Origin of the sequence: Mesorhizobium sp. CO1-1-7, from assembly GCF_020164885.1 — a bacterium.
GTDB classification, from domain to species: Bacteria; Pseudomonadota; Alphaproteobacteria; order Rhizobiales; family Rhizobiaceae; genus Mesorhizobium; species Mesorhizobium australicum.
Window position 1 is genome coordinate 111,147 of sequence record NZ_JAIUHA010000013.1, and the last position, 57,047, is coordinate 168,193.

General features: G+C 63.6%; 51 protein-coding genes and 1 other RNA gene (2 of these 52 cut by a window edge). 15 read left to right on the plus strand and 37 right to left on the minus strand.

All coding sequences use genetic code 11. From position 1 onward, the window contains the following. A protein-coding gene (locus tag LB516_RS26030) for an AzlC family ABC transporter permease (RefSeq protein ID WP_140726132.1) crosses the window boundary here: on the minus strand, positions 1-396 show its 5' portion. The gene continues 333 nt to the left of window position 1, outside the view; only the first 396 of its 729 coding nucleotides appear in the window; its start codon is at positions 394-396; its stop codon lies off the left edge, out of view. Positions 397-557: 161 nt separating this feature from the next. On the opposite strand from LB516_RS26030, the gene LB516_RS26035 reads away from it, so the two are divergent. Then, the gene (locus LB516_RS26035; protein ID WP_140615645.1) at positions 558-1,316 is read left to right on the plus strand and encodes an SDR family NAD(P)-dependent oxidoreductase; all 759 of its coding nucleotides are present in this window, start codon (positions 558-560) and stop codon (positions 1,314-1,316) included. Positions 1,317-1,342: 26 nt separating this feature from the next. Here the strand turns inward: LB516_RS26035 and LB516_RS26040 are convergent, their stop codons facing one another. The 21 genes from LB516_RS26040 to mraZ form a co-directional block, all read right to left on the minus strand. Continuing rightward, positions 1,343-2,035: a DUF2461 domain-containing protein gene (locus LB516_RS26040; RefSeq protein WP_224720623.1), complete on the minus strand. Its 693-nt coding sequence runs from the start codon at positions 2,033-2,035 to the stop codon at positions 1,343-1,345. Beyond that, positions 2,032-4,236, minus strand: a complete 2,205-nt coding sequence (ligA, locus tag LB516_RS26045; RefSeq protein ID WP_140660922.1) for an NAD-dependent DNA ligase LigA — start codon at positions 4,234-4,236, stop codon at positions 2,032-2,034. The genes LB516_RS26040 and ligA overlap by 4 nt, the downstream gene beginning before the upstream one ends. Before the next feature lie 170 nt (positions 4,237-4,406). Beyond that, positions 4,407-6,080, minus strand: coding sequence for a DNA repair protein RecN (recN, locus tag LB516_RS26050; protein WP_140714589.1), 1,674 nt, complete (start codon positions 6,078-6,080; stop codon positions 4,407-4,409). Between the two features lie 184 nt (positions 6,081-6,264). Beyond that, positions 6,265-7,134 (minus strand): outer membrane protein assembly factor BamD, encoded by an 870-nt coding sequence (locus LB516_RS26055; protein ID WP_015317218.1) that lies wholly within the window; start codon positions 7,132-7,134, stop codon positions 6,265-6,267. A 262-nt stretch (positions 7,135-7,396) separates the two neighbouring features. Next, positions 7,397-8,347 carry a UDP-3-O-acyl-N-acetylglucosamine deacetylase gene (gene lpxC, locus LB516_RS26060; protein WP_015317217.1) on the minus strand — a complete coding sequence of 317 codons (951 nt, stop codon included), beginning with the start codon at positions 8,345-8,347 and terminating at the stop codon, positions 7,397-7,399. A 279-nt stretch (positions 8,348-8,626) separates the two neighbouring features. Further along, positions 8,627-10,312, minus strand: coding sequence for a cell division protein FtsZ (gene ftsZ / locus LB516_RS26065; RefSeq protein WP_224720624.1), 1,686 nt, complete (start codon positions 10,310-10,312; stop codon positions 8,627-8,629). 66 nt (positions 10,313-10,378) lie between these two features. Further along, complete coding sequence (ftsA, locus tag LB516_RS26070) at positions 10,379-11,686, minus strand: cell division protein FtsA (protein WP_224720625.1); 1,308 nt, start codon at positions 11,684-11,686, stop codon at positions 10,379-10,381. Further along, positions 11,683-12,624, minus strand: a complete 942-nt coding sequence (locus LB516_RS26075; RefSeq protein ID WP_224720626.1) for a cell division protein FtsQ/DivIB — start codon at positions 12,622-12,624, stop codon at positions 11,683-11,685. Before LB516_RS26075 ends, ftsA begins: the two co-directional genes overlap by 4 nt. Further along, positions 12,612-13,538, minus strand: coding sequence for a D-alanine--D-alanine ligase (locus LB516_RS26080; protein WP_015317213.1), 927 nt, complete (start codon positions 13,536-13,538; stop codon positions 12,612-12,614). The genes LB516_RS26075 and LB516_RS26080 overlap by 13 nt, the downstream gene beginning before the upstream one ends. 301 nt (positions 13,539-13,839) lie before the next feature. After that, positions 13,840-14,805, minus strand: a complete 966-nt coding sequence (gene murB, locus LB516_RS26085; RefSeq protein ID WP_015317212.1) for a UDP-N-acetylmuramate dehydrogenase — start codon at positions 14,803-14,805, stop codon at positions 13,840-13,842. Further along, entirely contained in the window at positions 14,802-16,202 is a 1,401-nt protein-coding gene (murC, locus tag LB516_RS26090) for a UDP-N-acetylmuramate--L-alanine ligase (RefSeq protein WP_140873336.1), read from the minus strand. The genes murB and murC overlap by 4 nt, the downstream gene beginning before the upstream one ends. Beyond that, the gene (gene murG, locus LB516_RS26095; RefSeq protein ID WP_140789197.1) at positions 16,199-17,326 is read right to left on the minus strand and encodes an undecaprenyldiphospho-muramoylpentapeptide beta-N-acetylglucosaminyltransferase; all 1,128 of its coding nucleotides are present in this window, start codon (positions 17,324-17,326) and stop codon (positions 16,199-16,201) included. The genes murC and murG overlap by 4 nt, the downstream gene beginning before the upstream one ends. Before the next feature lies 1 nt (position 17,327). Next, the gene (ftsW, locus tag LB516_RS26100; protein ID WP_015317209.1) at positions 17,328-18,479 is read right to left on the minus strand and encodes a putative lipid II flippase FtsW; all 1,152 of its coding nucleotides are present in this window, start codon (positions 18,477-18,479) and stop codon (positions 17,328-17,330) included. Continuing rightward, positions 18,479-19,879, minus strand: coding sequence for a UDP-N-acetylmuramoyl-L-alanine--D-glutamate ligase (gene murD, locus LB516_RS26105; protein WP_140789195.1), 1,401 nt, complete (start codon positions 19,877-19,879; stop codon positions 18,479-18,481). Before murD ends, ftsW begins: the two co-directional genes overlap by 1 nt. A gap of 8 nt (positions 19,880-19,887) precedes the next feature. Further along, complete coding sequence (gene mraY, locus LB516_RS26110; protein ID WP_015317207.1) at positions 19,888-20,970, minus strand: phospho-N-acetylmuramoyl-pentapeptide-transferase; 1,083 nt, start codon at positions 20,968-20,970, stop codon at positions 19,888-19,890. 17 nt (positions 20,971-20,987) lie between these two features. Then, on the minus strand, positions 20,988-22,469 hold the full coding sequence (locus LB516_RS26115) for a UDP-N-acetylmuramoylalanyl-D-glutamyl-2,6-diaminopimelate--D-alanyl-D-alanine ligase (RefSeq protein WP_015317206.1): 1,482 nt from the start codon (positions 22,467-22,469) through the stop codon (positions 20,988-20,990). Further along, positions 22,466-23,920 carry a UDP-N-acetylmuramoyl-L-alanyl-D-glutamate--2,6-diaminopimelate ligase gene (locus LB516_RS26120; protein ID WP_224720627.1) on the minus strand — a complete coding sequence of 485 codons (1,455 nt, stop codon included), beginning with the start codon at positions 23,918-23,920 and terminating at the stop codon, positions 22,466-22,468. The genes LB516_RS26115 and LB516_RS26120 overlap by 4 nt, the downstream gene beginning before the upstream one ends. 54 nt (positions 23,921-23,974) lie before the next feature. Further along, a complete protein-coding gene (locus tag LB516_RS26125) occupies positions 23,975-25,699 on the minus strand; it encodes a peptidoglycan D,D-transpeptidase FtsI family protein (protein ID WP_224720628.1) in 1,725 nt (574 codons plus the stop codon). Continuing rightward, complete coding sequence (locus LB516_RS26130; RefSeq protein ID WP_015317203.1) at positions 25,696-26,091, minus strand: hypothetical protein; 396 nt, start codon at positions 26,089-26,091, stop codon at positions 25,696-25,698. The genes LB516_RS26125 and LB516_RS26130 overlap by 4 nt, the downstream gene beginning before the upstream one ends. A 4-nt stretch (positions 26,092-26,095) precedes the next feature. Beyond that, the gene (gene rsmH / locus LB516_RS26135; RefSeq protein WP_224720629.1) at positions 26,096-27,112 is read right to left on the minus strand and encodes a 16S rRNA (cytosine(1402)-N(4))-methyltransferase RsmH; all 1,017 of its coding nucleotides are present in this window, start codon (positions 27,110-27,112) and stop codon (positions 26,096-26,098) included. Continuing rightward, on the minus strand, positions 27,109-27,582 hold the full coding sequence (gene mraZ / locus LB516_RS26140; RefSeq protein ID WP_140714571.1) for a division/cell wall cluster transcriptional repressor MraZ: 474 nt from the start codon (positions 27,580-27,582) through the stop codon (positions 27,109-27,111). Before mraZ ends, rsmH begins: the two co-directional genes overlap by 4 nt. 406 nt (positions 27,583-27,988) lie before the next feature. On the opposite strand from mraZ, the gene LB516_RS26145 reads away from it, so the two are divergent. After that, a complete protein-coding gene (locus LB516_RS26145; protein WP_140714569.1) occupies positions 27,989-29,104 on the plus strand; it encodes a cystathionine gamma-lyase in 1,116 nt (371 codons plus the stop codon). A 110-nt stretch (positions 29,105-29,214) separates the two neighbouring features. Here LB516_RS26145 and LB516_RS26150 read toward each other — a convergent pair whose 3' ends face one another. From LB516_RS26150 to LB516_RS26180, 7 genes are all read right to left on the minus strand, one after another. After that, on the minus strand, positions 29,215-29,487 hold the full coding sequence (locus LB516_RS26150; protein ID WP_224720630.1) for a type II toxin-antitoxin system RelE/ParE family toxin: 273 nt from the start codon (positions 29,485-29,487) through the stop codon (positions 29,215-29,217). 27 nt (positions 29,488-29,514) lie between these two features. Further along, positions 29,515-29,790 (minus strand): type II toxin-antitoxin system ParD family antitoxin, encoded by a 276-nt coding sequence (locus tag LB516_RS26155; RefSeq protein WP_015317198.1) that lies wholly within the window; start codon positions 29,788-29,790, stop codon positions 29,515-29,517. 178 nt (positions 29,791-29,968) lie between these two features. Then, an RNA gene (gene rnpB, locus LB516_RS26160) (RNase P RNA component class A) lies at positions 29,969-30,368 on the minus strand. A gap of 64 nt (positions 30,369-30,432) precedes the next feature. Next, positions 30,433-31,170, minus strand: a complete 738-nt coding sequence (locus LB516_RS26165; protein WP_224720631.1) for a lytic transglycosylase domain-containing protein — start codon at positions 31,168-31,170, stop codon at positions 30,433-30,435. Positions 31,171-31,382: 212 nt separating this feature from the next. After that, positions 31,383-32,138, minus strand: coding sequence for an N-acetylmuramoyl-L-alanine amidase (locus LB516_RS26170; RefSeq protein ID WP_224720632.1), 756 nt, complete (start codon positions 32,136-32,138; stop codon positions 31,383-31,385). After that, on the minus strand, positions 32,135-32,854 hold the full coding sequence (locus tag LB516_RS26175) for a J domain-containing protein (RefSeq protein ID WP_041163805.1): 720 nt from the start codon (positions 32,852-32,854) through the stop codon (positions 32,135-32,137). Before LB516_RS26175 ends, LB516_RS26170 begins: the two co-directional genes overlap by 4 nt. 160 nt (positions 32,855-33,014) lie before the next feature. Then, positions 33,015-33,227 carry a hypothetical protein gene (locus LB516_RS26180; RefSeq protein ID WP_015317194.1) on the minus strand — a complete coding sequence of 71 codons (213 nt, stop codon included), beginning with the start codon at positions 33,225-33,227 and terminating at the stop codon, positions 33,015-33,017. 183 nt (positions 33,228-33,410) lie between these two features. Here LB516_RS26180 and LB516_RS26185 point away from each other — a divergent pair, with 183 nt between their 5' ends. The 5 genes from LB516_RS26185 to LB516_RS26205 all read left to right on the plus strand — a co-directional run bounded on the left by LB516_RS26185 (position 33,411) and on the right by LB516_RS26205 (position 39,831). Next, positions 33,411-37,061 (plus strand): hydantoinase B/oxoprolinase family protein, encoded by a 3,651-nt coding sequence (locus LB516_RS26185; RefSeq protein WP_224720633.1) that lies wholly within the window; start codon positions 33,411-33,413, stop codon positions 37,059-37,061. Between the two features lie 32 nt (positions 37,062-37,093). Next, complete coding sequence (locus LB516_RS26190) at positions 37,094-38,392, plus strand: DUF3419 family protein (RefSeq protein WP_224683945.1); 1,299 nt, start codon at positions 37,094-37,096, stop codon at positions 38,390-38,392. Next, positions 38,389-39,054, plus strand: coding sequence for a class I SAM-dependent methyltransferase (locus LB516_RS26195; RefSeq protein ID WP_224683944.1), 666 nt, complete (start codon positions 38,389-38,391; stop codon positions 39,052-39,054). Before LB516_RS26190 ends, LB516_RS26195 begins: the two co-directional genes overlap by 4 nt. A 163-nt stretch (positions 39,055-39,217) precedes the next feature. Next, the gene (locus LB516_RS26200; RefSeq protein ID WP_140615608.1) at positions 39,218-39,514 is read left to right on the plus strand and encodes a type II toxin-antitoxin system RelE/ParE family toxin; all 297 of its coding nucleotides are present in this window, start codon (positions 39,218-39,220) and stop codon (positions 39,512-39,514) included. A gap of 8 nt (positions 39,515-39,522) precedes the next feature. Next, entirely contained in the window at positions 39,523-39,831 is a 309-nt protein-coding gene (locus LB516_RS26205; RefSeq protein WP_015317189.1) for a HigA family addiction module antitoxin, read from the plus strand. A 28-nt stretch (positions 39,832-39,859) separates the two neighbouring features. Here the strand turns inward: LB516_RS26205 and LB516_RS26210 are convergent, their stop codons facing one another. Continuing rightward, positions 39,860-41,239 carry a serine hydrolase domain-containing protein gene (locus LB516_RS26210; protein WP_224720634.1) on the minus strand — a complete coding sequence of 460 codons (1,380 nt, stop codon included), beginning with the start codon at positions 41,237-41,239 and terminating at the stop codon, positions 39,860-39,862. A 287-nt stretch (positions 41,240-41,526) separates the two neighbouring features. Between LB516_RS26210 and LB516_RS26215 the strand changes: the two genes are divergently transcribed. Then, positions 41,527-42,327, plus strand: coding sequence for a GH25 family lysozyme (locus tag LB516_RS26215; RefSeq protein WP_140726076.1), 801 nt, complete (start codon positions 41,527-41,529; stop codon positions 42,325-42,327). Positions 42,328-42,499: 172 nt separating this feature from the next. After that, positions 42,500-43,678 (plus strand): lytic murein transglycosylase, encoded by a 1,179-nt coding sequence (locus LB516_RS26220; RefSeq protein ID WP_224720635.1) that lies wholly within the window; start codon positions 42,500-42,502, stop codon positions 43,676-43,678. A gap of 160 nt (positions 43,679-43,838) precedes the next feature. Here LB516_RS26220 and LB516_RS26225 read toward each other — a convergent pair whose 3' ends face one another. Next, on the minus strand, positions 43,839-45,059 hold the full coding sequence (locus LB516_RS26225; RefSeq protein ID WP_140873314.1) for an alanine racemase: 1,221 nt from the start codon (positions 45,057-45,059) through the stop codon (positions 43,839-43,841). Between the two features lie 307 nt (positions 45,060-45,366). Between LB516_RS26225 and LB516_RS26230 the strand changes: the two genes are divergently transcribed. Then, positions 45,367-46,284, plus strand: coding sequence for a DMT family transporter (locus LB516_RS26230; RefSeq protein WP_224720636.1), 918 nt, complete (start codon positions 45,367-45,369; stop codon positions 46,282-46,284). Positions 46,285-46,717: 433 nt separating this feature from the next. On the opposite strand, the gene metF is transcribed toward LB516_RS26230, so the two are convergent. Together metF and LB516_RS26240 are read right to left on the minus strand one after the other, a co-directional pair. After that, positions 46,718-47,629, minus strand: coding sequence for a methylenetetrahydrofolate reductase [NAD(P)H] (gene metF, locus LB516_RS26235; RefSeq protein WP_224720637.1), 912 nt, complete (start codon positions 47,627-47,629; stop codon positions 46,718-46,720). Continuing rightward, on the minus strand, positions 47,629-48,651 hold the full coding sequence (locus LB516_RS26240) for an ArsR/SmtB family transcription factor (protein WP_015317182.1): 1,023 nt from the start codon (positions 48,649-48,651) through the stop codon (positions 47,629-47,631). The genes metF and LB516_RS26240 overlap by 1 nt, the downstream gene beginning before the upstream one ends. Before the next feature lie 175 nt (positions 48,652-48,826). On the opposite strand from LB516_RS26240, the gene tsaA reads away from it, so the two are divergent. The 3 genes from tsaA to LB516_RS26255 all read left to right on the plus strand — a co-directional run bounded on the left by tsaA (position 48,827) and on the right by LB516_RS26255 (position 50,654). After that, positions 48,827-49,351 (plus strand): tRNA (N6-threonylcarbamoyladenosine(37)-N6)-methyltransferase TrmO, encoded by a 525-nt coding sequence (tsaA, locus tag LB516_RS26245; protein WP_224720638.1) that lies wholly within the window; start codon positions 48,827-48,829, stop codon positions 49,349-49,351. Further along, positions 49,348-49,662: a DUF2293 domain-containing protein gene (locus LB516_RS26250; RefSeq protein ID WP_140714547.1), complete on the plus strand. Its 315-nt coding sequence runs from the start codon at positions 49,348-49,350 to the stop codon at positions 49,660-49,662. The genes tsaA and LB516_RS26250 overlap by 4 nt, the downstream gene beginning before the upstream one ends. A gap of 152 nt (positions 49,663-49,814) precedes the next feature. Continuing rightward, entirely contained in the window at positions 49,815-50,654 is an 840-nt protein-coding gene (locus tag LB516_RS26255; RefSeq protein WP_140714545.1) for an SDR family oxidoreductase, read from the plus strand. Positions 50,655-50,693: 39 nt separating this feature from the next. Here LB516_RS26255 and LB516_RS26260 read toward each other — a convergent pair whose 3' ends face one another. Next, a complete protein-coding gene (locus tag LB516_RS26260; protein WP_224720639.1) occupies positions 50,694-51,323 on the minus strand; it encodes an MOSC domain-containing protein in 630 nt (209 codons plus the stop codon). Between the two features lie 180 nt (positions 51,324-51,503). Here LB516_RS26260 and LB516_RS26265 point away from each other — a divergent pair, with 180 nt between their 5' ends. Further along, a complete protein-coding gene (locus LB516_RS26265; protein WP_224720640.1) occupies positions 51,504-52,070 on the plus strand; it encodes a methyltransferase family protein in 567 nt (188 codons plus the stop codon). A 12-nt stretch (positions 52,071-52,082) separates the two neighbouring features. Here LB516_RS26265 and LB516_RS26270 read toward each other — a convergent pair whose 3' ends face one another. From LB516_RS26270 to ettA, 3 genes are all read right to left on the minus strand, one after another. Further along, positions 52,083-53,204 (minus strand): beta-ketoacyl-ACP synthase III, encoded by a 1,122-nt coding sequence (locus LB516_RS26270; protein ID WP_224720641.1) that lies wholly within the window; start codon positions 53,202-53,204, stop codon positions 52,083-52,085. A gap of 139 nt (positions 53,205-53,343) precedes the next feature. Continuing rightward, positions 53,344-54,114: a trans-aconitate 2-methyltransferase gene (gene tam / locus LB516_RS26275; RefSeq protein ID WP_140714537.1), complete on the minus strand. Its 771-nt coding sequence runs from the start codon at positions 54,112-54,114 to the stop codon at positions 53,344-53,346. A 45-nt stretch (positions 54,115-54,159) separates the two neighbouring features. Next, complete coding sequence (gene ettA, locus LB516_RS26280) at positions 54,160-55,809, minus strand: energy-dependent translational throttle protein EttA (RefSeq protein ID WP_015317172.1); 1,650 nt, start codon at positions 55,807-55,809, stop codon at positions 54,160-54,162. A 253-nt stretch (positions 55,810-56,062) separates the two neighbouring features. On the opposite strand from ettA, the gene LB516_RS26285 reads away from it, so the two are divergent. Next, on the plus strand, positions 56,063-57,047 hold the 5' portion of the coding sequence (locus LB516_RS26285) for a sensor domain-containing diguanylate cyclase (protein WP_015317171.1). The gene runs 302 nt beyond the window's last position; 985 of the gene's 1,287 nt are visible here — the first part of the coding sequence; its start codon is at positions 56,063-56,065; the stop codon falls past the right edge of the window.

Genomic DNA, 57,047 nt, shown 5'->3' on the forward strand with positions numbered 1-57,047 from the left:
CTGGCCCGACTGGGCCCTGGCCTCGGCGACGGCGAATTGCGGATCGGTGAGGATGAAGAAACCGAGCGCCTGCTGCACCCCGGACCAGTGCGCGATGCGCCGGCCAATGCCGGCGGAATAGAGCACGTGGCGGAAATTGACGGCGAAGATCGACAGCACGATCAGCCACGGCGCGACATGCTGGCCGAACAGTTCTATGCCGACCATCTGGCTGGCGCCGCCGAAGATCAGCGCGCTCATCAGGAAGGCCTCGAAAACGGAAAAGCCGTTGTCGACGGCGATCGCGCCGAACAGCAGCCCGAACGGCGCCGCCGCCACCACGACCGGCATGGAGAGCCGTACGCCTTGCCAGAAATCGCTTTTCGCGCCGTTCTCGGAAATTGCTTGCGCCGACATGTCTCTCCCCGGTCAGAGGGCTGATGTAGGAAGCACTGCCCGGCTTGTCACACGAATTCGCTTGAGCCAAACGATCAGCGGAAATGATCCCTGTTAGGATTCACGCGATATCCTATTGTCGCCCGGCAGGCATTTGGCAAAAATACACGAGGGGGATTCTAATGATTGCTTATGATTTCACCGGCAGGCACGCAGTCGTCACCGGGGCCGGTGGCGGCATGGGCGAGGCGATCACGCTGGCGTTGCTCGATGCCGGCGCGTCGGTCACCGCCATCGACGTCAAGCCACGCCCGACAGCGCTCGCCGCCTATGACGACCGGCTGACCTTCGCCCAGGGCGACCTCACCGACGCCGGCTTTGTTGAACGGACCATCGGCGCTGCGGGCCGCGAACGCGGCGGTATCGACTATCTCGCCAATGTCGCAGGCGTGCTCTGGTTCGGCCGCGACAAGTCGGCTCTCGAGATGGACCTCGACGTCTGGGACCAGGTCTTCAACATCAACCTGAAATCCTTCGTGCACACGGCGCGCGCGGTTGTTCCGCAAATGCGCGCAGGCGGGCGTGGCGGCGCCATGGTGCATTTCTCGACCATCCAGTGGTATCGCGGCGATCCGAAGCCACAGGATGCCTACCAGGCGTCGAAGGCCGGCGTCTGCGCGCTGTCGAAGTCGCTCGCCATGCAGTTGGCCGGCGAGCGCATCCGCTCCAACGCCATCTGCCCGGGCATGGCGCTGACGCCGCTGCAGGCGCGTTGGGACACCGAGGAGAAGCGCGCCGCCGTCGCCGACTACACACCGCTCGGCCGCATCGGCACGCCGCAGGACATGGCCAACGCGGCGCTCTTCCTGCTTTCCGACGCGGCAAGCTACATCACCGGAATAGAGCTGGCCGTCGATGGGGGTCTCCTGATGCGGATGTAGCCCGCCCTGTCCAACGGATCGGAAAACTAACCGGTCACCTTGCCCTGGATCGCCCTGCCCCAGTCGAGCAGCGGCTTGGCGCGTAATGTAAACTCGACAAGCTCGTCGACCAGCGCCGGCGCGTGAATTTCGGTCGGATCGATGACACGCTGGACGACGAAATGCCGGTTGCGCACGGCCTCCGCGAGATCGGCGTCCGCGATCTGCTCAAAACCGCGCGGCGCCCGCTTCATGCGGCCTTCGGTTTCGAATTCAAGGCCGTTTTTCTTCAACGTTGAAAGCAGCTTGCGGAATTCGCCGGGCCGATCGGTGATCGCCTTGCGCATCGCCAGCAAGAGCGGCGGCTCAGGGTTCCACCAGGCCACGTCGGCAAAGCAGCGCTCGAGCCCGATATGCACGTAGAAGACGCCCAGGCCTGTCTTGCTGCCGTCTGGTGACAGAATGGCCGAAACATGCCTGTTGTAGGGACGTTTGTCCTTGGCAAAGCGGACGTCGCGATTGATGCGGAACAGCGATTTCTTGCGGTCGCCGCGCAGACCAAGCCCCGCCGTTGCGAAACGCTCCGTAAGGACCTCGACCAGATCGCCGATCGGCCCATGCAGATCGCTGTCGAAAAGCGCGCGGTTCTCCGCAAACCATTCGCGGCTCTGGTGGAAATCCAGCGCCTTGAAGAACGGCATGGCTTTCGGACCAAAACCTTTGAACGTTCCGTCCGTCACGACTTGCCGACCCGCTGCAGCCAGGTGTCCTCGTCGATGACCTCGACGCCGAGTTCGCTGGCAAGCTTGAGTTTGGAGCCCGCACCCGGTCCCGCCACCAAAAGATCGGTCTTGGCCGAAACCGAACCGGCCACCTTGGCGCCGAGACGTTCGGCCATCGCCTTGGCTTCGGAACGGGTCATCTTTTCCAGCGAACCGGTAAAGACAATCGTCTTGCCGGCAACTTCGCTGTCGGCCGAGACGGTGACGATATAGGGCTTCGGCTTGACCTGTTGCAGCAACTTCTCGAGCACCTCGTCATTGCGCTCGTTGCCGAAGAAATCGCGCAGCGCATCGATCACCGTATCGCCAATGCCGTTGATCGACGGGAAGACCGAATGCGGATCCTCCGCCGCCGCCGTCTCCTTGCCGACCCGGATCAGCTCCTCGATGGTCGAGAATGTTCGCGCAAGCACGGCGGCCGTCGTCTCGCCTATATGGCGGATGCCGAGCGCGAAGATGAAGCGGTCGAGCTCCGGCTCGCGGCGCGAATCGATGGCCGCGAACAATTTGTCGAGGCCTTCGTAATTGCGGTCCTCGACGCTGCGCACATTCTTGCGGGTCTTGCCGGATGCGGCCTCGCGTTGCCTGGCCTGCTCCTCGCGCCGCTCGGCCAGCGCCTTGGTCACGGCGGGGCGGCGCTCCCTGAGCGTGAAGATGTCGGCGGCTGTCTTGATCAAACCCGCATTGAAAAACGTGTCGATGTTCTCCGCGCCCAGGCCTTCGATATCCAGGGCGCCGCGCGACACGAAGTGGCGCAGCCCTTCCACGGCCTGCGCCGGGCAGATCAGTTCGCCCGTGCAGCGGCGGCGCGAATCCTCCTTGCCGGTCTTCTCGTTGATCTCGCGCGTCGCCGGCGAGCCGCAGATCGGGCAAGAGTGCGGGAATTCGTACGGCACGGCATCGGGCGGACGCTTGTCGATGACGACGCTGACGATCTGCGGGATGACATCGCCTGCCCGCTGGATCACCACCGTGTCGCCGATGCGCACGTCGATGCCGTCGCGGATCGGCTGGCCGGTGCTGTCCAGGCCCTTGATATAATCTTCATTGTGCAGCGTGACGTTCTCCACCACCACGCCGCCGACCGTCACCGGCGCAAGCCGCGCGACCGGCGCCAGCGTGCCGGTTCGGCCGACCTGGATGTCGATCCTCTGCACGGTCGTCATCGCCTGTTCGGCCGGGAATTTGTGCGCGACGGCCCAGCGCGGCTCACCGGTGACGAAACCCCAGCGGCGCTGCAGCTCCAGCTGGTCGACCTTGTAGACGACCCCGTCTATGTCATAGCCGAGCGACGAGCGTTGCTCCTCGATCAGGTGATAATGCGCGACCAGTTCCTCGACCGATTTCGCCCGCACCATCAGCGGGCTGATCTTGAAGCCCCAATCGGCGAATCTCTGCACCGCTTCATACTGCGTTGGTGCCGGATCCGCCGTCGTGTAACCCCACGCGTAGGCAAAGAATTTGAGGTTGCGGCTGGCGGTGACGGATGGATCCTTCTGGCGCAGCGACCCGGCCGCCGTGTTGCGCGGATTGACGTAATCCTGGCCCCCCACAGCCGCCGAGCGCGCCTTGAGCGCCTCGAATTCGGCATAGGTCATATAGACCTCGCCGCGGATCTCGATGGTCTCGGGCCAGCCTGAACCCTTCAGCTTGGCGGGAATGTCGGCGATGGTCCTGAGGTTGGCGGTGATGTCCTCGCCGACAGCGCCGTCGCCGCGCGTCGCGCCTTGCACGAACACGCCCTTTTCGTAACGCAGCGAAGCCGACAGCCCGTCGATCTTCGGTTCGGCGGTGAAGGCAATGTCGAGGTCCTTGTCGCGGTCGAAGAAGCGCCGGCCGCGCTCGATGAAATCGGTGACGTCGGCGTCGGTATAGGCCTTGGCGAGGCTGAGCATCGGCACGGCATGGCGCACCTTGGTGAAGCCTTCCGCCGGGGCGGCACCCACCCTGAGCGAGGGCGAATCCTCACGCACCAGCCCGGGAAAGCGCTCCTCGATGGCAAGATTGCGCCGCCGCAGCGCGTCATACTCGGCGTCCGTGATCGTGGGCGCGTCCTCGGCATGGTAGCGCCGGTCATGACCGGCGATCTCCTCGGCAAGGCGCTGGAGTTCGGCTTCAGCCTCGCTTTCGCTGAGCGAATCGACAGGTTTTTCGGCCATGCTTTTTGTCCCTGAACGGTGGCGCGCCACAATAGAGCATGATCTTGAAAGGTGGGAACCGGTTTTCGGAAAAGATCATTCCTGAACAGCAGGATGGAGCCATATCCTGACTCGCCCCATGATGCCTGATCGTTTCATGACGCCTGATCGTCTCATGACGCCGGATCGTCTCATGCCGCGTTTGTATTCTCGCGCAGCAGCCGCTCGGCGGCGGCGCGCGCCTCGTCGGTGATCGTGGCGCCGGCCAGCATGCGGGCGATCTCCTCCTGCCGCGCAGTCCTGTCCATCTCGGCAATTCCGGTCGCGACACGGTCGGTGCTGCCCGATTTGGAGATCAGGAAATGTGTTGCCGCGCGCGCCGCCACTTGCGGCGCATGGGTGACGGAAAGCACCTGGACGCGCTTCGACAGCCGCGCCAGCCGCTGGCCAATGGCGTCGGCGACGGCGCCGCCCACCCCGGTGTCGATTTCGTCGAAAACCAATGTCGGCGCCGAGCCACGGTCGGCCAGCGCCACCTTTAACGCCAGGAGAAAGCGCGAAAGCTCGCCGCCGGAGGCAACCTTCATCATCGGCCCGGGCCGCGTGCCAGGATTGGTGCGCACCCAGAACTCGATCTGGTCGATGCCCTCTTCCATGCGCGCCTCGGCCTCGCTCTTCATCTCGACGATAAAGGCCGCGCGTTCGAGCTTCAGCGCCGGCAGTTCGGCCATCACCGCCTTGGTCAGACCGACCGCCGCGGCATGACGAAGCGAGGACAGCTGTGCGGCGGCGATGTCATAGGCTTCGCGCGCGGCGGCCGCCTGCTTTTCCAAGCCGTGCAGGCGTTCTTCGCCGGCGTCGAGATCGGCGAGATCGGCAACCATCGTGTCGCGCAGCTGCGCCAGGTCGTCGACGGCGACGCTGTGCTTGCGTGACGCCGCGCGCAGCGAAAACAGTCGTTCCTCGGCTTTCTCCAGCCGCTGCGGATCATACTCCGTGGCACGAAGCGCGGCCTCGACGCCCGACTGCGCCGCGTCGAGAGACAGCATGGCTTCGTCCAGCGACTTCACCACGTCCTCGAGCAGGCCGGGCGCCTCCGTCGCCTTGCGCTGCAGCCGTCTCAGCAGGCTGGCCAGTTGCGGCAAGGGCGAGGACGGGCCCGACAGCACATCCTGCGCGTCGTGAATTTCGGAAGCGATCTTCTCGGCGCGCATCATGTGGGCACGCAGCTCGGCAAGTTCGGTTTCCTCGCCCGGCTGCGGATCGAGCTTGGTCAGTTCGGCAACCGCGGCGCGCAGATAGTCGGCTTCGCGCGCGGCGGCTTCCACCTTGGCGCGATGGCGCGTCAGCTCCTGCTGGGCGGCGCGCCAGTGCCGCCATGCCTCGCCGGTCGAGCGGACGGCGCCGAGATGGCCGCCGAAAGCATCGAGCACATCGCGATGCGCGCCGGGATCGACCAAGGCGCGCTCGTCATGCTGGCCGTGAATCTCGACCAGGGCGCGGCCGACATCGCGCATCAGCGTCACGGAGGACGGCTGGTCGTTGACGAACACACGGGTCCGGCCATCCGCCGTCTGCACGCGCCGCAGGATGACGTCGCCATCATCCTCGATGGCGTTTTCGGCGAGCAGCGCGCGCACCGGATGGTTGCGCGGAACATCGAACACGGCAATGACCTGGCCCTGGGACGCGCCGTGGCGCACCAGCGAGGCATCGCCGCGCGCGCCGAGCGCCAGCGACAGGGCATCGAGCAGGATGGACTTGCCGGCGCCGGTTTCGCCGGTCAGCACAGAAAGGCCCGGCTGGAAGTCGATGTCCAGCTTTTCGATCAGGACGATATCGCGGATCGACAGTCTGGAAAGCATGAGAAACCGGACCTATTGCATGCCGCCCAAAAGTGGACCCGGTTTCGGGATAACGACAGGCACGAAAAACAAAAGGATAAAGCGGCACCCGACAGTTGGAGTCGCAGCGCCGCACTATCTTTTTGTTTGAGCTTCGGATCAATCCGAAAAAGCGCGCTGCGCGCTTCGCTCGGAGGCTCCGCGGTCAGGCGCCGGTGATCAGCTTCCCGGCCTTGGATATCCACGACCCAGCATTTTCACGCGGCGCCAGCCCGTTGCTCTGCAGCAGCTTGTAGGAATCCTTGTACCACGAACTGTCGGGATAGTTGGTACCGAGCACCGCGGCCGCCGTCTGGGCCTCCGAGGTCAAGCCCAACGCGTAATAGCTTTCGGTAAGGCGCGCGAGCGCTTCCTCGACATGGCGGGTGTTGGAATAGTTTTCGACCACGGTGCGGAAGCGTTTGACGGCGGCGATGTACTCGCGGCGCTCCAGATAATAGCGGCCGATCTGCATTTCCTTGCCCGCGAGCTGGTCGTTGGCGAAGCGGATCTTTTCCTTGGCATCGTCGACATATTCCGACGTCGGCCAGCGCGTCACCAGGTCCTGCATCGTCTGCAGGGTCTGGCGTGCTTCCTTCTGGTCCTGCGTCACATCCTTGATCTGGCGATAGTAGCTCAGACCAATGATGTACTGGGCATAGGCCGCGTCATCCGTGGACGGATAGAGCGCCAGGTACCGCTTCGCCGACTGGATCGCATCGTCGTAGCTGCCCTTTCGATAGTCGGCGAACGCGCCCATCACCATCGATTTGCGGGCCCATTCCGAATAGGGGTGCTGGCGGTCGACCGCGTCGAATTTCTTGCTTGCCTCGTCCAGGCGGCCGGCGTTCAGATTGGCCAGGCCCTGATTGTAGAGAACGTCGGCCGGTTCGGTCTGGTCGACATAGGTCGACAGGTCGATGTCTTTTTCCGACGACATGCAAGCCGCCAGAAAGAGCGATGGAACAACCACCGAAAGCGCCAGGAAAACAGACCGCTGCGGCGCTTTCGATTGACCGACTCGCTTGAAGAACATGATTGGATTGCGCCCTTTCGGCGTTATTTTAATGCTCGTTGCATGCAGTTGTCCCAAAACTGGTCCCCACCTTTGAGCGACATGCACTAATCGACGGCAGCAGCCATAAACCATAACCGCCTTGCCCGGCAACGCTATGTCCAGCCAATCGCACATTTTTGTGGCGGCGGACCGTGGCGTGAAAATCTACGCAATTTCGCCGATGGATGATGCATTCATGCAACACCCATACCGCCATGGAATCCGAAAAAGATTAAGAAAATCAGATCATCCAGGGCGCATAGAGAGGCGCATTGACGGCGTTCATCTCGGCGGCGCGACCACGCTCGCGGCGTGTCGTCTCGACGATCTCGAAGGCGGTGCGGTCCGACAGCAGGCGCCGCAGTGCGGCGGCGTTCAGCCGATGGCCGCCGCGATAAGAGCGGAAACAACCGATGAAGCGCGCGCCGGCCAGCGCCAGGTCGCCCATGGCGTCGAGCGTCTTGTGGCGCACGAATTCGTTGGGATAGCGCAGGCCGCCCATGTTGATGACGCGGTTGTCGTCACCGATCACCAGGGAATTTTCCAGCGAGGATCCCAGAGCATAGCCGGCGGCCCACAGCCGCTCGACGTCCTTCATGAAGCCGAAGGTGCGGGCCCGCGCGATGTCGCGGCGGAAAATATCGGCGTTGATATCGGATGCGAAGAGCTGACGGCCGATCGCCGGGCTTTCGAAATCGATCTCGACCTCGAAACGGGTGCCGTCATAGGGCCTGAACTCCGCCCAGGAGGCGCCGTTCTCGATGCGGACCGGCTTGACCACCCTAATATAGCGCCGCTTGACGGCCAGCGTCTCGATGCCGGCCTGGTCGATGGCTTCGACGAACGCCATGGCGCTGCCGTCGAGGATTGGAACCTCGTACCCGTCGATCTCGATGATGACATTGTCGATGCCGAGCCCGAACAGGGCAGCCATGATGTGCTCGACCGTGGCGATGTGCTCGCCCGAAGGATCGCCAAGCATGGTGCACAGGTCGGTGGCACCGATCTCGGAAAACAGGGCGCGGAACTCACGGCCCTGCCCGTCTCCATTGAGGAGCGCGAACACGATGCCGGTATCGGCATCCGCGGGCAGGAAACTGATGGAAACTTCTTTGCCGCTGTGAACGCCGGTGCCTGTAAGCGACGCGCGCGTCTTCACTGTCGTCTGGTGGTCGTGCAAGACAATCCCCATGAGCCCGTAATGCCTAGGTCCGCTTCTCCAGCCCGAGGGCGCGGCTCTTGTTAAATCGGCAGGCAGGGCGACTTCCCCCGAATCCCGGCAAACCGACTATGGTAGGCAGCGAAGATAGTGTCCCGGCAGGGAGAGTCCAAATCACGGTTTCTTACTCTTTGTAACCGCGAACTGGAACATGTACGACGTCATAACCCGTTGATTATGCGGCATTTTAAACGTTAACAGGCAAGCAATTTCTTGCCTGCCTGTTAACAATTGTTACAGTCCGTTAACCGCTCAGTTGGCCTGGCGGCGCAGGAACGCCGGAATCTCCAGCTGATCGTCGTCCTGAGTCGCCCTGGTCTGCGGCGTCAGGCGGCCCTGATCGTCCAACTGGCCGCGCCGCGGCGCGTAAAGCTGGGCGTCCTGGCTGGCGAGGCGGCGCACTTCCGGTGCCGCCTGGCGCAGCTTGGGCTCGCGCGGCTGCGCCGGCTGCAGCCGTGCGGGCTCCTCCTCGCGGCGGGTCAGGCCATTGGTCAGGCGCTTCAGGAGGCCCATCGGGCCGCTGTTCTCGTGGTCGGCCGGGCGGCTCTTGGCGTCGACCTCGGCCTTGACGACCGGCGGAAAGTCCTCGACGCGCGGCATGCGCTGCGGCGCCATCGCCACCGGCTGCTGGACTTCACGCAGCATTTCGCGTGGCTGTGGAGCCGGCTGCATCATCTGCTGGACGACCGGCTGCACCACAGGCTGCGGTTGTGCGGGCGGCGCCTGGAAGATCTTGCTCTGCGGGCGGAAATCGTCCGCATGGGCGACAGGAGCCGGACGAGCCTGCGCCATGGCCGCGGCATTGGCTTCGGCCAACTGGATGGCTTCGGCGACCGGATCGGCGGCGCGCGGCTCATACACCGTCTGCTGGACCGGCGTCGGGCGGCTTTCCACAGGAGCGACGGCCGGCCGGGCAGCCTGCTTCGGCGGGGAGGTCCGGATCGAGATCGGCGCCGCGGCGATTTCAGCCGCCGACTTGTCGATGCCGGTGGCGACCACCGAGACGCGGATGACGCCTTCCAATTCCTCGTCGAACGTGGCGCCCAGGATGATGTTGGCGTCCTGGTCGACTTCCTCGCGGATGCGGGTCGCCGCTTCGTCGACTTCGAACAGGGTCAGGTCGCGGCCGCCGGTGATCGAGATCAGCAGGCCCTTAGCGCCCTTCATCGAGGTCTCGTCGAGCAGCGGGTTGGCGATCGCGGCTTCCGCCGCCGCCATCGCGCGGCCCTCGCCGGAAGCCTCGCCGGTGCCCATCATCGCCTTGCCCATCTCGCGCATCACCGAACGCACGTCGGCGAAGTCGAGGTTGATCAGGCCTTCCTTGACCATCAGGTCGGTGATGCAGGCCACACCGGAGTAGAGCACCTGGTCCGCCATCGCGAAGGCGTCGGCGAAGGTGGTCTTGTCATTGGCCAGCCGGAACAGGTTCTGGTTGGGGATGACGATCAAGGTATCGACGCATTTCTGCAGCTCCTCGATGCCGAAGTCGGCCGTCTTCATGCGGCGCTGGCCTTCAAAGTGGAACGGCTTGGTGACGACGCCGACGGTGAGAATGCCCTTCTCGCGCGCTGCGCGGGCAACAACCGGAGCAGCACCCGTACCGGTGCCGCCGCCCATGCCGGCGGTGACGAAGCACATATGGGTGTTGGTGAGATGGTCGAGAATCTCGTCGATGCACTCTTCCGCCGCCGCGCGGCCGACTTCCGGCTGCGATCCGGCACCGAGCCCCTCGGTGACATGCGCGCCAAGCTGGATCAGCCGAGAGGCCTTCGACATGGTCAGCGCCTGCGCGTCGGTGTTGGCCACGACGAACTCGACACCGCGCAGTCCGGCGGTGATCATGTTGTTCACGGCATTGCCGCCGCCGCCGCCTACACCGAACACGGTGATGCGCGGCTTAAGCTCGGTGATGTCCGGCTTCTGCAGATTGATAGTCATTGTCTCCGTCCTTTGCCTTTCACGCCGCTTCGCCGCCGCGGCCGCCTATGGGGCTGTCCCCGTCAATTAGAAACTGTCTCTCAACCACTGACTCATGCGATGCAGTTTTCCACCCGTTCCGGTCATTCTGAGACCGGAAATGCCTTTCGCCGGATGGCTCTCGAAGCTCGCCATCTGCGGATAGATCAGAAGCCCGACCGCGGCCGAGAAAGCCGGGCCTTTCGCCGCTTCGGGCAGGCCCGCCACGCCGAGCGGGCGACCGATGCGTACATTGCGCCCCAGGATGCGGCGCGCCGCTTCCGGCAGGCCGGCCAGCTGGCTGGCGCCGCCGGTGAGCACGACGCGCTTGCCGACCGCATTGCCGTAACCGGACTTGTTCAACCGGTCACGCAGGAGTTCGAGCGTCTCGTCGATGCGGGCGCGCACGATGCGCGTCATCACCGAACGCGGGATCTGCAGCGGCACGTCGCCATCGTCGCCGATCGGCTGGATCGAGACCAGGTCGCGGTCGTGGGGGGGGCCCGGCAGCGCCGAGCCGTGCATCACCTTCAGCCGTTCGGCGGCGTCGAGCGAGGTCGAAAGTCCCTTGGCCATGTCGAGCGTCACATGGTTACCGCCGATGGCGATGGCGTCGCCATGGACGAACTTGCCTTCCGAAAACACCGAGATCGTCGTCGTGCCGCCGCCCATGTCGATGCAGGCGGCTCCGAGTTCCAGCTCGTCGTCGACCAGTGCCGCCAGCCCGCTGGCATAGGGCGTCGCCACCATGCGCTCGACCGACAAATGCGAGCGGTTGATGGAGAGCTCCAGATTGCGCATCGGCGCCGCATCGCCCGTCAGCACATGCATGTCGACGCCAAGCGTGTCGCCCACCATGCCACGCGGATCGCGCACGCCACGCTCGGCATCGAGCGAGAAGCCGACGGGCAGCGAATGGACCACCTCGCGCTCGGCCTTCAGCGCCTGCTTGGCACCGGCGCCGAGCACGCGCTTGATGTCGGCTTCGTCGGCCTCGTGGCCGCCAAGATTGATGGTCGCCGAGAAGCTTTCGCTCTTCAGCCGGCCGGCGGTCATGTTGACGATCAGCGAATCGACCGTCAGCCCGGCCATGCGTTCGGCGGCATCGACGGAGAGGCGAATGGCATGCTCGGCCCGGTCGAGATCGACGATGACGCCGGACTTCACGCCTTGCGATTTCTGGTGGCCGATGCCGATGACCTGGATGCGATGCGAGCGGCCGCGCAGGAGCTTGCCGTCATCGTTCGGCTTCAGCTTGGCCACCATGCAGCAGACCTTGTTCGAGCCGACATCCAGCACCGTCAGGGTGCCCGACCGGCGCGACGAGGCATCGCCAGAACCGCCAAGCCAGCTCATATCTTCGTCTCCGGCTTGCGCTTGAGGGTTTTCGGCTTCTCGTTGAGCGCGGCTTCGCGCTGCGTCGCCGCCTGCGGCGTCAGCTCCACGACCAGCCGGTCTGTCAGGCGCATGTCGACGGCGGCGATGTCGCGTGACAACAGCCCCTTGTCATGGTCCATCTTGACGAGTTCGGCGAGCGCCTGGTCCTCGTCATCCTCGGGCAACTTGATGGTGATGCCGTTGTCCAGCTTCAGGTCCCAGCGCCGTTCGCCAACACGGACATAGCCTTTGATGCGGCTGGCGAGGTCGGGATAATGTTCGATCCTGGCCAGGAAATCAGGCGCCTTGGCGGGCGCGCCGGTGCCGATCAGCAGCGGCAGGAGCACCTGCTTGCCGCCCGAGAACGGCGCGATGACGGCGCCATCCTTCTCGATGACGGAGAGGTCGCTGCCCTGCTGCCAGAGCGCGAAAGCCGCGCGCTCCTCGACGCGCACTTCCAGCGTGTGCGGATAAACCTTGCGCACCGCGGCAACCTGGATCCACGGCAGGGTGGCGATACGCTCCCGTGCGGCCTCGGCGTCGAAGCCGATCAGCGACGTCCAGCCATCGAGTTCCAGCCTGTCGAGAATGTCGATCTCCGAAGTCTGGCGGTTGCCGACCACCTTGACCTGGTCGACCGCGAAGCCGGTGCGGGCGGTGATGCTTTGAATGATCCCGTCGGCGTGACCGCCGAGGTAGGCGCCATAGGCGCCACTCGAGGCCAGCAGCACCGACGACATGATCGCGGCGGAGAAGCGCGGTGCCTGGAATTCGCCATCGCCCAGGCGCGTCAGGATGCGTACCGGGCGGCGAAGCACGCGCGGCAGAACGAAATGGTCCAACGACAATGGCAGGCCGAACAGCGACGGCCCGGCCGCGCCCCTCACCTTACCCTGTCCCCATTTCAACGCAGACACGAAGCGTCCTCCACCATCCAACTCAACAATTCACCAAACGAATGCCCGGCATGGGCGGCAATTTCAGGCACCAGAGACGTCGGCGTCATGCCCGGCTGAGTGTTGACCTCGAGCCATACAACCTCGCCATTTTCGGAGTGACGATCGTCATAACGGAAGTCCGACCGGGAAACGCCCCGACAGCCGACAGCTTGGTGAGCCTTGAGCGCCAGTGTCTGTATTTTTTGGTAAATATTCGGTGAAACTTTTGCGGGGCATTCGTGTTTTGATCCGCCCGCGACATATTTTGAATCATAGTCGTAGAAGGAATGGCCCGTCGGGATGATCTCGCAGACGCCAAGCGCCACATCGCCCATGACGGCGCAGGTCAGCTCGCGCCCATGGATGTAGCGCTCGACCATGACGGTATCGCCATATTTCCATTCGGACGACCCGATCACCTGCGGCGGGTGCGACTGCCCCTCCGACACGATGACGACGCCAAAGCTCGACCCCTCGCTGACCGGCTTGACCACATAGGGCGGCTTCATCGGATGCTTGTTCTGGATGGAGAACCGATTGGAGACCTTCGATTCGGCAACGGGGACGCCGACCGATTTGACGATCTTCTTCGCCTGCTCCTTGTTCATGGCAAGCGCCGAGGCGAGAACGCCGGAATGGCTGTAGGGAATGCCGAGATATTCGAGGATGCCCTGGATGGTACCGTCCTCGCCAAAAGGCCCATGCAGCGCATTGAAGGCGACGTCAGGCTTGAGCTCGGCAAGCACCGAGCCGACATCGCGCCCGACATCGACGCGGGTGACCTGGTAACCCTCCTGCTCCAGCGCATCGGCACAGGCCTTTCCGGAAGACAGAGACACGGGCCGCTCGGACGAGAAACCTCCCAGCAATACGGCCACGTGCTTGCTTTTCATTCCCCGTCATCCCCTCTCACCGCGGACCAAAAACACAAGATTTCCGCAACATTGAGTCTGAGTCTCCCGGCAGGTTGCCCCCCAGACGGAAAACGCTGAAAACGCGTCGAACGACTCAAATCAGGAAACGCTTCAGGGCAGAGAATCAGAGAGTTGATTCACTGGCAAGCACTTATGATTCCGAGAGATTCACTTTCTGAGAAAATGGATGCGAAAACCGTGTCGCTGAGTCTTTGCGGCAACGATTTCACGGTATTTCGATCCGGTTGAAGTTCACGCATCACGTGAACTTCAAGAGGCGCTAGAGAAGCTGGCCGAGGAACTCCTGGACGGCATATCCGGAACGGAAATTGCCGATGCGCTTGATCTCCCACTGCAACCGGATGCCGGAATGCTCGAGCACCCGCGCGCGCACCGTCTCGCCGAGATATTCGAGGTCGTAGCCGGTCGCCGTTCCGGTGTTGATCATAAAGTTGCAGTGCATCGGCGACATCTGCGCACCGCCGATCATCAGCCCGCGGCAACCCGCCTTGTCGATCTCCTTCCAGGCCGACGTGCCTTCCGGATTCTTGAAGGTCGAGCCGCCCGTCTTCTCGCGGATCGGCTGCACGGTCTCGCGATGGTTCTGCACCGCATCCATCGCCGCCTTGATCACCGCCCTGTCCTCGACAAAGCCTTCGAAAACGGCCGAAGTGAAGATCAGCCCGGCGGGCGCCGCCGAATGGCGGTAGGCATAGCCCATCTCGGCATTGCTCAGCGTTTGGGCGTTGCCCGCGCGGTCGAGCGCCCGCACCTCGACGACGCGCTCGCGCGTCTCGACCCCGTTGGCGCCGGCATTCATCCTGAGCGCGCCGCCGATAGCGCCTGGAATGCCGTGATAGAAATGGAAGCCGCCAATGCCGGCCTCGAGCGCCACCGCCGCCATGCGCTTGTCTGGCGTGGCGGCACCTGCCTTGATCCTGATCGGGGAAACGACTTCGGCCTCGCCAAAGCCCTTGGCCGAAAGCCTGATGACGAAACCCGGAATGCCGCCGTCGCGGACAAGAAGGTTCGAGCCGACGCCGACGATGGTCAAGGGTATCTCTTCGGGAACCGCTCTGAGGAAGGCGGCGAGATCTTCTTCATCCGCCGGCTGGAACAGCGCCTCGGCAAGGCCGCCAGCCCGGAACCAGGTGATCTTGTCCATCTCGGCATTCGGCGTGATGCGGCCGCGCAGGCCGGCTAGCCGGTCGCCAAGTCTGTCGATCAGGGCCTGGCCGTTCATCATGGGGCGGCAAGCTCCTTCGGCAGCGCATAGGCCCACTGAGTGATATTGCCGGCGCCGAGAAAGACGACGAAGTCGCCGGGCTTGGCGATGTCGCGGATGACGGGCGCGATGTCGGCCGGCCCCTCGATGTAGCGGGCGTCCCGATGACCGCCGGCTCGGATACGCGACACCAGCGCGTCCGATGTCACGCCGTCCATCGGCTCTTCGCCGGCGGCATAGACCGGGGCGACCATCACCGTGTCGGCGTCGTTGAAGCAGGCGGAGAACTCGTTGAACAGATCATGCAACCGGGTGAAGCGGTGCGGCTGGGCAATGGCGATGACACGCCCGTTGGTGGCGCTGCGCGCCGCCTTCAGCACCGCCGAGATTTCGACCGGGTGGTGGCCGTAATCGTCGAACACGTCGACACCGTTCCAGGAACCGGTGTGGGTAAAGCGGCGCTTGACGCCCGCGAAGGACGACAGGCCTTTCTTGATCGCCTCGGCCGACAGGCCGAGTTCGTGCGCGACCGCGATCGCGGCGGTCGCGTTGGAAACATTGTGGCGGCCGGGCATCGGCAGGCGCAGGCCCGAAATTGCCGTCTGGCCGCGCCCCTTGCGGTCGCGGATGATCACGTCGAACTCCGAGGTCGCCCCCGCCATGCGATGGTTGGTGAAGCGCACATCGGCCTGTGCGTTCTCGCCATAGGTGATGACACGCCGATCCTCGATGCGCCCGACCAGCGCCTGCACTTCCGGGTGATCGGTGCACATCACCCCAAAGCCATAGAAAGGCACGTTCTCGACGAACTGGCGGAACGCTTCGCGCACATTGTCGAAATTGCCGTAATGATCGAGATGCTCGGGGTCGATGTTGGTGATGACGGCGATGTCGGCCGGCAGCTTAAGGAAGGTGCCGTCGCTTTCGTCGGCTTCGACCACCATCCACTCGCCATCGCCCATGCGGGCATTGGTGCCGTACGCATTGATGATGCCGCCATTGATGACGGTCGGGTCGAGCCCGCCGGCCTCGAGCAGCGTCGCCACCATCGAGGTCGTCGTCGTCTTGCCATGCGTGCCGCCGATCGCCACCGCCTGGCGAAAACGCATCAGCTCGGCCAGCATCTCCGCGCGGCGCACGATCGGCAACAGCTTTTCACGCGCCGCCTTCAGCTCCGGATTCGACTTCTTGATCGCCGTGGAGACGACGATGACCTCGGCGTCACCGAGATTCTCCGCCTTGTGGCCGACGAAGCATTCGATGCCCTTGTCGCGCAGCCGCTGTACATTGGCGCTGTCGGCCTGATCGGACCCTTGCACCTTGTAGCCGAGATTGTGCAGCACCTCGGCGATGCCGCTCATGCCGATGCCGCCAATGCCGATGAAATGCACGAGGCCGATGGTCTGCGGCATCTTCATGGGTGCGTCCCCTTCCTGAAATCCGATACTGTTTTGCGGGACGCAATAGCCTCTGTGAGGTCGGCGAGCAACCGCGCCGCGTCGGGCCTGCCGACCGACTTGGCCGCGGCAGCCATCGTCGCCAGCCGCTCCGGTTGGTCTATCAGGGCGCCGAGCAGTGCCGCGATGCGCTCGGGCGAAAGCGAGGATTGCACATGCACCTCGCCACCGCCGGCGGCCGCAAGGGCGGCTGCATTGGCCGCCTGGTCGTGGTCGAGCGCGAAGGGATAGGGCACCAGCAGCGCCGGCCGGCCGATGACGGCGATTTCCGACACGGTCGAGGCGCCGGAACGAGAGATTACAAGATGCGCCGCCGCTATGCGCGCCGCCATGTCGGTGAAGAACGGCGAGACCTCGACGGCGACGCCGAGCGCGGCATAGGCCGCCTTCACCCGCGCCACGTCGTCCGCGCGAGCTTGTTGGGTCACGACAAGGCGCTTGCGCTGTGCGTCGGAAAGCAGCGCGATGGCCCCTGGCATGGCATCGGAAAAGAATTGTGCGCCCTGGCTGCCGCCGAACACCAGCAGGCGGAAGGGCTCATCCCCGGTCGAAGCCGCGTAAGGCGTCCTGGCCGCTTCGAGCACAGCCGGCCGGACCGGATTGCCGGTCGTCACCGTTTTGGCGCCGGCCGCGCTTTCATCCTGCGGCAGGAAGCCGCCGGCGATCGCGTCGACACGGCCGGCCAGCGCCCGGTTGGCGCGGCCCATCACCGCGTTCTGCTCGTGGATCAGCGTCGGCACCTTGCGCCGCGTCGCCGCGTAGAGCGGCGGCAAGGTCGGATAGCCGCCAAAGCCGACCACGGCCTCCGGCTTGATCCTGCCGATGATGGCGGAGGCCTGACGCACGCCGCTCCAGATTTTCCAGAAGGCGCCGAGCAGGGCGAAGGGATTTTTCGAGCCTAACGTCGCCGACTGGATCGGATGGACGGCCGCCGCCGGAAAATGGGCGGCAAACCGTTCGGCCCGGGTGTCGGTCGCCAGATGCACCGCCCAGCCGCGATCGAGGAGTTCATGCGCCAGCGCTTCGGCTGGAAACAGATGTCCGCCGGTTCCGCCCGCCGCGAGAAGGATAACGCCTCTGGCCATGTCACTCCGCCGGCATGGCGCGCTGCGGCAGGGTAAAGCCCATCTGCTTGCGCTTTTCCGGCCGCTTGCGCGTCAGCGCCAGCACCATCCCCATCGAGATGGCGATGGCGATCTGCGAGGAGCCGCCATAGGAGATGAAGGGCAGCGTCATGCCCTTTGCCGGCACCAGCTGCAGGTTGACGCACATGTTGATGACGGCCTGCAGGCCGAACACGGTGACCAGACCGCCGACCGCATAACGGGTGAAGTCGTCATGCTCCTTGAGCGCCGTGTTGAGACCGCGCAGCACGATGAAGGCGAAGATCGACATGATGAAGAAACACATGATCAGCCCAAATTCTTCGCCCGCGACCGAGAAGACGAAGTCGGCATGGCTGTCGGGGATGACCCGCTTGACCGTGCCCTCGCCCGGCCCGACGCCGAACCAGCCGCCATTGATCAGCGCATCGCGGCCCATATCGACCTGGAACGTGTCGCCTTCGCCGGTGAGGAATTTGTCGATGCGCAGCGCGACGTGCGGAAACACCGTATAGGCGGCGAAGACGCCGCCGACGCCGGCAGCGCCCAGCACGATGATCCAAAGCCATGGCAGCCCCGCCATGAAGAACATGATGCCCCAGGTGCCGGTGGTCAGCATGGTCTGACCGAGGTCAGGCTGCGCCACCAGCAGCGACACGACCAGCACCAGGAGCAGCATGGCGAACAGATTGCCCGGAATGTCGGGCTGGCGCTTGTGCTCGGCGAACAGCCACGCGCACATGATGACGAAGGCCGGCTTGAGGAATTCCGAAGGTTGGATCGACAGGCCGGCAAGCGACACCCAGCGGCGCGCGCCCTTCACCTCGACGCCGACATAGAGCACCGCCACCATCAGCACCAGCATCAGGCACAGCATGATCAGCGACATGCGCCGGATCTGCCTGGAATCCAGGAACGAGACCGCCAGCATCACGCCGAGCGCAGGCACGGTGAAGATGATCTGCCGGGTGGCGAAATGGAAACTGTCGAGGCCGATGCGTTCGGCCACCGCCGGACTTGCCGCGAAGGACAACACGATGCCGAGCCCCATCAGCGACAGAAACGCCGCCAGGAACCAGCGATCGATGGTCCACCACCAGGTTGCGACCGGACTTTTGTCGAGACGGCTCTGCATTATCGTGCCCCTCCGATGGGTTTGACGCCATCCATAGCGCTCGCAGCTTGCCTGAAGGCTTCGCCGCGGACCTCGAAATTCTTGAACTGGTCGAAACTGGCGCAGGCCGGCGACAACAGCACCACCGCCTCGCCACTGTCGTCCTTGGCCGCGTCATGCGCGGCATGCTCGACCGCTGCCGCCAGCGTGCCCGAGATCTCGTAGGGCACGGCCTCGCCGAGCGTCGCCGAAAAGGCGGGCGCCGCCTCGCCGATCAGATAAGCCTTGGCGATGCGCGGGAAGAAACCGCGTAGCGGCTCGATGCCGCCTTCCTTGGGCAGGCCGCCGGCGATCCAGTAGATGCGATTGAAGCTGGACAGCGCGGGTGCGGCGGCATCGGCATTGGTCGCCTTGGAATCGTTGACGAACAGCACATGGTCCTTGCGGCCAACCTGCTCCATGCGGTGCGCCAGACCCGGGAAGCTTTCCAATCCAGACTGGATCTCGCCAAGGTTGAGCCCGACCTTGAGGCAAGCGGCGACGGCGGCCAACGCGTTTTGCGCATTGTGCTGACCACGCAGCGAGCCAATGCCTTCGAGGAAGGCTACCCGGCTGTAGCGGCCGTGCACGGCTTCCATCAGATTGGTGCCGTCGGCGAAATAGCCGTCGGTCAGCGGCAGGCGCTTGGAAATGCGGACGACCTGCCGCCCTGCCCGCTCCAGCCGATCGGCGATCTGCGCGCACCAGGAATCGTCGATGCCGATGATCGCCGTCTCGCTGCCCGCCACCAGCCGCTCCTTGATCGAAGCGTAGTGCTGCATGGTGCCGTGGCGGTCGAGATGGTCGGGCGTCAGATTGAGCAGGATGCCGGCCGTCGGATTGATCGAGGGTGCAAGGTCGATCTGGTAGGACGAGCATTCGACTACATAATGCCGGCCAGGCTTCGGCGGATCGAGCGTCATCACCGCACGGCCGATATTGCCACCCATCTGCGTGTCGCGCCCGGAGGCTTGAAGGATATGCGCCGTCAGCGCCGTCGTCGTCGACTTGCCGTTGGTGCCGGTGATGGCGATGAAGGGAGCACCCGGCGCACGCTGCGTCCGTTCCCTGCAGAACAGCTCGATATCGCCGATGACCTCGACGCCGGCCCCGCGCGCCAACTCCACGGTCCAGTGCGGCTTGGGATGGGTCAGCGGCACGCCGGGTGACAGCACGAAGGCGGAAAAACCGGCCCAGTCAGCGCCACGCAGATCGCCGGTGGCGATGCCGGTGGCGGCCGCCTTGGCGACGCTGCCGGGATTGTCGTCCCAGGCCAGCACCTCGGCGCCGCCCTCGATCAGCGCGCGCGCCGTGGCGATCCCCGAGCCGCCGAGCCCGAAGAGCGATACACGCTTGCCAGCGAAGGATGCGGCGGGGATCAAGTGGCGGCCTATCTGAGCTTGAGGGTGGAAAGACCGACCAGCGCCAGGATGACGGCGATGATCCAGAAGCGGATCACCACCTGGCTTTCGGTCCAGCCGAGCTTTTCGAAATGATGGTGGATCGGCGCCATCAGGAACACGCGCTTGCCGGTCATCTTGAAGTAGCCGACCTGGATGATGACCGAGAGAATCTCGACCACGAACAGGCCGCCGACGATGACGAGCACGATCTCGTGCTTGGTGGCGACCGCGACCGTGCCGATCAGGCCGCCCATGGCCAGCGATCCGGTGTCGCCCATGAAGATCGCCGCGGGCGGCGCGTTGAACCACAGGAAGCCGAGGCCGGCGCCGATGACCGCGCCAAGCACGACCGCCAGTTCACCAGTGCCGGGCACGAAATGGATCTGCAGATATTCGGCGAAAACCGCGTTGCCCGAGAGATAGGCGATGACGCCGAAGGACGCCGCCGCGATCATGATCGGCACGATCGCCAGGCCGTCGAGGCCATCGGTCAGGTTCACCGCATTGCCGGCGCCGACGATGACGAAGCAGGAGAATGGAATGAAGAACCAGCCGAGGTTGATGATGAATTCCTTGGCGAAGGGGAATGTCAGCGACGACGAGAAGGGCGCCTGGCCATTGTGCATGATCGCCCAGGCGGCGATGCCGGCGATAACGAATTCCAGCGCAAGCCGCGCCTTGCCGGAGAAGCCGAGATGCGACTGCTTCGTCACCTTCAGATAGTCGTCGTAAAAGCCGATCGAGCCGAAGCCGAGTGTCACCAAAAGCACCACCCAGACATAGATGCTGGACAGGTTCGCCCATAAAAGCGACGAGCCGATGATGCCGGACAGGATCATCAGTCCGCCCATGGTCGGCGTACCTGCCTTTTTGAAATGGGTCTGCGGCCCGTCGGCGCGGATCGGTTGGCCCTTGCCTTGCCTGAGCCGCAGCGAATTGATGATGGTCGGCCCGAAGATGAAGACGATCAGGGCGGAGGTGATCAGCGCCCCGCCGGTGCGGAACGTGATGTAGCGGAAGACATTGAAGACAGAGACCTTGTCCGCGAAATCGACCAGCAGTGTGAACATGCGCTTTCGTCCCCCGACTAGGTCTGGTTGCTTGTTGTCGTTTCAGCCGGGAATTTGCCCAGCAGCGCATCGACCAGTTTTGCAAAACCGATGCCCTTCGACGATTTGATCATCACCACGTCGCCCGGCTTCAGCGCGGCGAGCAGCACCGGCTTCAACTCCTCGACGCCGGCGCGGTATTCCGTCCTGATATCGTCCGGCAGCGCTTCCGCCAGCGACCGCATTTCCGGGCCGCCGAGAAAGACCGTCCGCGTGCCGGTGCCGACGATGAGATCGGCAAGAGCGGCGTGCAGCTTGGCCGAGTGATCGCCGAGTTCGAGCATGTCGCCAAGCACGGCGATGCGCCTGCCCTCGCCCGTCACCGGCGTCGCGTTGAGCAGCGCCATCGCGGCCGCCATCGAGGCAGGATTGGCGTTGTAGCTCTCGTCGATCAGCGTGATCGAGCCCCCGGCCTGGCTCGAAATCGGGCCCCCGGCCCGGCCCGAAATCGGGCCACCGGGATGCCGCAGCACGTGGCGCTTGCCGCGCCCGCGCTCGGCCGAGAGATCGGCCAGCGCCAATGCAACCTTGTCGAGATCGGCGCCAACCAGATGGGCGGCGCCAAGCACCGCCAGCACGTTCTGCACCATGTGCCGGCCGGGCGCGCCGATACGGGCGATGATATCGTGGCCGCTGATCCTGGCGACGATGTCGGAATGGTCGGCATGCAACTCGCACTTGACCAGCTTGAAGGTCGAGCGCGCATTCTCGCCGAAGCCATGGATATGCTCGACGCTGGCAGCCTGTGCCATCTTGTACAGCAGCTTGAAACGCGCATCGTCGCGGTTGAGGACGGCAGCACCATCGGGCTCCAGGCCCTCGAAAATCTCGGCCTTGGCCTTGGCGATCTCGTCCAGGTTGCGGAAGAAGCCAAGATGCGCGGCCGCGATCATGGTGACGATGGCGACATGCGGCCGCACCATCTTCACCAGTGGCCGGATCTCGTCGGGATGGTTCATGCCGATCTCGAACACGGCATAGTCGCAATCGGCGGGCATGCGCGCCAAGGTCAGCGGCACGCCCCAATGGTTGTTGAAGGACTGCGCCGAGGCATGCACCTTGCCGACGGCCGAAAGCACGTGGCGCAGCGCCTCCTTGGTCGTGGTCTTGCCCGCCGAGCCGGTCACCGCGATGATCTTGGCTTGCGAGCGGGCGCGCGCCGCGACACCGAGCTTTTCCAGCGCAACCAGGACGTCGTCGACGACGATGATCGGCGCGGTCAACCGGCCAAGTGAGGGCAGCTTGCCTTCGGCCACCACCAGCACGCCGGCGCCGGCCTTGATGGCCGCGGTGACGAAGTCATGGCCGTCCATCGCCTCGCCCTTGATGGCAAAGAAAGCATCGCCCGGCTGCAGGCTGCGGCTGTCGATCGAAATGCCCGATATGCCTTCGGGCATGGGGCCGAGCGGCCGCCCGTCCGTGGCGGCAACCAGCGCTTCCGACGTCCACAGCAAGCTCATGCAGCATGCTCCCGGAGCGCGGCGCGAACTTCCTCGTGGTCGGAGAAATGCAGCGTTTCCGAGCCGATCGTCTGGCCTTCCTCATGACCCTTGCCGGCCACGATCAGCGTATCGCCGGCATGCAGCATGCCGACAGCCTCGTGGATAGCCTTGCGCCGGTCGCCGATCTCCATGGCGCCGGGCGCGGCCCCAAGAATGGCGGCGCGGATGGTTTCGGGCACTTCCGAGCGCGGATTGTCGTCGGTGACGATGACGACATCTGCAAGCCGTGTCGCGATCTCGCCCATGATCGGTCGTTTGCCACGGTCGCGGTCGCCACCACAGCCGAAGACGACCATGACACGGCCGGTGGTGAACGGACGCACCGAGGCCAGCACGTTCTCCAGCGCATCGGGCTTGTGCGCGTAATCGACATAGACCGGCGCGCCGCTCGCCGTGGTGCCGACGAGATCGAGCCGGCCCGGCGCCCCTTTCAATTTCTCCAATGCCGCCAAGGCTTTGGCGACAGGCGTTCCAGTGGAAATGGCCAGCCCCGCCGAAACCAGCGCATTCGCGATCTGGAAATCGCCGGCGAGCGGCAGGTCGATCTCGTGGATCACACCGTCGGCCTCGACCTCGGCACGCTGGCGATGACGCTCATGCTCGACCCGCTTCAGCCTGAGGAAATCGCCATGGCGGCCAACCGTCAGCACGTCGAGCCCGGCGGCCCGCGCCGCCTTTATCGTCGGTTCCGACCACGGATCGTCGGCGAAGAGGATGGCGGGTGCGCCCTTCGGCAGCAGCGTGTCGAACAGGCGCAATTTGGCGCGATGATAATCCTCGATCGTCGGATGGTAATCCATGTGGTCGCGGCCGAGATTGGTGAAGCCCCCGGCCGAGAGCTTCACCCCATCGAGGCGGCGCTGGTCGAGCCCGTGGCTGGAGGCCTCCATCGAGGCGTGGGTAACGCCGGCATCGGCCAATTCCCTGAGCAACCGGTGCAGGGCGACTGGATCGGGTGTCGTCAGCGAACCATATTCGTTGCGGCCGGGCGCGACCACGCCAGTGGTGCCGATCGAGGCGGCGGCGTATCCCGCCTGCTCCCAAATCTGCCTGGTGAAGGCGGCAACCGACGTCTTGCCGCTGGTGCCGGTAACCGCGACCATGGTTTGCGGCTGTTTGCCGAAGTAGCGGGCGGCACTCAAGGCCAGTGCCAGGCGCGGATCATCGACCCCCAGTACCGGAACCGGCAAATCGGCAAGGGCGCTCCCGTTGCCCAAGACGATCGCGGCAGCGCCACGCCGGGCCGCGTCGGCGGCATAGCTCGCGCCATCGGCCTTGGTTCCGGCAAGCGCGAAAAAGACGACGCCCGGTTTTACCTGGCGGGAATCGGACGAGATGCCGGTAACCTCCAGATCGGCCGAAGCTGTTCCTTCGACAGGCAGGATACCGGCTAGATCTTTGAGCTTCATCGAGTCCCGTTCACCGCAACAAAATAGCGCGCAGTTGCCGGCGCGCCCTAAGAATCACTGATAGGAAACCAGCGTTGCACCATTTTCATGGCTGAAATCTGGCTTCACGCCAAGCATGGCCGCTGAACGCCTGATGATATTGCCGGCCATAACCCCAGCATTGTTGGCGGCGACGTCGGTCATCCCAGGCTTTTCCGGATGCGGGGCGTCGGCGATCGTGAACACCAGATATTGCGGATCGTCCATCGGGAAGGCGGCGACGAAGGTGTTGAAATTCAACTCCTTCGAGTAACGGCCGTTGATGACCTTCTCGGCCGTTCCGGTCTTGCCGCCAACGCGGTAGCCGGGAACGCGGGCGTTTCTGGCCGAGCCCTTTTCGGCGTTGAGCGTGTAGAGGTAGCGCATGCCCTCGACGGTTTTGTCGGCGACCACTTTCTTGGCTGCCGCCATCGCGTCCTGCTGGCTGCGGACCAGGAATGTCGGCTCCATCAGGAAGCCGCCATTGACCAGCGCCGCGCAGCCGACAGCCGCCTGCAGCGGCGTCGTCGACACGCCATGGCCGAAGGCGATGGTGAACGAGTTGACCTGCTTCCAGACTTTCGGCTCGGTCGGGCGGGCGACTTCGGGCAGTTCGGTCTGCATCTTCTCCAGAATGCCGAGGCGGTGCAGGAATTCGCGGTGCGCCTCGATGCCGACCAGCTCTGCCTCCCTGGCCGATCCGATGTTGGACGAATAGAGGAACACCTCCGGCAACGACAGCACACGGTTCTTGCCGTGGAAATCGTGAATGGCCTGGTGGCCGACGCGGATTGGATGCGAAGCGTCGAAGCGGCTCGACATCGTCGCCTTGCCGGAATCGAGCGCCATGGCAGAGGTGAAGCTTTTGAACGTCGAGCCCATTTCATAGAGCCCCGCCGACATCCGGTTGAGCCGGTCCTTGTCCTGCGCATTGTAGGGATTGTTCGGATCGAAATCCGGCACCGAGGCCATGGCCACCACTTCGCCGGTCTTGACGTTGAGCACGACCGCGCCTGCGCCCATGGCGCGATAGCGTTCCAGGCCGGCGGCGATCTCGTCGCGCACCACATGCTGGACGCGCAGGTCGATCGAAAGCTTCACCGGCCTGAGATCCTTCGCCACCGCCAGGCCCGACGCCTGCAGGTCGCTCAGGCCCTGCTCATCGATATATTTCTCCATGCCGGAAATGCCCTGGTTGTCGATGTTGGTCAGACCGACAACGTAGGACGAGGTTTCGCCGCTTGGATAGAAACGGCGCTTTTCGGTGCGGAAGCCAAAACCGGGAATGCCGAGCTGCATGATGTCGGCCTGCTGCTTGGGCGTCAGCTGCCGCTGCAGCCAGACGAAGCCGGCGCCGCTCTTCAGCTTGTGATAGGTCTGCTCGTAGTCGATTTCGGGCAGCACCGTCGACAGCTTCTCGATCGCCTCGTCGGCATCGACGATGCGGCGCGGTTCGGCGAACAGCGACGCCGTCTTGATGTCGGTGGCCAGCACTTCGCCGTTGCGGTCGACAATGTCGGGCCGCGAGGCGGTCACCCGGCTCTGCGGCCCGCCCGACAGGTCGGGTGTCTGGAAACCGAGATAGACCAGCCGCCCCGATATCGTCGAGAAGATGCCGAAGAACACCGCCATCGTCATCACGATGCGCGCCTTGCCCTTGCCGCCTGTCGCCTTGCGGGCGCCTTCGACCACGATCGATCTGTCCTCGCCCGTCCTGGCGCGCCTTACCGACGCGAAGCGCTTCAGCAGTTTGCCGATCATTGGGCGATGTCTCCGGTCACGACGGGATCCTTGTCGCCTGAAGGCGCCTTATCGGAATTGTCGGCCATCGCGCCCTGGCGCCCGTTCAGGATGTCCTGGATATCGAGGGCCTTGGCCGGCAGGTCGCCCAGGCCCACGATCTGGCGGGCACTGACCGGCTCCAGCGCGAGCTGCGATTTATAGAGTTCGGCCAGCTTCTGCAGGCGCGACGGCTGGGTGAGCAGGCTCCAGTCGGCCTTGAGCAGGTCGATCGTATCCTCCTCGTAGCGAATCTCGGCATGGATCTTCTGCACGGCCGCCAACTGGTCCTCGGCCTCGCGCTTGGCCTTGTAGGTCAGGGCCGCCGCCGAAACCATGACGGCGATCAGGACAATGTCGCTGGTACGAAACACGTGCTTACCTCTCCCCCGGCCGGTCGATGCCGGGAAGCTTTGGAAGGCCGAAAATCGAAAAATCGTCGCCGCGCGCCGGAGCCTCGGTGCGGATCGCGGCACGCAGCCTGGCCGAGCGGGCGCGCGGGTTGGCTGCAATCTCGGCGTCGCCTGCGGTCACCCCGCCACCAGCCTTGCGGAATGTCGCGGTGCGCGCCTGCGCCTCCGGCATGTGGCGCGAGCCGGTCATGGCGTCGGCGCGGTCGGCGATGAAGCGCTTGACGATGCGGTCTTCCAGCGAATGGAACGTCACCACGGCGAGCCGTCCACCGGGCTTCAGCGTGCGTTCGGCCGCGAACAGCGCCCTGGCCAGTTCGCCGAGCTCGTCATTGACGAAGATGCGCAGCGCCTGGAAGACGCGGGTCGCCGGATGGATCTTGTCCTTCGGCGCGCGTCCAATATGCGTTTCGATCGCATCGGCGAGTTCGAGCGTGCGCTCGAATGGGCGTTTTTCCCGGCGCGCCTCGATCATGCGGGCGATGCGGCCGGCGTGACGCTCTTCGCCGAGGAAGCCGAAGATGCGGGCAAGGTCGCCCGGCTTGAAACTGTTGACGACATCGGCAGCACTCAGGCCCGCCTGCGCCATGCGCATGTCGAGCGGTCCGTCGTTGCGGAAGGAAAAGCCGCGCTCGGCCTGGTCGAGCTGCATGGAGGAAACGCCGATGTCGAGCACGACGCCATCGACGCTTTCGACGTGCTCGTCGAGCGTCGAGAACGGCGCCTGCACCAGCTTCAGCCGGCCGCCGGATTGCGCCTCAAGGTCGCGGCCGGCCGCGATGGCATCCGGATCGCGATCGATGGCGACAACGGACGCGCCGGTCGCCAGTATCGCCTTGGTATAGCCGCCGGCGCCGAACGTGCCGTCGATGACGATGTCGCCCTCCGCCGGCGCCAGCGCTTCCAGCACTTCGCCAAGGAGCACCGGAATGTGGCGGACCGATCCGCCAACGGCGTTGATATCATCGCCGTGGCCCACCGTCATTCCGGTCGCTCCCCAGCCTTGGCCTCGTGAGTCTTCGTGCCCTGCCGAAGCTGCAAAAGCCTGGCCCGCGCCTGCGCGCCGTAGGTCGCAAGCCGTCCCGGCTCCCAGATCTGAAAGAAATTGCCGCGCCCGACAAAGGCCACCTCCGCGGAAATGCCGGCATGTTCGCGAATGAAATCGGTCATGGTGATGCGGCCGTCCTGGTCGAGTTTCAGGAACGCTCCGTCGCCATGGCAGAAGAACGACATGTCGTCCGCAGCCTGCAGGAACGGGTCTTCCCGCGCGATGCGTTGCTCGTAGCGATCGAGCAGATCGAGCCCGCCGACATCCATCGCCGGCAGATCCAGGCACCGCAGTGCATAGAGTTCCGAATAGCCGCGCTTCTGCACCACGGCACGGAAATGCGCCGGAACGGACACCCGCCCCTTCGCATCGATCCTGCTCACCGTGTTCGACAGAAACCGGTCCATCACACGTTGCAGCCGCCTGCGCGGCCGCACCCCTCTTCATCGTGTCGCACGCGCCACCGCAGCGCTGCGTCTGCCCCGCACCAACCTCGTCCACACGGGCAAAAAACGGCAAACGCGCAGCCGCCGCGGCTGCCCGATTGGCGTACGCTTTACCCTGACGCGGAACGAAGGCTTTGATGTCGAAATGGGATATCATGGGGCACTATGGGCGTCAACGGGAATAGGCTTCACAAACATGCGCATCACGGCGACGAGAAGGCTTTGACGGCACGTCTCGTATTTATCGATCATTAAGCCTAACGAACCGTTTAGAGCCGCGCTGGTCCAACTGGAGGCGCCTTGCCGCGAGCCGCGGCCCGGCATAGCGTCTCCCCATCTCACCGATCGCCAAGGGATTTGAAACTCGATGTCTGAAACTGCCAAATCGCGCGCCGCGGCCCTTCCCCATTTGCGTCGCAGCGGGTTTGCCATGGGCGATTCCATTCCCCTGCCACTGACCATGGCCGCCATCTTCCATGCACCGGGCGATGCCACCGGCTTCAATCAGTATGGCCGCTTCAGCAACCCCACCTGGGATGCCGTCGAACACATGTTGTCTCATTTGGAAGATGCGCCCTGCGTCGGTTTTCCCTCGGGGATGGCAGCGATCTCGGCGGCATTCTTTGCCGTGCTCAAGGCCGGCGACCATGTCCTGCTGCCTTCGGACGGTTATCACACGACCAGGGCGCTGGCTGATCGCTTCCTGAAACCGCTCGGCGTCTCCTACGATGTCCGGCCGACGTCGACTTTCCTCGACGGCGGTTTTGCGGGCTACCGCCTGGCCTTCGTCGAAACGCCGGCCAATCCGGGGCTGGACATCTGCGATATCGCCGCTGTCGCCGAAGCCGTCCACAAGGCCGGCGCGCTGCTGGTGGTCGACAACACGACGATGACGCCCTTCGGCCAGCGTCCTCTCGATCACGGCGCCGATATCGTTGTCGCCGCCGACACCAAGGCACCCAATGGCCATTCCGACGTGCTGTTCGGACATGTTGCCAGCCGCAATGCGGATATCATCGCCGCCGTGACCGGCTGGCGCGAGGTCTCGGGCAGCATCCCCGGGCCGTTCGAAGCCTGGCTGGTGCATCGCGGCCTGGAAACATTGGATGTGCGCTTCGACCGCATGTGTTCGTCGGCGGAAGTGATCGCGCGGCGCCTGCAAGGCCATCGGGCGATCAACGGCCTGCGCTATCCCGGCCTCGAAGGCGATCCCTCGCACAATCTTGCCCGCGCCCAGATGGAGCGCTTCGGCTTCCTCATCTCCTTCGAACTCGCTTCCGAGCAGAAAGCCGAGGATTTCATCAACAATTGCGACCTGATGCAGGCCGCAACCTCCTTCGGCGGCGTCCACACCTCGGCCGAGCGGCGCTTGAAGCGAGGCGACGCGGTTCCGGCTGGCTTCGTTCGCCTATCGGTCGGTTGTGAGCCCGTGGAAGAACTCTGGAAGGCGATCGAGGCCTCGCTGGACAGGATCAGCGACTGACAAATCGACCACGAGCGGGTCAGCGTCTGATGGAATCGCTGAACCGCCCTAACTCCTTGTTTTACGCAATTACGCGATTCCGCAAAGCACTAGCGCTTCTCCTGGATTGCTTAGGAGCCGAGGTCATTGGCTTCGATGTTACGACGACCATGCAGCACGCGAAGAACTTCGATCGCATCACCGCCGACCCGGTACAAGGTGAGATATTCGCCGACAATCAGATGGCGGATACCCGGCGCAATGTCGTCGCGTGGCGCACCTGAGAAGGGATAAGTCGACAATTGCCGCCATCTTGCCGCTAAACGATCAAGCAACCGGTCCGCTGCTGCCTCGTTGTTGCCCGCAATATGAAAGCCAGATCGCAACCAAATCCTCTTCCGCACGAGCGCTGCGGTCGATTGGCAGCAACTTCATGCCGCGTCGTCAGATCGCAAACGCCTGCGGGCCTCCGCCTTGATTTCGTCCATCGAGGCAAACCGACCAGGCCCGCTGTCGATCCCCTGCTGCACCAGCTTGCGCAGTTCCTCAACCGTGTAGCCCATCAGGTCGCGGCGGTCCTTCCATTGCCTCAACGCATCGCGGATCACCTCGCTCGCCGAGGCGTATTCTCCAGCCGCGACCACATCGTCGACCGCCTGAGCCAATTCCGGCGAAAGCGTGATGCTGCGTTTGTCGACCTGACCCATGATAGGCTCCTGATGATGAGCCGTGACGGTACGATTTAATCGCACCAATTTCAAGAAAGTCGGCGGATATCTCTGTCTTGCGGCGGGGCAAATCAGCGCCATGCGTTGAATCAGAAGCTGCGCCCATGGGCGTAACCTTCTGGCACCAAAGGCTTTATCCCAAATGTCGTGGAGAGGAACTGCCAGCTGGCCTGTAAGCCGGGTTTTGTATGGCCCTCGCCCCTTGCGAGGCGAGAACGTGGCGGCCATTCATCTTGGGCGCATGTTGCCATGCGCCTCACGCAACCTACCCGGACGGTGGGCCGGAAACAGCCCTCGAGGGTTCCCCCTCGCACCGCCCCTATTCGGTCTTGCTCCCGGTGGGGTTTACCGTGCCGCTCCTGTTGCCAGTCGCGCGGTGGGCTCTTACCCCACCCTTTCACCCTTACCCCGACAAAGTCGTGGCGGTTTGCTTTCTGTGGCACTTTCCCTGGGGTCGCCCCCGCCGGCCATTAACCGGCACCGTGTTTCCATGGAGCCCGGACTTTCCTCACCCGCGGCCTTTCGGCGTTTGCGGGTGCGGCCGCCCGGCCAGCTGGCAGGGCGTATAAAGGGGTTCACACCGCAAAACGCAACCGAAAAAGCCGTCGTGCCCGGTTCTTGTCAAGCCGGTGCGCCGACAGCCGCCAACTGGACCTTGACCTTGCTGCAATAGGCCGCCGAAACCGGGTTCATGCGGGTGGCGCCATGGCCGGCATTGTATTTCAGGATGGTGCCGCAGGTCGTGCCGCCGCCGAGGTCGCGCGCCATGGCGAGGTACTTCATGCCGTATTTGATGTTGGTGTCGGGATCGAACAGGCCCTTGGCCGACCCGCTGTAACCCATCATGCGCGCGGTTGCCGGCTTGATCTGCATCAGCCCGATCTCGCCGGCGCCGCCGACCATGTTCGGCCGGTAGTTGCTTTCGATCTTGATCACGGCCTGGGCCAGCGACACCGGAACCCCGTAGGTGGCCGCGTAGCGGCCGACAATCGCGGAATACTGGCCACCGCTCGTCACCGCTGCGGTCGCCGCAGCGACGTTGCCGAGACCGATCGATGCCGTCGTCGTCATGTCCACGGTTTTGCGGCCGCGCTTTGTCTGCCTCCTGGCGGAGGATTTCCCTGCCCCAGTCTTACTTGCCTTGGTCCCACTTGCCTTGGCCCAGCTTGCCTTTTCCACTTTCGCGGAAACCTGCTTCGTCGTCTTGTTGCTTTTGGCCGAAATGGCCTTGCCTTTGGCGGATGCCGCGACGAGGCCCTGGTCGGCCCGTGGGCTTAACGGCGCGGCGTCGGCCGCACTGAAGGCAAAACTCATTACCCCGGCAGCAAGAGCTGCCGTTAAAACGGTCAATTTCTGCATGTGATCCTGTTCTGTTGGGGCCGCGCGAAGATCTTCGCGGGGCATCGCTTGATCAATATCGGAACACCCGGGGGGATGGACGTCCGACAAACTGTACGGAACGCCCTTTGAAGTCCGATTTGGCGCCAATGAAGGCGAGGCAAGTCACTTTCAGTGACAGTTTGTAACTTTATGACCAGCGAGGATTACTTGGACCCGCTCTTGACCTGACGTCAATTCCTCGCGGAAGCAAGCAGTTTCTGCAGCGTGCGCATCGTCGAGCCGTCGGCGATTCCGTCGATCCGGCGCGGTCGAAAATGCCGTTGAAAGGCCTCAACGACAATTCGTGTCCGGTCGTCGAAGATGCCCGATATCTCGACGCCATAGCCATAAAGCGACAGCATCGACTGCAGCGTCTCCACATCGGCACCGCGGTCACCGGACTTCAGCGCGGCTCCGCGCCTGACGGGAGCGGCCGGCACGAGATGACCGACACCGGCCTTAAACAGCGCGGCCCATGGGAACTTCTCGCCGGGATCGATCTTGCGCCCCGGCGCCACGTCGGAGTGCGCCAACACCCGCTGGGGAGTGATCGCGTGCCGCGTGACAATCCCTCTGCACAGCTCGATGACCGCCGTGATCTGACGTTGCGGAAAGCCGGGATAGCCCAGTGAATGGCCGGGATTGACGATTTCGATGCCGATCGAGCAGGAATTGATGTCGGTGCGTCCGAACCAGGAACTCTGGCCGGCGTGCCACGCGCGATCGCTTTCCCGCACCATCTGCACGACGTGACCATTCTCATGGACGAGATAATGCGACGAGACTTCACTCGCCGGATCGCACAGCCAGGCTTCGGCCGCGGCCCCGGTGGCCATGCCCGTGTAGTGCAGCACAATCATGTCGGGCTTCTGCGCGTCGCGCCTTGGCCCGAAATTCGGCGATACCCTGACCTCGGCGCTTGGCTCGTCGGGCAGGAAGCCGCTCATGCGTGCCGCAGGCCCCGCTCGATCATCTCGTAGGCGGCGTTGATCGCCGCGACCCTGGTCGTCGCGATCTTGATGAATTCCTGCGGCAGCCCGCGCGCGATCAGCCGATCCGGGTGGTTGTCCGACACCAGCTTGCGATAGCGTTTCCTGACCTCCTCGAACGGCTTGCCCCGCTCGATGCCGAGGACGACATAGGGGTCGCCGGCACCAAGATTGACGTGCCGCGCCATGATCGATTCGTAATGCGTCTCGTCAATGCGGAAGATCTCGGCGATACGGTGCAGGAAGATGCCTTCGCGCTCATGCACCAACCCATCGGCCTTGGCGATGTGGAACAGGCCATCGAGTATGTCTTCCAGCATCACGCAATTGGAGTGCCCGGAGCCGCAGAGCTGCGCCATGCGCTCGGCATAGGTCTCGAAACCGGCCACATCCCGCTGGGCCAGATCGAACAGCCGCGCGACGTTGCGCGTCTCCTTCGGCGGCACTTCGAAAATTTCCTGGAAGGCGCGCACCTCATCCTGGGTGACGATACCGTCGGCCTTGGCCATCTTGGCCGACAGCGCGATCATCGCCACCGAGAAGGCGACGCGGCGGCGCAGGTCGGCATCGCCGGAGAAAACCGTGCGCACAGCTTCAACCACGTCGGCGACGCCTGACGTGGTTGAAGACGAAACCCGCGTGATGAAGTCGCCGAGGCGGTCCCAAATCGACATGGCCAGCTTCATAGAGCCAACCGGTCCCCGCTATCAAGCCAATAACGGCCACTCTCTATCGGGTCCGTGGCCACCGACGATCCACGGTCCCGAGCGCGGTCTCCACGAGAAAGGCCGGCATGAAGCCGGCCTTCCTCCCAAGACACCTACTGCTTACAAACTACTGCGCGGGCGCAGGAGCGGGCGTTGCCGGAGCCGGCTCGGCAGGCTTGGTCGAATTATCGGCCGGGGCCGCGGGCTTCATCGGCTGCTCGGCAGCCGGCGGATTGGTGCTCTGCGTGGTGGTGTTGTCAGTGCCTGTGCCACTGTCGCTGCAGGCGGCAACGCCCAGCAGGGCCAGGGCGGACACCGAAGCAAGAATGAGCTTTTTCATTACGTCTCTCCTTCAACACACGTTCACGTTGCGGTGAACGGTCGAAGGAGAAATGCCCCGGACGGCCATGGGTTTCATAACGTTGCGTTTCCGCCTGTAACATCAATGGCATGCAGGCGACATTGCTGCCGGCGCTTGGGCGCTTTAACAACGATAACGAAAACGAATACCGGAGACAGCCGCATGACCGCGAAATGGGATTTCTGGATCGATCGCGGCGGCACCTTCACCGATATTATCGGCCGTGACCCGCAAGGCGGGCTGCATCCGCGCAAATTGCTGTCGGAGAATCCTGAGGCCTATGCCGATGCGGCCATTCAGGGCATCCGCGACCTGCTCGACCTTGAACCGGCCGCCGCGATCCCGTCCAGCCTGATCGGCGACATCAAGATGGGCACGACCGTGGCCACCAATGCCCTCCTGGAGCGCAAGGGCGACCGCGTGTTGTTGCTCATCACCAAGGGGTTTCGCGATGCGTTAGGGATTGCGTACCAGGCGCGACCGGACATCTTCGCCAAGGAGATCATCCTTCCCGAACAGCTCTATGAGCGCGTCATCGAGGTCGACGAGCGTGTGCTCGCCGACGGCCGCGTCGAACGGCTGCTCGACATATCAGCCTGCCGGCCGGCCATAGAACAAGCGAAAGCCGATGGCATCGATGCGGTGGCGATCGTCTTCATGCACGCCTGGAAATATCCCGATCACGAGAAGGCCGTGGCCAAGGTCTGCCGCAAGCTTGGTTTCGGACAGGTCTCGGTCAGCCACGAGGTCTCGCCGCTGATCAAGCTGGTCGGCCGCGGCGACACCGCGGTGGTCGACGCCTATCTGTCGCCGATCCTGTCGCGCTATGTGCAAAGGGTGGCGGGAGAACTGGGGGTGGCGGGAGAACCGGGTGCGGCGGGAAAAAACAACGAATCCCCTCGCCTGATGTTCATGATGTCTTCTGGCGGGCTCACCGCCGCCGACATGTTCCAGGGCAAGGACGCATTGCTGTCGGGCCCGGCCGGCGGCGTGGTCGGCATGGTCGAGACGGCGAAGCTCGCCGGTTTCGACAAGGTCATCGGCTTCGACATGGGCGGCACGTCCACCGACGTCGCCCACTATGACGGCGAGTATGAACGGGCCTTCGACACCGAAGTCGCCGGTGTGCGCGTCCGCGCGCCGATGATGCGCATCCACACGGTCGCCGCCGGCGGCGGCTCGATCCTGCACTACGAGGCCGGGCGTTTCCGCGTCGGACCGGACTCCGCGGGCGCCAATCCCGGCCCCGCCGCCTACCGGCGCGGCGGCCCGCTGGCGGTGACCGATGCCAATGTGATGCTCGGCAAGCTGCAGCCCGACTTCTTCCCGTCGATCTTCGGTTCCGGCCAGGACGCGCCGCTCGACGCGCAAACCGTACGTGCGAAATTCGCGGCACTTGCCGCTGAGATCGGCGATGGCCGGCCGCCCGAATCGGTCGCCGAGGGCTTCGTCACCATCGCGGTCGAGAACATGGCCAATGCGATCAAGAAGATTTCCGTGCAGCGCGGCTACGACGTCACCGAATACCTCCTGAACTGCTTCGGCGGCGCCGGCGGACAGCACGCGTGCCTGGTCGCGGACGCGCTTGGCATGGAGGCCGTGCTGATCCATCCCTTCTCCGGCCTGCTTTCGGCCTATGGCATCGGCTTGGCCTCGGTGTTCGCCTCGCGCCAGCAGGCGTTGCTCAAGCCGCTCGCCGAAGAGTCCAGAACGGAGATTGGCGGCCTCATCGCCACCTTGAAAAAGGCCGTTATCGCGGAGCTGGCGGCGCAAGGCATCGCCGAGGACGTGGTTGCCACCAGGCCGGTACTGCACATTCGCTATGACGGCACCGACACGACGCTGCCGGTAAATTTTGAGAACGACTCGATTTTCCAGGCAAAGCGCGATTTCGAAATCGCCCACAAAGCGCAATTCGGTTTCGTCTATGACGACAAGCCGATGATGGTCGAGACCGTCGGCGTCGAAGGCACCGAAACCGGCCAGACCAGCGCCGAGGCCCCTGCGCCTGCCGGACCGGCAAGGGTCCATCCAGCCGCTTCCGAGACCCGGCGTATCTACACGGAAGGCCGGTGGCATGAAGCTGGCGTCTACCGTCGCGAGACCCTCGGTCCGTCCAATCTGGTCGTCGGCCCCGCCTTGATCATCGAGCCGAACCAGACCATCGTCGTCGAGCCGGGCTGGCGGGCCGAAATCACCAACCTCAATCACGTCGTCATTCGTCGCACGGAAAAGAAGACGCGCGCCGCTGCCCTGGGCACGCAAGCCGATCCGGTGATGCTCGAAGTCTTCAACAATCTCTTCATGTCGATCGCCGAGCAGATGGGCGTGACGCTGCAGAACACCGCCTATTCCGTCAACATCAAGGAAAGGCTGGATTTTTCCTGCGCTGTCTTCGACCACACCGGGGCGCTGGTTGCCAATGCGCCGCACATGCCGGTGCATCTCGGCTCCATGGACCGTTCGGTCGAAACCATTATCCGGCTCAACTCCGGCGACATCCATCCCGGCGACGTCTTTGCCTTGAATGCCCCCTATAATGGCGGCACGCATCTGCCCGACATCACCGTGGTGACACCGGTGTTCGACGACATCAGGAAAAACATCCTCTTCTGGGCGGCCTCGCGCGGCCACCATGCCGACATTGGCGGCACCGCCCCGGGCTCGATGACGCCGCTCGCCACCACGGTCGACGAGGAAGGCGTTCTGTTCGACAATTTCCGCATCGTCGACCGCGGAAAATTCCGCGAGACGGAGCTGCATACGCTGCTCACCGACCATCGCTACCCCGCCCGCAATCCGCACCAGAACATCGCCGATCTCAAGGCACAGATTGCCGCCAACGAGAAGGGTGTCGCCGAACTGCGCAAGATGGTCTCCCATTTCGGGCTTGATGTCGTCGAGGCCTATATGGGCCATGTCCAGGACAATGCCGCCGAGAGCGTGCGCCGGGTGCTGGAGCGGCTACCGGACACGTCGGAATATGAGTATCCGACCGATACCGGCCAGGTCATCAAGGTGAAGATCACGGTCGATCGCCAAAAGCGCGAGGCGACCGTCGACTTCACCGGCACGTCGCCTGTCATGAAGAACAATTTCAACGCCCCTGAGCCGGTGGCGCGCGCGGCCGTGCTCTACGCCTTCCGCGTCATGGTCGAGGACATGATCCCGATGAATGCCGGCTGCCTCAGGCCGATCAACATCGTCATTCCCGACGGCTGCATGCTGAAGCCCGCCTATCCTGCCGCCGTCGTCGCCGGCAATGTCGAGACCTCGCAGCACGTAACCAATGCGCTGTTCGGCGCCATGGGCGCGATGGCCAATGCGCAGGGCACGATGAACAACCTGACTTTCGGCAACAAGAAGTACCAATATTACGAGACCATCTGTTCCGGCTCGCCGGCCGGCCATATGAACTCCGGCCGCGGCTTTGCCGGCACCTCCGGCGTGCACACCCATATGACCAATTCGCGCCTAACCGATCCGGAGGTGCTTGAACTGCGCTTTCCCGTGGTGCTGGAGGATTTTCACATCCGCGAAGGCTCGGGCGGCAAGGGCAAATGGAACGCCGGCGACGGCACCAAACGCACCATCCGCTTCCTCGAGAAAATGGAATGCGCGATTCTGTCCTCGCACCGCAACCGCCCGCCACGGGGGCTGGATGGCGGCGGCGACGGCGAAGTCGGCTCGACCAAGGTCCGCCGCAACGACGGCACGGTCGACGTGCTGAAGGCCTGCGACCAGACCGTTCTCGACGCTGGCGAGGCCGTCATCGTGACGACGCCGACGCCGGGCGGGTTTGGCAAGCTGTAAGAGAGACGTCAACAGGCTGTCACCGGCCTGTCATGACCCTGCGGTACCCGCTTGCGGCAAAGCAAATGGGGAATCACTTTGCCATGACGGACGTCTCCTCGGACCTGGTTTTTCGCCGCGGCAAGGAAGTTGGAAAAGCCGTCTACCAGAACCGCCCGCTTTCGAAAGCTGGCATTTCCGAGCGGCTGTTCGCCTTCCTGTTTTCCGGCCTTGTCTATCCGCAGATCTGGGAAGATCCTGACGTCGACATGGACGCGATGCAACTTGGCCAGGGTCATCGCGTCGTCACCATCGCTTCCGGCGGCTGCAACATCCTGGCCTACCTTACCCGTTCGCCGGCACGGATCGACGCTGTCGACCTCAACGCCGCTCACATCGCGCTGAACCGCATGAAGCTTGAGGCAGTCCGCCATCTGCCTTCGCAGAGCGACCTGTTCCGCTTCTTCGGCGCCGCCGACACCAGCCACAATTCGGAAGCCTACGACCGTTTCATCGCGCCGCATCTCGACCCGGTCAGCCGCCACTATTGGGAACACCGCAACTGGCGCGGCCGCCGGCGTATTGGTGTCTTCGACCGCAATTTCTACCAGACCGGCCTGCTCGGCCTGTTCATCGCCATGGGCCACCGCACGGCGAAATTGTTCGGCGTCAACCCGGCCCGCATGATGGAAGCCAGGAATATCGGCGAACAGCGCCGCTTCTTCAACGAGGAGCTGGCGCCGGTCTTCGACAGGAAGCTTCTGAAATGGGCGACCTCGCGAAAAGCCTCGCTGTTCGGTCTCGGCATTCCGCCGGCGCAGTATGATTCGCTGATCACCTCCGGCGACGGCACCATGGCCAGCGTGCTTAAGGCCCGCTTGGAAAAGCTTGCCTGCGACTTCCCCTTGGAAAACAATTACTTCGCCTGGCAGGCCTTTGCTCGCCGCTACCCGGAACCAGGCGAGGCCGCCCTGCCCGCCTATCTGGAAAAGCACAATTACGAGACCATCCGCGGCAATGTCGACCGCGTCGCCATCCATCACGCCAACCTGATCGAATTCCTCGCCGGCAAGGATGCCGGCGCCGTCGACCGCTTCATCCTGCTCGACGCGCAGGACTGGATGACCGATGACCAGCTCAATGCACTGTGGTCGGAAATCACCCGCTCCGCCTCCACTGGGGCGCGCGTCATTTTCCGCACCGCTGCCGAGCCCAGCCTGCTGCCGGGCCGCGTTTCCACCTCGCTTCTCGACCAGTGGGATTACCAGAACGAGGCCTCGCGCGAATTCTCGGCCCGCGACCGCTCGGCCATCTATGGCGGCTTCCACCTCTATGTGAAGCGCGCCGCATGAGCACGACGGAGCTGCCGGCCAGCCACGCCGAACTGATGGACGGCGTCTACCGCTGGCAGCGCCACATCTACGACCTGACCCGCAAATACTACCTTCTCGGCCGCGACAAGCTGATATCGGGACTGAACGTGCCATCGGGCGGCACCGTGCTTGAACTCGGCTGCGGCACCGGCCGCAACATCATCCTCGCCGCCCGCGCCTATCCAGACGCGCGCTTCTTCGGCCTCGATATTTCGGCCGAAATGCTGGAGACGGCAGGCGCCGCGGTTGCCCGCGAAGGCCTCTCTGATCGCGTCATGCTGGCAAGGGGCGATGCCACGGATTTCAACCCGAAGGCGCTGTTTGGCCAAGGCAGCTTCGACCGCGTCTTCGTATCCTATTCGCTGTCGATGATCCCGGGCTGGGAGAAGACGGTATCGGCAGCACTTGCCGCGCTGGCCCCGATGGGCTCGCTGCACGTCGTCGATTTCGGCCAGCAGGAAGGTCTGCCAGGCTGGTTCCGTACCTTGCTGCGCGGCTGGCTGAAAAAATTCCACGTCACGCCGCGTGAATCCCTGCGCGACGTTCTGGAATCGGAAGCCGAGCGAACCGGCGCAACCTTCCGTTTCCGCACGCTTTATCACGGTTATTCCTGGCTGGCTGTGATCAAGCTCGGCACCTGACATCGCAGACAAAACAGCCGTAGAACCCGGCGCGCTTTCGCCATCGGCGGCCCAACGCTCCAATTCGAAGGTCAATCCGGTGAACGCGATCAGCAGGGTTCGCCCTTCGCGATTGCAGAATGACCCAAAGGGTGGTACACTATCTCCATGCTGGAGATAGAAAGTGATCGTCGGGTTTCGGGACGGATGGCTGCGAGCCTTTTTCGTGGAAGACATCCATTCCCGCAACATTCCGTCCGATCTTGAAGGCCGGTTGTTCCGCAAGCTCCAGATGATCGATGACGCGACGACCGATCAGGATTTGCGCGTACCGCCGAGCAATCACTTCGAAAAGTTGCGTGGTAGTCTCGATGGCTTCCACTCAATCCGCGTCAACAACCAATGGCGGCTGATCTTTCGGTGGAATGGCGGCCGTGGTGAAGCGTCGGATATCCATCTCGACGATCATAGCTACAGATGAGACGACACATGTTGATGACCACACGCAAGCCGGCAACGGTGGGTGAAATCCTCACGGAAGAATTTATGCAACCACTTGGCCTGACACAGGCTGCTTTGGCGGAAGCGATGGGGGTTCAGCGCAAGCATGTCAACGAATTGTGCAACGACCGCCGCAACGTGACGGCCGCGACCGCGCTCATTCTGGCGCGGGTCTTTGGCAACAGCCCGGATTTCTGGCTCAACGTGCAGCGCCGCAGCGATCTTTGGCAGGTCATGAATTCACCCGAGGAGCGGGCGCGGATTGATCGCGCCAAGCCTTTGGCGACCGCGGCCTAGAAGAAACTCTACAGCAACCGACTGCCGCTTAATGCAGCGCCTTCACGAGCGCTCCCACCATTGCTTGCGGGCGGTAGTTGAACTTGGCCGGCGTTAGCCCGAGCCGCACCACCACCAATTGCTCAGACGGAATGATGGCGACGGTCTGTCCGTCATGGCCCTCCATCCAGTAAGTGTCCTTCGGCAGCCCGGCCGCGACGCCGGCGCCGGGGTTTTCCTCGTCGCCCGGCGCTTCGATCCATAACTGGCCCTTGCCGTAGACCTTCGAGGCGGATGCCGGCTCGCGCATCCATTCCACGAAGCCGGCCGGCAGGATTTGGTTGCCGTTCCATACACCGCCCTGCAGCAGGAACTGGCCGAAGCGGGCCCAGTCATGCGCTGTGGCGTAGAGATAGGACGAGCCGACGAAAGTGCCCTGCTCATCGGTCTCGAGCACCGCGCTACGCATGCCGAGCGGCTCGAACAGCGCCATGCGCGGCCACGTCAATGCCTTGGCCTTGTCGCCGATCGCGTCCTGCCAGAAGCGCGACAGCATCACCGCCGTGCCACTCGAATAGGAAAACGTCTTGCCGACCTCACCGGTGAGGGTTTTGGTTGCGGCAAAGCCCGCCATGTCAGGTTCGAGATAGAGCATGCGCGTGACGTCGGCGACGTCGCCATAATCCTCGTTGAACTCCAGCCCGCTCGACATCGCCATCATGTCGGCAAGGCTGATCGCGGCGCGGCCGTCGGCCTTCCACGGCGTGAACAGGCCCTTGTTGTCGACCGTCATCTTCCCATCTTTGACCAGCGTGCCGACGATAGCGGCATTCACTGTCTTGGTCATCGACCAGCCGAGCAGCGGCGTCTTGGCCGAAAAACCGTCGCCGTAGCGTTCGGCGACGACGCGGCCGTTCTTGATCACCACGATCGCGCGCATACCGGTGCCGGCCAGCGCGGCGTCCCCGACAATCTTCGAGACCTCGGGCTTCTGCGAGGCATCGACCCGCTCGCCCTCGGGCCACAGCGCGTCCTGATTGGTCGGCGATGGCGAGGCATGGATTGCCGTGCGCCGCGCCTTGCCGACATCGCCGTCGGGGACGGAGGCGCAGCCCAGCCCGTCGCGGGCAACCGCCTCGCTCTTGCCGAGGAAGCCGAGCAGGCCGGCCGAAACCGTCCCCCGGTTCTTGTCGACCGAAACCCGCATCAAGCGCAGCAGCGGGTGGCCCGGCGCCTGCACGTCGACTGCCAGCACCTCGTTGGCATCGCGCCCGGCGATGAAGACGTTGGAGCAGACGATCTTGGCCGAATAGCCCGAGCCGACGCGGATCAGTTCCGGCGGCGCGATATAGAGCCAGGCAAACAGCGCGGCGATAGCCAGCACGATCAGGCCAAGCAGCCATTTGACGATCTTGACGACGAACCGCATCCATTGCCTCCCAGGCATTCGCCTGACGCTTATGTCATCGAATTGCCGCCATTGCTTCCGCAAAATCGGGCCTCTTGTCGAGCGCCATAAACCAGATATCAACCATGATCGGCGATCACAGGGATGCATGTCGCCTAAAAGCGCTCAGCGGTTTTGGGACACGACATGCATGAAAAACGAATATGCCAGGCGATGCGTGGGGCGATCGCCTGGAGAGGGCCAGACCAGCTTCGGCCATCAGTGCACAGACCCATCAGCGACCGGCTGATTCCGGCTTGGAAGTTGCGATGCGCCGTCTTGCGGCCCTTTTCATGCTGACGCTGCTCGGCGCCTGCTCGACCGTGGACGATCTCTCGCCGCTGTCGCCGTCCGCGTCGAGCAGTCCGACGGTGGCCGTGCGCGCGCCGCGCTTTGCCGATTCAAAGCCGCATGAGTGGGACAGCGGTGCGCCGTGGAATTATGCCGTCCATGGTACCGACGTCTCCAAATACCAGACCTCGGTCGATTGGCCGGCGGCCAAGGCCAGCGGCATCTCCTTCGCCTTCATCAAGGCAACGGAAGGCGGCGATCGTTTCGATGAGTATTTCAGCGAGCACTGGGCGCGCACGAAAGCCAACGGGATTCCACGCGCGGCCTATCACTTCTTCTATTTCTGCACGCCGGCAGCCACCCAGGCGCGCTGGTTCATCCAGAATGTCCCCGCCGACCGCTCCGCCATGCCGCCGGTTCTCGACATGGAATGGAACCCGAACTCGCCGACCTGCCGGCTGCGCCCCGACGCCGCCACGGTGCGCGCGGAGATGACGACCTTCCTCGAAATCGTCGAGCGGCATTACGGCAAGAAGCCGATCATCTACACCTCGGTCGACTTCTTCGACGACAATGAACTGTCGACCTTCCGCGGCTATCCCTACTGGCTGCGCTCGGTCGCCGGACACCCGCGCGAGAAATATGGCAGCCACCCTTTCACCTTCTGGCAGTACACCGGAACCGGCATCGTTCCCGGCATGACCGGCAAGTCCGACATCAACGTCTTCAACGGCTCCGAATCCGCCTGGAACAAGTGGCTGCGGCAGAACACGCGCTGACGCCGTGGCAACGGCAGCAAGCCGCGGGAATAGTGATTGCGACAGATCAGCCGTTGACACCGGGCCTGCCGCCTGCTTTCGACACAGCCAGCGCTAAAGAGTGCAACCGCTGGTAATTCAGGGCGTTGCGCTTTCAGGCACGACAATGCCCTCTCGTTTCGAAAGGAAGCTGATGCGACTGCGTTCCCAAGCCCTCGCGGCGCTGTTCTTGTGCGCCACGGCCTTGCCAGCGATGGCGCAGGAATGCGGCGGCGATTTCGAAACCTGGAAGCAGGGTGTGGCGGCGGAAGCCAAGGCTGCCGGTGTCGGCGCGGTCGGTCTTGATGCGCTGGAGGACGCCAGGATCGACGAGAGGGCTCTGGCGCGCGACCGTGCGCAGGGCGTCTTCACGCAGACCTTCGTCCAGTTTTCCAACCGCATGATCTCGGCTTACCGGCTGAAGCAAGGTGCGGCGAACATGAAGAAATACGCCGACATCTTCGCCCGCGCCGACCAGCAGTTCGGCGTCCAGGCCCCCGTCATCACCGCTTTCTGGGCGCTTGAAACGGATTTCGGCGCCGTGCAGGGCGATTTCCATACGCTGAGCGCATTGGCGACGCTGTCGCATGACTGCCGCCGCCCGCAGCTTTTCCGCCAGCAACTGGTGCCGCTCCTGGAACTGATCGATCGCGGCGTGCTGCCGGCCGACGTCACCGGCGCCTGGGCCGGCGAGATCGGCCAGACGCAGATTCTCCCGTCCGACTATCTTGCGCGCGGCATCGATGGCGACGGCGACGGCAAGATCGATCTGCGCGGCTCCGTGCCCGACGTGATCATGACCACGGGCAACAAGGTGCTGTCGCGCGGCTGGAAACGGGACGAACCCTGGATCCAGGAAGTGCGTGTGCCCGAAGAGATGCCGTGGGACCAGACCGGGCGCACCAACAAATTGCCGCTGACACAGTGGGCGCAGTGGGGCGTCACCAACCCCGACGGCTCGCCGCTGGCCGACAAGGGGCTGAAGGCCGGCCTGGCGCTGCCCATGGGCCGCAAGGGCCCGGCCTTCCTCACCTACGAGAATTTCGACGTTTATCTCGAATGGAACCAGTCCTTCACCTACGCGCTGACGGCGGCAAACCTCGCCGCGCGGCTGGCGGGCGCGCCGCCGCTCGACCCGCGCAATCCCGAGCCCGGCCTCACCAATGAGCAGATGAAAGAACTGCAGACCAAGCTCGAGGCCAGGGGCTACGACGTCGGCACCGTCGACGGCATTTTGGGCACCAACACCCGTGAAGCCATCCGCAAGGAACAGATGCGGTTGGGCCTGCCGGTGGATGGCTGGCCGACGCCGGAGCTGTTGGGAAAATTGTGAAGAGAGCGAGTAGTGAGTAGTGGGTAGGGGTAGGGGTAGTGGGTAGTGGTAGTGGGTAGTGGGTAGTGGGTAGTGGGTAGTGGGTAGTGGGTAGTGAGATATAGAGATTCCCTGCTGACTATCGACTACTCATGACTACTGACTACTCACCCCTTTTTTCCTAATCCGCCATCGTCTCCAAACTCGCGAACCCCACCGGCGCGTCGCCCTCGTCGAAGGGCGTCGTGACCTCGACGAAGGTGTCGGGATAGAAGCCGTTGAAGCGGGTTCTGAGCGACAGCGAGTAAGCGCCGATATGGCCGATCTCGATCCAGTCGCCGGTGTCGACGGTTTCCGGCAGCCAGAACGGCCGCGACAGGATGTCGACGGAATCGCAGGTCGCGCCGCAGACCTTGAACGGCACGATGTTCTTCTCATCGCCATTGCGCGTACGGATCGCCGGATCGGGAATGAACCGCGCCGGCAGCGTGATCTTGCCGGTCCACGAATCCGACAGCGACGCCCAGATACCGTCATTGATGTAGAGCCGCTTGCCCTTGCGCAACAGCACGCGCACGATCAGCGACAGGCAGCGCGCCACGATCACCCGGCCCGGCTCCGCCACCAGCGGTATCTGATCGAATTGGTACTCCTTCAGGTCGCCTGACAGCCGTGACATGATCTGGCCGAGCGACGGCATCTCGATCTGCTTGCGGTTGGGATCATGGCCATATTCGGCCGGAAAGCCGCCGCCGACGTCGAGCCCGGCAATGTCGAAGGTCAGCCGGTTGCGCACCCAGTCGGCCGAGGCCAACGCCCGCTCATAGGTGTCGGGATCCTCGATCTGGCTGCCGACATGGAAACACAGGCCGACCTTGTAGCCGGTGCGGTTCAGCCGCTCGGCGAGTTCGACCGCATAGGCAGGCCCGGCGCCGAATTTCTTGGATAGCTCGTAGGCGGCATGGCCCTTTGTCTGCACACGCACGAAGACGCTGACCGCGCCCGGGTCGATATCGAGCGCCCGCACCACACGGGTCAGCTTGGTGATCTCGTCCTCATGGTCGAGCGAGATGACGCGAATGCCGTATTTCTCCAAAGCCAGCTTGATGTCCGACTGCGCCTTGACGGGATGCATGTAGAGCATCTCCGCATCCGGCGAGACGGCGCGCACGGCGGCAAACTCGCCTGGTGAAGCGACGTCGAAGGCGGTGACGCCGGCCTCGACCAGCGTCTTCAGCACGATCTGCTCGCCATTGGTCTTGACCGCGTAGGCGGTCTTGCCGGGGAACATGCCCATGAACTGCTTCGCATCCGCCTTCAAGACCTGCGGGCGGAAGCAGTAGACCGGGTCGTCCGGACGAAGCGCCAGTGCCGCCTCGCTTGCATTCTCGAATCGCTGCATGGACGAATCCTCGACTTCAGCTCGCACAATTAATCCAAGCTAGCGGCTGGCGCATGACCCCGAAAGTTATTTCGACTTTCGGAAAGGATCATGCGCCAGGGATGAGCCTTGCAAGCGTCCTTTGCGCATCTCTGGAGGCGCGCGGCGCTGCAACGAAAACAATTCTGTGTCTCGTGCTCCTGACGGCACGGCACTGGCCTTTGCCGAAAGGCTTGGCTGCCGGTCGGGTTTCGGGTGGCCCTTGCCCCGGGACCAGATATGGCTTCCGCCTGTCGGCTGGCATTCCGGCTGTCTGGAGAGGATTCATATGGCAGTGACCGCTGTATCTGCGCCACGCGGACCGATGACGCTCAGGGACTGGGTGCAATTGCTGCTGCTCGGCGCCATCTGGGGCGGCTCGTTCTTCTTCGCCCGCATCGCGGTGGCGGAGCTTCAACCGCTGGTGCTGGTGCTGTTTCGCGTCGCCATCGCGGCGATAGCCCTGCAGCTCTATCTCGGCTTGCGCGGACCGTCCTTCCGCCTCGCTCTGCCGCATGCCGGCCTGTTCTTCCTGCTGGCCTTCACCAACAATGTCATCCCCTTCTCGCTGATCTTTGCCGGTCAAACCCAACTGGGGGCCGGCGTCGCTTCCGTCCTCAATGCCACGACGCCGTTCTGGACGCTGATCCTGGCCAACGCGTTGACACCAGATGAAAAGCTGTCCTGGAACAAGCTCGCCGGCATTGGGCTCGGTGTCGCCGGCACCGCTGTGATGATCGGTCCCGGCCTGCTGGCGGGGCTCGGCGGCCCTGTCTGGGCCAAATTCGCGCTGATCGGCGCCTCGCTGTCCTACGGTATCGCGCTGATGGTCGCCCGCCGTTTCAAGGGCGTGCCCTCGCCAGTCGTCGCCACCGGGCAATTGACGGCTTCGACCATCATCATGATCCCGGTGGTGCTCTTCGCCCATGGCCCGGCCGGCCTGTTCTCCGCCTCGGCGCCGGTGTGGGCGGCGGTGCTGGCGCTGGCGCTTCTTTCGACGGCCTTCGCCTACATCCTCTACTTCAACCTCGTCGCCTCGGCCGGCGCAACCAACGCCTCGCTGGTCACGCTGATCGTGCCGGCCAGCGCCATGCTGCTCGGCTTTCTTTTCCTGGGCGAGCGGCTGGAATTTTTCGAGATCGGCGGTGTGGTGCTGATCGGACTTGGTCTTCTGACAATCGACGGGCGAGTGTTCGGACGGCGTTAGAGCTCGGCGTGTGCAATCGCGAAAGTCGAAGGCGACTTTCGCGAGGGTAGCGCTGCCATGACACAGCATCGACACGCCACCGCCATAATTTATTCACAGGCATGAAGCGGGTTTTGCCAAGGAGTTTCAACGGCTAACGGCGAAACCGAAGTCGCAAAATCCACAATCACGTCGCAATGCAGCACATTTTCCGCTTGCCTGTGGCACAAATGAACCTAGACTCCAGGGCATAGCTCTTTAAGAGGAGGCTATGTCATGGGACTTACGAGGCCAATCAACGCATTGATGATTTGTGCTGCGTTTGCTTTCATCGGCGCCCTCATTATGGGCGTCCTTCCCTGAACCCGCCAAGACGGGGAAGACCAGCAGCAAATAGTCCAACCGATTCGAAAGGCCGGGTTTTTACCCGGCCTTTTGCTTACCTGACTGACCCTCAGGCAGCAGCGGAGCCCGCCACCTCATGCGAGCGGATGCCGATCATATGGCAGACCGCGAAGACGAGGTCGGCCCGGTTCATTGTGTAGAAGTGGAAATCGCCCACGCCACGCTCGACCAGGTCCATAACCTGCTCGGCGGCGACGGCGGATGCCACCAGCGCATGCGTCTGAGGGTCGTTCTGCAGGCCGTCGAAACGCTCGGCCAGCCATGCCGGCACCAGCGCGCCGCAGCGCGCCGAGAAATTGGCGACCTGGGTGAAATTGTGCACCGGCAGGATGCCCGGAACGATCGGGATGTAGATGCCGGCACGGCGCGCGCGCTCGACGTAACGTTCGTAGAGATCGTTGTCGAAGAAGAACTGGGTGATCGCCCGCGTCGCGCCGTTGTCGACCTTGCGCTTCAGCATGTCGATGTCGGTGGCGAAGTCAGGGCTTTCCGGATGCTTTTCCGGATAGGCCGAAACCGAGATGTCGAAATCGCCGGCGTGCTTCAGCGCCCCGACCAGCTCGGCGCCGTTGGCGTAGCCGTCCGGATGCGGTCGGTAGGCGGCGCCGACGCCTTCCGCCGGATCGCCGCGCAAGGCGACGAAGCGTTTCACCCCCATGTCGGTGAATTCCTGGATCACGGCGTCGACCTGATGGCGAGCGGCATCGACGCAAGTCATGTGCGCGGCCGGCGTCAGGCTGGTCTCCTTCAGGATACGGCCGATGGTGCGCGCCGTGCGCTCACGCGTCGAACCGCCGGCGCCATAGGTCACCGAGACGAATTTCGGCTGCAGCGGCTCGAGCCTTGTGACCGTATCCCACAGTCTTGCCTCCATCTCATCGTTCTTCGGCGGGAAGAACTCGAACGAAACCCTGACCTTGTCGCCGATATCGGGCCGGCGGGAAAAACGAAACTGGTTCATCAGGCGATTTCCCCTATCGAGCTCACTCTGGTCTGCTGGCTGGCATTGGCGGGATCGGCGATCAGCAGGCGCCGGTCGCGGCCAAGCCAAAGCTTGACGGTGAGCCTGGCCTCGTTGCCGCCGCGCGGTTCGAACTCCTGGGCATCCTCGAGATCGAGGCCGGCTTCGGAGAACCACTCTCCGATCTGCCGGTCGGAAAAGCCCAGCCGCATATGCGCATGCTCGTCGCGCAGGAATTCCAGTGTGTGCGGCGCGAAATCGACGATGACGAGACGGCCGGCCGGGCGAAGCAGCCGCGCCGCCTCATGGATGGCGCGGGCCGGGTCGTCGAGATAGTGCAGCACCTGGTGGATGGTGACGAGATCGAAGGCATCGCGCTCGACCGGCGGCGAGAAGATATCGCCCTGCCGCACCTGCGCGTTCGAAACGCCGGCCTTGTCGAGATTGGCGCGCGCCACGGTCAGCATCTCTCGCGACATGTCGATGCCGATCCCCCGCCGGTAGAGCGGCGAGAAGATTTCGAGCAGCCGCCCGGTGCCGGTGCCAAGGTCGAGCATGGACTGGAACGGCCGCTTGCCGACCAGCTTCAGCATCGCGGCCTCCACCGCACGGTCGGGCACATGCAGCGAGCGGATATGATCCCAGCTTGCGGCGTTCTGCGAAAAGTACGCGGTGGCGCGGTCCTGGCGCTTGCGCTTGACCGAGGTCAGTCGCTCCAGATCACGCTCGACCTGCGGATCGGCGCCGCGAATGCCGGCAACCAGCCTCATCACGAAGTCTCGCGCCGAATCGGCGTCCGACAGGCGGAAGAACGCCCACGACCCTTCCTGGTAGCGGCCGATCAGCCCCGCCTCGAGCAGCAGCTTCAGGTGGCGCGAGACACGCGGCTGCGACTGGCCGAGAATTTCGGTAAGGTCGGAAACGGTGAGGTCGCCACGCGACAACAATGCCAATATGCGCAGGCGGCTGGATTCGGCCGCCGCCTTCAGCGTATCCACCATGGTGTCGAGCGAGACATGCATCAGCGTATTCTCTTTGAAAAGATATAAACATATGTTTATGTCGAATCCGGCGACCTTGCAAGCGCTATGTCGCTTCCGGACCAGAAAATGCCGCATCCGTGATTTCCCGGTCCGGATCAGCCCGAAACGTCTAGCGGTTTTGAGACAATGGCATGCACCAGCACAGAGACAGGCAATGACCGAACCGCGTGAGATGTTCGAGGCTCGCGAAGGCGAGCAGAGACTGGACCAGGATCCTGCCTTGATGCCGCCGGACGCCGGCATCGTTTTCATCGGCCGTATTGCCTCGCCGTGGATCACCCGGGATAGCTGCCCGAAGAACATGCGCGCCGCGCGCGAGGCGGGACAGCCCGCGGTGCTGGCCATCGATGCGCCCTATCGTGCGGGCCTGCGCGGGCTGGAGCGCGCCAGCCACGTCGTCATCCTGTCCTGGCTGCACCACGCGCCGCGGAATCTGATTGTGCAGAAACCCCGCCATGCGGCTGAAGCGAAAGGCGTATTCGGCCTGCGCTCCCCTGCCCGGCCGAACCCAATCGGCCTGCACATAGCCAAGCTCGTCGGATTGGACATCGGCACTGGGCGCGTCGACCTCGACGCCATCGACGTGCTCGACGGCACGCCGGTCATCGACATCAAACCATATTTCGCCTCGACCGATGCCTTTGCCGAGGCGACCGTTGAGGGGCGCGGGGAGCAATGACCGCGCCCACCGGCCGCCGCCGCGCCATAGCCAAGGCTTTGACAGCACTTCTGCCGCTGGCGCCCTATGCCGACATGGAGAAGATCCGCACCGACGCCGGCTCGGTCCATATGAAAACCTTGCCGCCGACGATCGCGGTATGGCTGGCGACAATCGCCCACATCCGCCACATGCACACCGATTACGAAAAGCTGCTGGCCGAGGGGTATGACCGCGACTCCGCCCGTTTCTTCGTCATCGAGCAAACCAACACCATGCTCACGCGCTGGCGCGCCACGCGCCTGCTCGACGCCGACGACGAGGAGGAATGACGCCACTGCCGGGGAGATGGCGCTCTGCGTCTTGTTCAAAAAGATTCCCCCTCGCCTCTGGAAAATCACGGAACAGGCCGTATATGCCCGAAAGCGGAGAAGCCTCCGCTTCCATCCAGAAATTGCGCCCGCAGGGGCAAGGATTCCACATCATGACATCTAAGGTTTGGTTCATCACCGGATCGTCGAAGGGCTTTGGCCGCGTCTGGGCCGAGGCCGCACTGGCGCGTGGCGACCGCGTTGCAGCGACCGCTCGCGACGCCGGCACGCTCGCCGATCTCGTCGATAGATACGGCGACAACATCGCCGCCATAAAGCTCGACGTCACCGACAAGAAAGCCGTCGATGCCGCTGTCGCCGAGGCGCACAAGCGCTTTGGCCGGCTCGACGTCGTCATCAACAATGCCGGCTACGGCCATTTCGGCGCCATCGAGGAAGTCAGCGAACAGGAAGCCCGCGACCAGATCGAGACCAATGTGTTCGGCGCACTGTGGGTTACCCAGGCTGTCCTGCCGATCATGCGGGCGCAGCGCTCCGGCCACATCATCCAGATCTCGTCGATCGGCGGCGTCAATGCCTTTGCCTCGCTCGGCCTCTACCATGCCTCGAAATGGGCGCTGGAAGCCTTCAGCCAGTCGCTCAGCATCGAGGTCGCGGAATTCGGCATCCATGTCACGCTGGTCGAGCCGGGCGGCTTCTCCACCGACTGGTCGGGAGCATCGGCCAAGGTCTCCAAGCCGATCGAGGCCTATGCGCCCGCCCGCGCCAAGATGGCCGAGCGCCGCGCCAACTCGGTTGCTGGCGATCCCGAGGCGACCGGGCCGGCGATGCTGGCCATCGTCGATGCGGCAGAGCCGCCGCTGAGGGTGTTCTTCGGCGATGGCGGCCTGCCGATGATACGCCAGGAATACGCCAACCGCCTCGCCACCTGGGACAAGTGGGACCACGTCTCCGTCATGGCGCAAGGCGTCAACAAGAACCGCAAGGGCTGACGCCCAACGTAGTAGCTGCGCCGCCTACGGGCGGCGTAGCTATGCCTTGTAAATCCATTGCTCCGGCACACGCACCGAAATCTCTTCGCCGACCCTGACCACGCCGGGTTTTTCAACCCACGCGACAAGGCCACGCAGCCGCTTCGCCGTCTGCGGGAAGAGCAGTGCGGCTGCATCGCGATCCGATGCATGGACATGCGTGGCGATGGATTGCCCGGCGACCCGGCACGGCTTGTTCTGCGCGTCGATTTTGATCGTCACGCCCCCTTGGAAGAACATCAGTGAGCCGGCCGGCAGCATCGACAGACGTGGCACACCCCCGATCAGCATATTGGCGCCGATCCATTCCGGCTTGATCTCCTCCAGGCCCATGCGCTCGGCAACGATCGAAAGCTCGTCCGCGGCGACCAGCGACAATTGCCGCTCGTTGCGCATCTCCGTGCCGCGCGGATACCAAGGCTCGCGCCCACCGGAACGCCGCGTCATTCCGGAATGGAAGTCATTCGCGATTCCGTCGAAGCCAAGATGCAATTCCTCGACGGCTTTCGTCTCGAAATGATCGGACGGAGCGGCATAGAGCGCCACTGCCTTTGCCGTCAGCTTACGGCCCGGGACGATGTCGATCGTGGGCTCGGCAGCTGGAAAAAGTTCTAGGTTTGTTTCCTGCATGCTGCTGGTCTAGAGGCCTCGGACAATGCGGTCCAGTCTAAAGCGCTGATGATCCGATCACTGCGTTTGATGCCGATCACGACGTTATTACCGGAAATGCCGTCATGTTGCAGCGAGCGCGTCCCATTGCCGCCGCGCCGCCTATATATATTCGGCGCCAGTCGGGAGGAGGAGGTTCGCATGCAGGTTGGACAGGCCATCGCAGCGCTCTGGCTGTTCTGGGTGGTATCCTGGATCGTCGCTGCATCCTGGGCCGATCCAGCCCAAAAGCGCGCCACCATCGGGGCGGAGGCCCGCTATCGCGTCTTCTGGCTGGCCGGCACCGTCCTGCTGTTCGTTCCAGCGCACAGCTATCAAGGCAGGCTGAGATTGTGGACGCCGACCCTTGCCGAAGCCTGGGTCTGCGTTGCCCTGATCGCGGTCGGCATCGGCTTCGCATGGTGGGCACGCATCCATCTCGGGCGGTTGTGGTCCGCCACGGTCACAGCCAAGGCGGATCATCGCGTGGTCGACACCGGCCCCTATCGCCTGGTACGGGATCCGATCTATACCGGGCTGCTGCTGGCTGTGCTTGCCACCATGGCGGCAAAAGGCACGGTCTGGGGCATTGCAGGTACAGCCCTGCTCATCATCGGCGTCGTCATCAAGGCGAGGCTGGAGGAGCGTTTCCTGCGCGACGAACTCGGACCCGCCTATGACGATTACGCCAAGCGGGTGCCGATGCTGGTTCCCTTCACGCCGGCCTAGCGCGGCATCACCTCAGAGCATTCTCAGCAGCGCGCCACCGATCGAATATCCCGCACCGAAGGCGCAGATCAGGCCGTGATCGCCCGGTTTCATGTCGGCATGGTTCTCCGACAGCGCGATGATGGCTCCCGCGCCCGCCGTGTTGCCGAGCCGCTCCAGCACCATCGGCGCGCGGTCATGGCCGACGTCGTGGCCGAACGCCAGTTTCAGGATCATCGCATTCATGCGCGCATTGGCCTGGTGCAGCCAGAAGCGCCGCACCGCCTGCGGCGTCAGCCCGTGTTCGGCGAGGAATTCGACGATGAATTTGTGCCCGGCGACGGTGACTTCCTTGAACACCTTGTTGCCGACCTGCTTGATGAGGTTGCCTTCCAGGTCGATCCTGTAGGGATCGTCCTGAGCGGTGCGGGTATGATAGCCGAGATTGGTGCGGATGTTGTTCGACATCTGCGTCCAGATTCGCGTGTCCAGCACCTCGAAGCGGCCCGGCCGCCTCTCACCCTGGGCAAGCCCCTCCACCACCATCGACACCGAAGCGTCCCCGAAGATGAAATGCGTCTGCCGGTCGCGGAAATTGAGATGGCCGGTGATGATTTCCGGCGTCGTCACCAGGATGCGCTTGTGCGCGCCCGAGCGCACCAGATTGACCGCCATGTGCAGCGCAGCCGCGGCCGATGAACAGCCAAGCCCCATGTCGAAACCCGCGCCCCTCGTGCCCAGCGCCTCCTGCATTTCGATGGCGATCGCCGGATATGGCCTCTGCTGATGCGAGGACGAGCAGATCACCAGATCGACATCCGACGCATCGACCCCGGCGTGCTCGATCGCCTTCTGAGCCGAAGCGATGCCGAATTCCGCCTGCAGCGAGAGCGCGTCGTCCGGACGCGCCGGAATGCGCGGCGCCATGCGGGTCGGGTCGAGAATGCCTTCACGCTCGACCACGTGGCGGGACTTCACACCTGAAGCATGAACGATGAAGTCGGCATCGGATTTCTGCAGCAGCGTCTCGCCGGTATCCTGGCGCCGCGCGTTCTCGGTGTCGACCCAGGCATTGAAGCTGGCGACCAGTTCCTCATTCGTGATTACAGGCTTGGGAATTTCAGCGCCGATGCCGCTGATGATGACGCGATGCATGTTTAAGTCCGTCCATCCGCGGGCGTTGCGGCTTGATGTGGGCGCCGAAACGTTTCGGCGCAACACTTTTCTCACTCGGCCGGTTTACGCCGGCTTAAACCAAGGTTTAGGCCGGCTTAAACCAAGGTTTTTCGCCAGCCTATCCCGCCCCCTTGGCGACGATGAAAATGCGGGGGAAACGCAGCAGCACCTTGCCATCGGCGGTCTTCGGATAGGCCTTGGCGATCTTGGCCGTGTAGCTGTCGAGGAACAGCTTGCGCTCATCCGCGTCCAGCGGATCGAGGAAGGGCTTCAGCCCTGTCGACTTCACCCACTCGACGATCGCCTCGGCATCGGCCAGCGGATGGTTGTAGATGGTGTGCCAGATGTCGAGCCGAGCCGAGAGCGGCGACAGCAGGTCGTAGTAGAACGACACCGGCGGCAGCGGCGCACGGGCCGCATCCCTGATCTTTGCCGCGAAAGGCGCTTCGGCGGCGGTCTCCCGCATCAGGCGATGCGAATCCTCGGCCATATTGTCGGGCATCTGGACGGCTAGCGCGCCGCCGGGGGCCAGAAAACCCATCAGGCGCTGGAACACCGCCGGATGCTCCGGCAGCCACTGGAAGACGGCGTTGGCGAAGATCACGTTGACCGGCTCGACCGAATGCCATGTCGACGCATCGGCGAGGTCGAAGCTGACATTGGGCAGCCGCGCCCTCGCCTTCTCGATCATGTCGGGAGACGTGTCGAAGCCGCTCACTTGCGCATCCGGCCAGCGCTCGACCAGAAGTTCGGTCGAATTGCCCGGCCCGCAGCCGATATCGACAACCCGGCGCGGAAAGTCGACCGGAACCTGTGCCGCCAAGTCGCGCGCGGGCCGCGTGCGCTCGTCCTCGAATTTCAGATACTGGGCGGCGGACCAATCAGCCATCCGGGCTCCTCATGTCAGCTTGAGAATTCGCCGCCCGGTGCCCCCTTACCGCGTCAGCCTCTTGTAGGTCATGCGGTGCGGGTTGACGGCTTCAGGCCCGAGCCGGCGGATCTTGTCCTGCTCGTAATCCTCGAAATTGCCCTCGAACCATTCGACGTGGCTGTCGCCCTCGAAGGCGAGGATGTGCGTCGCCAGACGGTCGAGGAACATGCGATCGTGCGAGATGATGACCGCGCAGCCGCCGAAATTTTCCAGCGCGTCTTCGAGTGCCGCCAGCGTTTCCGTATCGAGATCGTTGGTCGGTTCGTCGAGCAGCAGAACATTGCCGCCGGTCTTCAGCATCTTGGCCAGGTGCACGCGGTTGCGCTGACCACCGGAGAGGTTGCCGACCTTCTGCTGCTGGTCGCCGCCGCGGAAGTTGAAGGACGCGCAATAAGCGCGGGTGTTGGCCTCGAACTTGCCGAGCTTGACCACTTCGGCGCCGCCCGAGATTTCTTCCCACACGGTCTTTGACGGATCGAGCGCGTCGCGGCTCTGGTCGACATAGCCGAGCTTGACCGTCTCGCCGACGCGGACAGAACCCGCATCCGGCTTTTCCTGGCCGGTGATCATGCGGAACAATGTCGTCTTGCCGGCGCCGTTCGGGCCGATGACGCCGACAATGCCACCCGGCGGCAGCTTGAATTCGAGGCCTTCGATCAACAGCGTGTCGCCGAAGCCTTTCGACAGGCCCTCGACCTCGATGACCACGTTGCCGAGCCGCTCGCCATGCGGGATGACGATCTGCGTATCCGTCGGCCGCCGCTTATCAGCTGCATCGAGCAGATCCTGGAACGCCTGGATACGCGCCTTGGACTTGGTCTGGCGAGCCTTCGGGCTCGACTGGATCCACTCGCGCTCGCGGCCGATGGCGCGTTGGCGGGCGTCGTCCTCGCGGCCTTCCTGCTTGAGGCGCTTGGCCTTGGCTTCGAGATACTTGGTGTAATTCCCCTCATAAGGAATGCCGCGTCCGCGATCGAGTTCGAGAATCCAGCCGGTGACATTGTCGAGGAAGTAGCGGTCGTGGGTGATGATCATCACGGCGCCCGGATAGGCGCGCAGATGCTTTTCCAGCCATGCCGTCGTCTCGGCATCGAGGTGGTTGGTCGGTTCGTCGAGCAGCAGAAGATCAGGCTGGCGCAGCAGCAACTGGCAGAGCGCGACGCGGCGGCGCTCGCCACCCGACAGCTTGGTGACGTTGGCATCCTTTGGCGGGCAGCCCAGCGCTTCCATTGCCATCTCGACCTGCTGTTCGAGATCCCACAGGTTCAGCCGGTCCATCTCGTCCTGGAGCTTGGCCGATTCGTCGGCCGTCTCGTCGGAATAGTTCATCATCAATTCGTTGTAACGCTCGATGATGGCGGTCTTGGCCGCGACACCTTCCATGATGTTTTCGAACACGGTCTTGTCCGGATCGAGCGCCGGCTCCTGCGCCAGGTAGCCGACAGTGGCGCCTTCGGCGAGCCACGCCTCACCGCTCCAGTCCTTGTCGATGCCGGCCATGATCTTGAGGATCGTCGACTTGCCGGCGCCGTTTGGGCCCAGGATGCCGATCTTGGCGTCCGGGTAGAAGGACAGATGAACGTTCTCGAGCACCTTCTTGGTGCCATAGGCCTTGTTGAGGCCGGCCATGTGATAGATGAACTGGCGTGCCACGCGCGCTTTCCCTGAAAAATGACTGGATTTGTCGAATTGAATGGAGGTTGGCCGCTATGTAGGCGATGCGGCGCCGAACGGCAATCGCTTTTGCCATATCAGGCCAACCACACGGACAAGTGTGCACCGACAGCCAGGTTTTCAACCGGTCGATGGCGCGCGGAAATCTCCGGTTAACCCTTCCACGTCAAAACAGGACCGGAGTGGAATCGCTGGCTGGCCGCGATTTCGAAAAGAGAGCGGATCGACGGCATTGCTGAACAGTTTCCTGCTCCTTGCCGAAGCGATTGTCTACTTCAGCGTCATGGTGACGCTTTTCCGCTTCCGCAAGCGCATCGGCCTGGGCGTCTTCATCTGCGCACTCGGCGTCATGCATTTCCTGGAAACCTATCTCGCCAGCGTCTTCTACGTCGCGCTGCCGTTTGGCATGGTCTCGCCGGGCTCGGCGGTGCTGTTTTCGGGCAAGCTGGTGATGCTCCTTCTGCTCTACATGAAGGAGGATGCCGCCACCGTGCGCCAGCCGATCTATGGCCTGCTGCTCGGCAATGCGCTGATGATCGGTCTGGTTCTGCTCCTGCGCCTGCACGCCATCGCTCCGCTTCCAGATGGCCGGCTCCCCGACATCGGCTTTATCGACGAGATGGGCTGGCTGATGGTTTGGGGCACGACGCTGCTGTTCGTCGATGCCATCCTGATCATCCTGCTTTATGAGAAACTTGGACGCGTCCTGCGCAAGGCGCGGTTCGCACGCATCCTGATTTGCGTCGCCTGCGTGCTGACTTTCGATCAGGCGGGGTTCTTCACCGCGCTGCATTTCGTTGCCGGCGCGCCGATCGCGGTCTTCTTCGGCGGCTGGTTCGCCAAGATGGCGGCGGCACTGACCTTCAGCGCCATGCTGGTCGCCTATCTCAAATGGTTCGAGGTCCGGGATGTCCAGATGCCGCGTGGGCTGACCGACATCTTCGAGACCTTGACCTATCGCGAACGCTACGAGGCGCTGGTCGAACATGTCGGCCGCGATGGCCTGACCGGACTGCTGCACAGGGGACGCTTCGATGCCGATGGCGAGGCCGCCGTCCAGTCCAGCCTGCGCACGGCGAGGCCGCTCAGCCTGCTCATCGTCGACGTCGACCACTTCAAGTCGATCAACGATCGTTTCGGCCATGCCGAAGGCGACAAGGTGCTGAAGGCGGTCGCAACCGTACTTTGCGAGGCGGCAGGCGCCGAGGACCAGGTGT

Coding starts and splice junctions, on each gene's coding strand:
- LB516_RS26035 (WP_140615645.1), top strand. CDS start 558: ATGATTGCTTATGATTTCACCGGCAGGCACGCAGTCGTCACCGGGGCC.
- ligA (WP_140660922.1), bottom strand. CDS start 4,236: ATGGCCGAAAAACCTGTCGATTCGCTCAGCGAAAGCGAGGCTGAAGCC.
- recN (WP_140714589.1), bottom strand. CDS start 6,080: ATGCTTTCCAGACTGTCGATCCGCGATATCGTCCTGATCGAAAAGCTG.
- LB516_RS26055 (WP_015317218.1), bottom strand. CDS start 7,134: ATGTTCTTCAAGCGAGTCGGTCAATCGAAAGCGCCGCAGCGGTCTGTT.
- lpxC (WP_015317217.1), bottom strand. CDS start 8,347: ATGGGGATTGTCTTGCACGACCACCAGACGACAGTGAAGACGCGCGCG.
- ftsZ (WP_224720624.1), bottom strand. CDS start 10,312: ATGACTATCAATCTGCAGAAGCCGGACATCACCGAGCTTAAGCCGCGC.
- ftsA (WP_224720625.1), bottom strand. CDS start 11,686: ATGAGCTGGCTTGGCGGTTCTGGCGATGCCTCGTCGCGCCGGTCGGGC.
- LB516_RS26080 (WP_015317213.1), bottom strand. CDS start 13,538: ATGAAAAGCAAGCACGTGGCCGTATTGCTGGGAGGTTTCTCGTCCGAG.
- murB (WP_015317212.1), bottom strand. CDS start 14,805: ATGATGAACGGCCAGGCCCTGATCGACAGACTTGGCGACCGGCTAGCC.
- murC (WP_140873336.1), bottom strand. CDS start 16,202: ATGAAGATGCCGCAGACCATCGGCCTCGTGCATTTCATCGGCATTGGC.
- murG (WP_140789197.1), bottom strand. CDS start 17,326: ATGGCCAGAGGCGTTATCCTTCTCGCGGCGGGCGGAACCGGCGGACAT.
- ftsW (WP_015317209.1), bottom strand. CDS start 18,479: ATGCAGAGCCGTCTCGACAAAAGTCCGGTCGCAACCTGGTGGTGGACC.
- mraY (WP_015317207.1), bottom strand. CDS start 20,970: ATGTTCACACTGCTGGTCGATTTCGCGGACAAGGTCTCTGTCTTCAAT.
- LB516_RS26115 (WP_015317206.1), bottom strand. CDS start 22,469: ATGAGCTTGCTGTGGACGTCGGAAGCGCTGGTTGCCGCCACGGACGGG.
- LB516_RS26120 (WP_224720627.1), bottom strand. CDS start 23,920: ATGAAGCTCAAAGATCTAGCCGGTATCCTGCCTGTCGAAGGAACAGCT.
- LB516_RS26125 (WP_224720628.1), bottom strand. CDS start 25,699: ATGATCGGCAAACTGCTGAAGCGCTTCGCGTCGGTAAGGCGCGCCAGG.
- rsmH (WP_224720629.1), bottom strand. CDS start 27,112: ATGACGGTGGGCCACGGCGATGATATCAACGCCGTTGGCGGATCGGTC.
- mraZ (WP_140714571.1), bottom strand. CDS start 27,582: ATGGACCGGTTTCTGTCGAACACGGTGAGCAGGATCGATGCGAAGGGG.
- LB516_RS26145 (WP_140714569.1), top strand. CDS start 27,989: ATGTCTGAAACTGCCAAATCGCGCGCCGCGGCCCTTCCCCATTTGCGT.
- LB516_RS26155 (WP_015317198.1), bottom strand. CDS start 29,790: ATGGGTCAGGTCGACAAACGCAGCATCACGCTTTCGCCGGAATTGGCT.
- LB516_RS26165 (WP_224720631.1), bottom strand. CDS start 31,170: ATGCAGAAATTGACCGTTTTAACGGCAGCTCTTGCTGCCGGGGTAATG.
- LB516_RS26170 (WP_224720632.1), bottom strand. CDS start 32,138: ATGAGCGGCTTCCTGCCCGACGAGCCAAGCGCCGAGGTCAGGGTATCG.
- LB516_RS26175 (WP_041163805.1), bottom strand. CDS start 32,854: ATGTCGATTTGGGACCGCCTCGGCGACTTCATCACGCGGGTTTCGTCT.
- LB516_RS26180 (WP_015317194.1), bottom strand. CDS start 33,227: ATGAAAAAGCTCATTCTTGCTTCGGTGTCCGCCCTGGCCCTGCTGGGC.
- LB516_RS26185 (WP_224720633.1), top strand. CDS start 33,411: ATGACCGCGAAATGGGATTTCTGGATCGATCGCGGCGGCACCTTCACC.
- LB516_RS26190 (WP_224683945.1), top strand. CDS start 37,094: ATGACCCTGCGGTACCCGCTTGCGGCAAAGCAAATGGGGAATCACTTT.
- LB516_RS26195 (WP_224683944.1), top strand. CDS start 38,389: ATGAGCACGACGGAGCTGCCGGCCAGCCACGCCGAACTGATGGACGGC.
- LB516_RS26205 (WP_015317189.1), top strand. CDS start 39,523: ATGTTGATGACCACACGCAAGCCGGCAACGGTGGGTGAAATCCTCACG.
- LB516_RS26210 (WP_224720634.1), bottom strand. CDS start 41,239: ATGCGGTTCGTCGTCAAGATCGTCAAATGGCTGCTTGGCCTGATCGTG.
- LB516_RS26215 (WP_140726076.1), top strand. CDS start 41,527: ATGCGCCGTCTTGCGGCCCTTTTCATGCTGACGCTGCTCGGCGCCTGC.
- LB516_RS26220 (WP_224720635.1), top strand. CDS start 42,500: ATGCGACTGCGTTCCCAAGCCCTCGCGGCGCTGTTCTTGTGCGCCACG.
- LB516_RS26225 (WP_140873314.1), bottom strand. CDS start 45,059: ATGCAGCGATTCGAGAATGCAAGCGAGGCGGCACTGGCGCTTCGTCCG.
- LB516_RS26230 (WP_224720636.1), top strand. CDS start 45,367: ATGGCAGTGACCGCTGTATCTGCGCCACGCGGACCGATGACGCTCAGG.
- metF (WP_224720637.1), bottom strand. CDS start 47,629: ATGAACCAGTTTCGTTTTTCCCGCCGGCCCGATATCGGCGACAAGGTC.
- LB516_RS26240 (WP_015317182.1), bottom strand. CDS start 48,651: ATGCATGTCTCGCTCGACACCATGGTGGATACGCTGAAGGCGGCGGCC.
- tsaA (WP_224720638.1), top strand. CDS start 48,827: ATGACCGAACCGCGTGAGATGTTCGAGGCTCGCGAAGGCGAGCAGAGA.
- LB516_RS26250 (WP_140714547.1), top strand. CDS start 49,348: ATGACCGCGCCCACCGGCCGCCGCCGCGCCATAGCCAAGGCTTTGACA.
- LB516_RS26255 (WP_140714545.1), top strand. CDS start 49,815: ATGACATCTAAGGTTTGGTTCATCACCGGATCGTCGAAGGGCTTTGGC.
- LB516_RS26260 (WP_224720639.1), bottom strand. CDS start 51,323: ATGCAGGAAACAAACCTAGAACTTTTTCCAGCTGCCGAGCCCACGATC.
- LB516_RS26265 (WP_224720640.1), top strand. CDS start 51,504: ATGCAGGTTGGACAGGCCATCGCAGCGCTCTGGCTGTTCTGGGTGGTA.
- LB516_RS26270 (WP_224720641.1), bottom strand. CDS start 53,204: ATGCATCGCGTCATCATCAGCGGCATCGGCGCTGAAATTCCCAAGCCT.
- tam (WP_140714537.1), bottom strand. CDS start 54,114: ATGGCTGATTGGTCCGCCGCCCAGTATCTGAAATTCGAGGACGAGCGC.